Origin of the sequence: Aquabacterium sp., assembly GCF_036279655.1 — a bacterium.
Taxonomy (GTDB): domain Bacteria; phylum Pseudomonadota; class Gammaproteobacteria; order Burkholderiales; family Burkholderiaceae_C; genus Aquabacterium.
In genome coordinates, this window is sequence record NZ_DASUIT010000047.1 from 1 (window position 1) to 55835 (window position 55835).

At 66.4% G+C, this 55835-nt stretch carries 41 protein-coding genes; 33 read left to right on the forward strand and 8 right to left on the reverse strand.

Annotated features, from left to right (window positions below; all coding sequences use genetic code 11):
- Positions 1 to 12 precede the first annotated feature (12 nt).
- From atpA to ilvA, 5 genes are all read left to right on the forward strand, one after another.
- Positions 13 to 1566, forward strand: coding sequence for a F0F1 ATP synthase subunit alpha (atpA, locus tag VFW84_RS05045; RefSeq protein WP_329679348.1), 1554 nt, complete (start codon positions 13 to 15; stop codon positions 1564 to 1566).
- 11 nt (positions 1567 to 1577) lie between these two features.
- Complete coding sequence (atpG, locus tag VFW84_RS05050; protein WP_329679349.1) at positions 1578 to 2444, forward strand: F0F1 ATP synthase subunit gamma; 867 nt, start codon at positions 1578 to 1580, stop codon at positions 2442 to 2444.
- A 34-nt stretch (positions 2445 to 2478) separates the two neighbouring features.
- Entirely contained in the window at positions 2479 to 3891 is a 1413-nt protein-coding gene (atpD, locus tag VFW84_RS05055) for a F0F1 ATP synthase subunit beta (protein WP_329679350.1), read from the forward strand.
- Positions 3892 to 4063: 172 nt separating this feature from the next.
- Positions 4064 to 4480 (forward strand): F0F1 ATP synthase subunit epsilon, encoded by a 417-nt coding sequence (locus VFW84_RS05060; protein ID WP_329679351.1) that lies wholly within the window; start codon positions 4064 to 4066, stop codon positions 4478 to 4480.
- A 123-nt stretch (positions 4481 to 4603) separates the two neighbouring features.
- On the forward strand, positions 4604 to 6169 hold the full coding sequence (gene ilvA / locus VFW84_RS05065; protein ID WP_329679352.1) for a threonine ammonia-lyase, biosynthetic: 1566 nt from the start codon (positions 4604 to 4606) through the stop codon (positions 6167 to 6169).
- Positions 6170 to 6193: 24 nt separating this feature from the next.
- Here the strand turns inward: ilvA and VFW84_RS05070 are convergent, their stop codons facing one another.
- Positions 6194 to 6880, reverse strand: coding sequence for a hypothetical protein (locus VFW84_RS05070; protein WP_329679353.1), 687 nt, complete (start codon positions 6878 to 6880; stop codon positions 6194 to 6196).
- A gap of 171 nt (positions 6881 to 7051) precedes the next feature.
- Between VFW84_RS05070 and gspG the strand changes: the two genes are divergently transcribed.
- The 11 genes from gspG to gspF all read left to right on the forward strand — a co-directional run bounded on the left by gspG (position 7052) and on the right by gspF (position 17879).
- Entirely contained in the window at positions 7052 to 7489 is a 438-nt protein-coding gene (gene gspG, locus VFW84_RS05075) for a type II secretion system major pseudopilin GspG (protein ID WP_329679354.1), read from the forward strand.
- A complete protein-coding gene (locus VFW84_RS05080; RefSeq protein WP_329679355.1) occupies positions 7464 to 7991 on the forward strand; it encodes a prepilin-type N-terminal cleavage/methylation domain-containing protein in 528 nt (175 codons plus the stop codon). Before gspG ends, VFW84_RS05080 begins: the two co-directional genes overlap by 26 nt.
- The gene (gspI, locus tag VFW84_RS05085; RefSeq protein ID WP_329679356.1) at positions 7984 to 8352 is read left to right on the forward strand and encodes a type II secretion system minor pseudopilin GspI; all 369 of its coding nucleotides are present in this window, start codon (positions 7984 to 7986) and stop codon (positions 8350 to 8352) included. Before VFW84_RS05080 ends, gspI begins: the two co-directional genes overlap by 8 nt.
- A 9-nt stretch (positions 8353 to 8361) precedes the next feature.
- A complete protein-coding gene (locus VFW84_RS05090; protein ID WP_329679357.1) occupies positions 8362 to 9027 on the forward strand; it encodes a prepilin-type N-terminal cleavage/methylation domain-containing protein in 666 nt (221 codons plus the stop codon).
- Between the two features lie 11 nt (positions 9028 to 9038).
- A complete protein-coding gene (gene gspK, locus VFW84_RS05095; RefSeq protein WP_329679358.1) occupies positions 9039 to 10073 on the forward strand; it encodes a type II secretion system minor pseudopilin GspK in 1035 nt (344 codons plus the stop codon).
- A gap of 124 nt (positions 10074 to 10197) precedes the next feature.
- The gene (gspL, locus tag VFW84_RS05100) at positions 10198 to 11463 is read left to right on the forward strand and encodes a type II secretion system protein GspL (RefSeq protein ID WP_329679359.1); all 1266 of its coding nucleotides are present in this window, start codon (positions 10198 to 10200) and stop codon (positions 11461 to 11463) included.
- A 22-nt stretch (positions 11464 to 11485) separates the two neighbouring features.
- Positions 11486 to 12004 (forward strand): type II secretion system protein GspM, encoded by a 519-nt coding sequence (gene gspM, locus VFW84_RS05105; RefSeq protein ID WP_329679360.1) that lies wholly within the window; start codon positions 11486 to 11488, stop codon positions 12002 to 12004.
- Positions 12005 to 12018: 14 nt separating this feature from the next.
- Positions 12019 to 12921 (forward strand): type II secretion system protein N, encoded by a 903-nt coding sequence (gene gspN, locus VFW84_RS05110; protein WP_329679361.1) that lies wholly within the window; start codon positions 12019 to 12021, stop codon positions 12919 to 12921.
- 6 nt (positions 12922 to 12927) lie between these two features.
- Positions 12928 to 15177 carry a type II secretion system secretin GspD gene (gene gspD / locus VFW84_RS05115; protein WP_414638900.1) on the forward strand — a complete coding sequence of 750 codons (2250 nt, stop codon included), beginning with the start codon at positions 12928 to 12930 and terminating at the stop codon, positions 15175 to 15177.
- Positions 15178 to 15200: 23 nt separating this feature from the next.
- Positions 15201 to 16625, forward strand: coding sequence for a type II secretion system ATPase GspE (gspE, locus tag VFW84_RS05120; RefSeq protein WP_329679363.1), 1425 nt, complete (start codon positions 15201 to 15203; stop codon positions 16623 to 16625).
- Between the two features lie 30 nt (positions 16626 to 16655).
- Entirely contained in the window at positions 16656 to 17879 is a 1224-nt protein-coding gene (gene gspF, locus VFW84_RS05125; protein WP_329679364.1) for a type II secretion system inner membrane protein GspF, read from the forward strand.
- Position 17880: 1 nt separating this feature from the next.
- Here gspF and VFW84_RS05130 read toward each other — a convergent pair whose 3' ends face one another.
- Positions 17881 to 20328, reverse strand: a complete 2448-nt coding sequence (locus VFW84_RS05130; protein WP_329679365.1) for a hybrid sensor histidine kinase/response regulator — start codon at positions 20326 to 20328, stop codon at positions 17881 to 17883.
- A 72-nt stretch (positions 20329 to 20400) separates the two neighbouring features.
- On the reverse strand, positions 20401 to 22806 hold the full coding sequence (locus tag VFW84_RS05135) for a hybrid sensor histidine kinase/response regulator (protein WP_329679366.1): 2406 nt from the start codon (positions 22804 to 22806) through the stop codon (positions 20401 to 20403).
- Positions 22807 to 22943: 137 nt separating this feature from the next.
- Between VFW84_RS05135 and VFW84_RS05140 the strand changes: the two genes are divergently transcribed.
- From VFW84_RS05140 to VFW84_RS05155, 4 genes are all read left to right on the forward strand, one after another.
- Positions 22944 to 23951 carry an AAA family ATPase gene (locus VFW84_RS05140; RefSeq protein ID WP_329679367.1) on the forward strand — a complete coding sequence of 336 codons (1008 nt, stop codon included), beginning with the start codon at positions 22944 to 22946 and terminating at the stop codon, positions 23949 to 23951.
- A gap of 40 nt (positions 23952 to 23991) precedes the next feature.
- Positions 23992 to 24906 carry a 5'-nucleotidase gene (locus VFW84_RS05145; protein ID WP_329679368.1) on the forward strand — a complete coding sequence of 305 codons (915 nt, stop codon included), beginning with the start codon at positions 23992 to 23994 and terminating at the stop codon, positions 24904 to 24906.
- 103 nt (positions 24907 to 25009) lie between these two features.
- Positions 25010 to 26932, forward strand: a complete 1923-nt coding sequence (locus VFW84_RS05150; protein ID WP_329679369.1) for a bifunctional metallophosphatase/5'-nucleotidase — start codon at positions 25010 to 25012, stop codon at positions 26930 to 26932.
- Positions 26933 to 26959: 27 nt separating this feature from the next.
- Positions 26960 to 27790: a PEP-CTERM sorting domain-containing protein gene (locus VFW84_RS05155; protein WP_329679370.1), complete on the forward strand. Its 831-nt coding sequence runs from the start codon at positions 26960 to 26962 to the stop codon at positions 27788 to 27790.
- Here VFW84_RS05155 and VFW84_RS05160 read toward each other — a convergent pair whose 3' ends face one another.
- The 3 genes from VFW84_RS05160 to VFW84_RS05170 are packed head-to-tail and all read right to left on the reverse strand — an operon-like array spanning position 27791 to position 30307.
- Entirely contained in the window at positions 27791 to 28387 is a 597-nt protein-coding gene (locus VFW84_RS05160; protein ID WP_329679371.1) for an MOSC domain-containing protein, read from the reverse strand.
- A 40-nt stretch (positions 28388 to 28427) separates the two neighbouring features.
- Entirely contained in the window at positions 28428 to 29576 is a 1149-nt protein-coding gene (locus VFW84_RS05165; RefSeq protein WP_329679372.1) for a molybdenum ABC transporter ATP-binding protein, read from the reverse strand.
- Positions 29573 to 30307, reverse strand: coding sequence for a molybdate ABC transporter permease subunit (locus tag VFW84_RS05170; RefSeq protein ID WP_329679373.1), 735 nt, complete (start codon positions 30305 to 30307; stop codon positions 29573 to 29575). Before VFW84_RS05170 ends, VFW84_RS05165 begins: the two co-directional genes overlap by 4 nt.
- A 292-nt stretch (positions 30308 to 30599) precedes the next feature.
- Between VFW84_RS05170 and VFW84_RS05175 the strand changes: the two genes are divergently transcribed.
- Together VFW84_RS05175 and VFW84_RS05180 are read left to right on the forward strand one after the other, a co-directional pair.
- Positions 30600 to 32465: a phosphoenolpyruvate carboxykinase (GTP) gene (locus VFW84_RS05175; RefSeq protein ID WP_329679374.1), complete on the forward strand. Its 1866-nt coding sequence runs from the start codon at positions 30600 to 30602 to the stop codon at positions 32463 to 32465.
- Positions 32466 to 32675: 210 nt separating this feature from the next.
- Positions 32676 to 33203, forward strand: coding sequence for an FxDxF family PEP-CTERM protein (locus VFW84_RS05180; RefSeq protein WP_329679375.1), 528 nt, complete (start codon positions 32676 to 32678; stop codon positions 33201 to 33203).
- 620 nt (positions 33204 to 33823) lie between these two features.
- Here the strand turns inward: VFW84_RS05180 and VFW84_RS05185 are convergent.
- Positions 33824 to 35089, reverse strand: coding sequence for a pectin acetylesterase-family hydrolase (locus VFW84_RS05185; RefSeq protein ID WP_329679376.1), 1266 nt, complete (start codon positions 35087 to 35089; stop codon positions 33824 to 33826).
- A gap of 249 nt (positions 35090 to 35338) precedes the next feature.
- Between VFW84_RS05185 and VFW84_RS05190 the strand changes: the two genes are divergently transcribed.
- The 11 genes from VFW84_RS05190 (at position 35339) to VFW84_RS05240 (ending at position 54397) form a co-directional block, all read left to right on the forward strand.
- Positions 35339 to 38668: an acetyl-CoA carboxylase family protein gene (locus tag VFW84_RS05190; protein WP_329679377.1), complete on the forward strand. Its 3330-nt coding sequence runs from the start codon at positions 35339 to 35341 to the stop codon at positions 38666 to 38668.
- Between the two features lie 109 nt (positions 38669 to 38777).
- A complete protein-coding gene (locus tag VFW84_RS05195) occupies positions 38778 to 40655 on the forward strand; it encodes a DUF1800 domain-containing protein (RefSeq protein ID WP_329679378.1) in 1878 nt (625 codons plus the stop codon).
- The gene (locus VFW84_RS05200; RefSeq protein WP_329679379.1) at positions 40652 to 42118 is read left to right on the forward strand and encodes a DUF1501 domain-containing protein; all 1467 of its coding nucleotides are present in this window, start codon (positions 40652 to 40654) and stop codon (positions 42116 to 42118) included. Before VFW84_RS05195 ends, VFW84_RS05200 begins: the two co-directional genes overlap by 4 nt.
- A 73-nt stretch (positions 42119 to 42191) precedes the next feature.
- On the forward strand, positions 42192 to 43049 hold the full coding sequence (locus VFW84_RS05205; protein WP_329679380.1) for a plasmid replication/partition related protein: 858 nt from the start codon (positions 42192 to 42194) through the stop codon (positions 43047 to 43049).
- 94 nt (positions 43050 to 43143) lie between these two features.
- Positions 43144 to 44313 (forward strand): efflux RND transporter periplasmic adaptor subunit, encoded by a 1170-nt coding sequence (locus VFW84_RS05210; protein ID WP_329679381.1) that lies wholly within the window; start codon positions 43144 to 43146, stop codon positions 44311 to 44313.
- Positions 44314 to 44329: 16 nt separating this feature from the next.
- Entirely contained in the window at positions 44330 to 45568 is a 1239-nt protein-coding gene (locus VFW84_RS05215) for an ABC transporter permease (protein ID WP_329679382.1), read from the forward strand.
- On the forward strand, positions 45565 to 46272 hold the full coding sequence (locus VFW84_RS05220; RefSeq protein ID WP_329679383.1) for an ABC transporter ATP-binding protein: 708 nt from the start codon (positions 45565 to 45567) through the stop codon (positions 46270 to 46272). The genes VFW84_RS05215 and VFW84_RS05220 overlap by 4 nt, the downstream gene beginning before the upstream one ends.
- A 104-nt stretch (positions 46273 to 46376) precedes the next feature.
- Positions 46377 to 47333, forward strand: coding sequence for a diguanylate cyclase domain-containing protein (locus VFW84_RS05225; RefSeq protein ID WP_329679384.1), 957 nt, complete (start codon positions 46377 to 46379; stop codon positions 47331 to 47333).
- A complete protein-coding gene (locus tag VFW84_RS05230) occupies positions 47326 to 52527 on the forward strand; it encodes a PAS domain S-box protein (protein ID WP_329679385.1) in 5202 nt (1733 codons plus the stop codon). The genes VFW84_RS05225 and VFW84_RS05230 overlap by 8 nt, the downstream gene beginning before the upstream one ends.
- Positions 52528 to 52569: 42 nt before the next feature.
- Entirely contained in the window at positions 52570 to 53076 is a 507-nt protein-coding gene (locus VFW84_RS05235; protein ID WP_329679386.1) for a DUF4442 domain-containing protein, read from the forward strand.
- A gap of 142 nt (positions 53077 to 53218) precedes the next feature.
- Positions 53219 to 54397 carry an alkane 1-monooxygenase gene (locus VFW84_RS05240; RefSeq protein ID WP_329679387.1) on the forward strand — a complete coding sequence of 393 codons (1179 nt, stop codon included), beginning with the start codon at positions 53219 to 53221 and terminating at the stop codon, positions 54395 to 54397.
- A 16-nt stretch (positions 54398 to 54413) separates the two neighbouring features.
- Here the strand turns inward: VFW84_RS05240 and VFW84_RS05245 are convergent.
- Positions 54414 to 55835, reverse strand: a 1422-nt coding sequence (locus VFW84_RS05245) for an ATP-binding protein (protein ID WP_329679388.1), incomplete at its 5' end; no start/stop codon positions are given.

Consider the following 55835-nt stretch of genomic DNA (forward strand, 5'->3'; position numbering starts at 1 on the left):
GGGAGCAAAGCAATGCAACTGAATCCCGCAGAAATTTCCGAACTGATCAAGAGCCGCATCGAAGGTCTCGGCGCGGCTGCCGACATTCGCAACCAAGGTACCGTCATCTCCGTGACCGACGGTATCGTCCGCGTGCACGGCCTGTCCGATGCCATGCAGGGCGAAATGTTGGAGTTCCCCGCTGACGCCTCCGGCGTCCCCACCTACGGTCTGGCCCTGAACCTGGAGCGCGACTCCGTCGGCGCCGTGATCCTGGGCGGCTACGAGCACATCTCCGAAGGTGACACCGTCAAGACGACGGGCCGCATCCTGGAAGTGCCCGTGGGCCCCGAACTGGTGGGCCGCGTGGTGAACGCCCTGGGTCAGCCCATCGACGGCAAGGGCCCGATCAATGCCAAGCTGTCTTCTCCCATCGAGAAGATCGCCCCCGGCGTGATCGCGCGTCAATCCGTGGATCAACCCCTGCAGACCGGCATCAAGTCCATCGACTCGATGGTGCCCGTCGGCCGTGGTCAGCGCGAGCTGATCATTGGTGACCGTCAGACCGGCAAGACCGCCGTCGCCATCGACGCGATCATCAACCAGAAGGGCCAGGGCGTCACCTGTATCTACGTCGCCATCGGTCAGAAGGCTTCGTCGATCAAGAACGTCGTGCGCGCTCTGGAAAATGCCGGTGCCATGGAATACACCATCGTCGTCGCCGCTTCGGCCTCTGACTCGGCTGCCATGCAGTTCGTGTCGGCCTACTCCGGTTGCGCCATGGGCGAGTACTTCCGCGACCGTGGCCAAGACGCCCTGATCGTGTATGACGATCTGTCCAAGCAGGCCGTGGCTTACCGTCAAGTGTCGCTGCTGCTGCGCCGTCCTCCCGGACGCGAAGCCTTCCCTGGCGACGTGTTCTACATCCACTCGCGCCTGCTGGAGCGTGCAGCCCGCGTGAACGCCGACTACGTCGAAGCGTTCACCAAGGGTGAAGTGAAGGGCAAGACCGGTTCCCTGACCGCTCTGCCCATCATTGAAACGCAAGCCGGTGACGTGTCCGCATTCGTTCCGACCAACGTGATCTCGATCACCGACGGTCAGATCTTCCTGGAAACCAACCTGTTCAACGCTGGTATCCGTCCCGCCATCAACGCCGGTATCTCGGTGTCGCGTGTGGGTGGTGCGGCTCAGACCAAGGTGATCAAGGGCCTGTCCGGCGGTATCCGTACCGACCTGGCGCAGTACCGTGAACTGGCTGCCTTCGCGCAGTTCGCCTCCGATCTGGACGCGGCCACCCGCAAGCAGCTCGACCGCGGTGCCCGCGTGACCGAACTGCTCAAGCAGGCTCAGTACCAGCCGCTGTCGATCTCCCTGATGGGCGCGACCCTGTTTGCCGTGAACAAGGGCTACATGGACGACGTGGACGTCAAGAAGATCCTGGCCTTCGAAGCTGGTCTGCACCAGTTCCTGAAGACCAGCCACGCCGCGCTGCTCGCCAAGATCGAGGAGAAGAAGGCTCTGGACAAGGAAGCCGAAGCAGAACTGCAATCGGCTGTCGTCGCGTTCAAGAAGACCTTCGCCTAAAGGAGCGCACCATGGCGGTAGGCAAGGAAATACGCAACAAGATCAAGAGCGTCGAGAACACCAAGAAGATCACCAAGGCCATGGAAATGGTCGCGGCTTCGAAGATGCGCAAGGCGCAGGATCGCATGCTTGCGGCTCGCCCCTACGCTGAAAAGGTGCGCAACATCACGGCGAACCTGGCCAAGGCCAACCCCGAGTACGTCCACCCCTTCATGCTGCCCGGTCAGGGCGGCAAGAAGGTGGGCTTCATCGTGGTGAGCACGGACAAGGGTCTGTGCGGTGGTCTGAACACGAACGTGCTGCGCGCCGTCACCAACAAGCTCCGCGAGCTTGAAGGTGAGGGCGTCAAGGCCGACGTGGTCTCCATCGGCAACAAGGCCACGGGCTTCTTCAACCGGATCGGTGCCAATGTCGTCGCGCAAGTGGTCGGCATGGGTGACACCCCCCATCTGGAAAAGCTCATTGGCCCGGTCAAGGTGCTGCTCGACGCATACATCGCTGGCGAACTCAGCGCGGTCTACCTGTGCTTCACGCGCTTCATCAACACGATGAAGCAGGAGCCCCTGGTCGAACAGCTGCTGCCTCTCAAGGCCAACGAGTTCGAAGGTGAAAAGACTCATGCATGGGAATACATCTATGAGCCTGACGCCAAGCTGGTGATCGACGAGTTGATGACCCGTTATGTTGAAGCGCTGGTGTACCAGGCTGTGGCAGAGAACATGGCTTCGGAGCAGTCGGCCCGCATGGTGGCCATGAAGGCCGCTACCGACAATGCCGGCAACGTGATCAAGGAACTGAAGCTGGTCTACAACAAGACCCGTCAGGCCGCCATCACGACCGAACTGTCCGAGATCGTTGCCGGTGCGGCTGCGGTCTGATCCGAAGATTTTGAATTGATTGAAGGAACGAAAAATGGCTGACACGCAAACAGTGGGCAAGATCGTTCAGTGCATCGGCGCCGTGGTGGACGTGGAGTTCCCACGTAACCAGATGCCCAAGGTGTACGACGCCCTGAAGATGGAAGGCTCCGCGCTGACCCTCGAAGTGCAACAGCAGCTGGGTGACGGCATCGTCCGTACCATCGCGCTGGGCTCGTCCGACGGCCTGCGCCGCGGCATGCAAGTGACCAACACCCACGCTCAGATCACCGTGCCCGTGGGCCCGGCGACCCTGGGTCGCATCATGGACGTGCTGGGCGCGCCCATTGACGAACGTGGTCCCGTGGATCAGGCTCAAACCGCCCCCATCCACCGCAAGGCCCCTGCGTACGACGAACTGTCGCCCTCGCAAGAGCTGCTGGAAACCGGCATCAAGGTGATTGACCTGGTCTGCCCGTTCGCCAAGGGCGGCAAGGTGGGTCTGTTCGGTGGCGCCGGTGTGGGCAAGACCGTGAACATGATGGAGCTCATCAACAACATCGCCAAGGCTCACTCGGGTCTGTCGGTGTTCGCTGGTGTGGGCGAGCGTACCCGTGAGGGCAACGACTTCTATCACGAAATGGCCGATTCCGGCGTCGTGAACCTGGAGAACCTGGGCGAGTCCAAGGTCGCCATGGTCTACGGTCAGATGAACGAGCCCCCGGGCAACCGTCTGCGCGTGGCCCTGACCGGTCTGACGATCGCCGAGTCCTTCCGTGACGAAGGCCGTGACGTGCTGTTCTTCGTGGACAACATCTACCGCTACACCCTGGCCGGTACCGAAGTGTCCGCTCTGCTGGGCCGTATGCCTTCGGCTGTGGGCTATCAGCCTACGCTGGCCGAAGAAATGGGCCGTCTGCAAGAGCGCATCACCTCGACCAAGGTCGGCTCGATCACGTCGATTCAGGCCGTCTACGTCCCTGCGGACGACTTGACCGACCCGTCGCCTGCCACGACGTTTGCTCACTTGGACTCCACCGTCGTGCTGTCTCGTGACATCGCTTCGCTGGGTATCTACCCCGCCGTGGATCCGCTGGACTCGACCTCGCGTCAGCTGGACCCCAATGTGGTGGGCGAAGAGCACTACTCTGTGGCACGCGCCGTGCAGAACACGCTGCAGCGCTACAAGGAACTGCGCGACATCATCGCCATTCTGGGCATGGACGAACTGGCTCCGGAAGACAAGCTGCTGGTGGCTCGCGCTCGCAAGATCCAGCGCTTCCTGTCGCAGCCTTTCCACGTCGCCGAAGTGTTCACTGGCGCGCCTGGCAAGTACGTGCCCCTGAAGGAAACCATCCGTGGCTTCAAGATGATTGTGAACGGCGAGTGCGACAGCCTGCCTGAGCAAGCGTTCTACATGGTTGGAACGATCGACGAAGCCTTCGAAAAAGCCAAGACGATGCAATAAGCGGCGCGCTTGACTCTGACTCGGCGGTGCCGTGCTTGCCATAGCTTCCGCTATGTCTGTGCGCGGCGCCTTGATTCAGGGCCAATCGCTTGCTTCTTGTGCCGTCTGGTCTGTTGTGATGTTTTGCTGCGCCGGACGGTGCAAATCGTTGAACCTTATTTGAAAGCTCCGTATGTCCACCATTCACGTTGATGTGGTCTCCGCCGAAGAGTCGATCTTCTCGGGTGAAGCCACGCTGGTGTCCCTGCCGGGTGAGGTGGGTGAGCTTGGCATCCTGCCGCGTCACACTCCGCTGATCACCCGCATCAAGCCGGGCGCCGTGCGCATCCAGCGCGCCGACAACAACGAAGAAGAGTTTGTCTTCGTGGCTGGCGGCATCCTGGAGGTGCAGCCCAACTGCGTGACCGTTCTGGCCGACACCGCCATCCGCGGCAAGGATCTGGACGAGGCCAAGGCTTCCGAAGCCAAGCGCCTGGCTGAAGAAGCGGTTCAGAACGCCAAGGGCGATCTGGATCTGGCGCGCGCACAGAGCGAGCTGACCGAACTGGTGGCTCAACTGGCCGCCATCCGCCGCCTGCGCAAGAAGTGATCTGAACGAAACCCAGGACGCCCACCGGGCGTTGCCCAGGTCCATCGCAGGCCCGCCGCTTTTGAGCCGCGGGCCTGTTTGTTTTTCAGGGTGTGCGAACATGGCACCCCAGGAGAGAGATGCATGCCCGCCCAAGCCGCCCCCAATACCGCCAGGATCAAGCCCCTGGGTCTGGCCGATTACCTGCAAAAGATCCTGACCAGCCGCGTCTACGACGTGGCCATCGAGACGGCCCTGGAGCGCGCGCCCAACCTGTCACGTCGCCTGGGCCATGAGGTCTTTCTCAAGCGAGAAGACACGCAGCCGGTGTTCAGCTTCAAGCTGCGCGGCGCGTACAACAAGATGGCCCAGCTCAGCCCCAAAGCCCTGGCCAAGGGGGTACTGTGTGCTTCGGCAGGCAACCATGCCCAAGGGGTGGCCATGGGGGCACGGCGTCTGGGGTGCAAGGCCACCATCGTCATGCCGGTGACCACCCCCCAGGTCAAGATCGATGCCGTGGCAGCCTTTGGTGGCGACAACGTCGAGATCGTGCTGCATGGCGAGAGCTACTCCGATGCCGCGCTGCACGCCAAGATGCTCGAAAAGAAGAAGGGCATGACCTTTGTGCACCCCTTCGATGATCCTGATGTGATCGCAGGTCAGGGGACCGTGGCCATGGAGATCCTGCGTCAGCACGCCGGCCCCATCGATGCCATCTTCGTGGCCATTGGCGGTGGCGGCCTCATCAGCGGGGTGGCGGCCTACATCAAGGCGCTGCGGCCGGAGATCAAGGTGATCGGTGTGCAGATGAACGACTCCGACGCCATGGCCCGATCGGTCAAGGCCGGCAAGCGCATCACGCTGGCCGACGTGGGCCTCTTTTCGGACGGGACCGCGGTCAAGCTGGTGGGCGAGGAAACCTTGCGGCTGGTGCGCAAGCATGTGGACGACTTCGTGATCGTCAACACCGATGCAGTGTGCGCGGCCATCAAGGACATCTATCAGGACACACGCTCCATTGTCGAGCCTGCGGGGGCCCTGGGGGTGGCGGCGGTCAAGCAGTACGCGGCACGCCATGGCGGCAAGGGCAAGACCTACATCGCCATCAACTGCGGCGCCAACATGAACTTCGACCGCCTGCGTTTTGTCGCCGAGCGGGCCGAGGTGGGTGAGGACCGCGAGGCGCTTTATGCCGTGACCATCCCCGAAGAGCGCGGCTCCTTCAAGCGTTTTTGCGAGTTGATCGGCCCGCGCAGCGTGACCGAGTTCAACTACCGCATCTCTGATGAGCGGCAGGCCCATGTGTTCGTGGGACTGAGCACCGCGCGCAAGGGCGATTCGCGCCAGATTGCCAAGGATTTCGAGTCCCATGGTTTTGCCACGGTCGACCTGAGCCACGATGAACTGGCCAAGACCCATGTCCGGCACATGGTGGGCGGGCGTTCGGCCCTGGCGGAAGGCGAGCGTCTGTACAGCTTTGTGTTCCCGGAGCGCCCGGGTGCCCTGATGCGCTTTTTGACCAGCATGCCACCAGGCTGGAACATCAGCCTCTTCCACTACCGCAACCAGGGGGCCGATTACGGGCGCATTCTGGTGGGTCTGCAGGTGCCCAAGGATGAGATCACGTCCATCCCGAAGGTGCTGGAATCCCTGGGCTACCAGTTCGTGGACGAAACACGCAATCCGGTGTATCGACTGTTCTTGCGCTGACCTGCGGGACGCGCAGGCGATCGCTCACATCGAGGGTGCTGCGGGCTCGGTCTGTTCCTGAGCGCCGCCTTGCTGCTGTTGCTGCATTTGCTGGCGCCGCAGGCGCGGCGGCAAGCGACGGGGGCGCTCACCCGCAGGGGTGCCTTCGACATCCGTGGCCACGGGCGAGGGTGCCTGTGCTGCAGCGCCATAGGTCCCGGCAGGTCGGTTGGCCTGGTGGCTTGGGGCGCCACTGAAGCTGCTCACGCTGGGCAGGGTGCCCGTGGCAGCGGGGGGCAGCAAGGGCAGGCTCAGATCCACGGATGCGGGGCCGCCTTGCGGGCCGATCTGCACGCCTTGCTGGCTGATGGACTGCACGATCTGGTCGCCATCGACCACGTGACCGATCTTGAAGGCCTGGGCGGGTTTGCCGTCGACGACCAGCAGGGCCACGCCGGGGCCAGATTCGCCAGCGCGGGGGGCCAGCACGCCCAGCAACTGCAGCCGTGCCGCGAGGGCGGATTGTGCGGTGGGGTTGGCCTGTTCGGCCTCCTCGGCGCTCATCGGGGCGGTCAGCAACTTGCCGATGTCACCCCGAGGGGTGCTGCTCATGGACACCGAGCCGGTCCCCGGTGGGACGGCCATGGGCCGGGAAAACCAGCGCAGACCCCAATAGGCCACACTGGCCGCGACTGCGGCCCACACGAGCAGGGCAAGGATGCGAGATACCATGGTGTCGCACATTATCATGCTTGGCAGGGAACCAAGTGGCCCGAGATGTCCCCAACACTGCGGGTAGATCCTGCGGTGGTGGGGCCAAAATGTCAGGCATGCTGGCCCCCCTTGCTGCAAAGAGGGGCTGCCTGGCACCTGAATGCATTGATTGACCTAGCCGAGTGTTTCATGAGTACGACAAACCGCATCACCGCAACCGTCCAACGTGGCTTCACCCTGATCGAGCTGATGGTCGTGCTCGTCATCATCGGTTTGCTGGCCGCCCTGATCGTGCCCAATGTCCTCAACCGCGCGGATGATGCGCGGGTCACGGCTGCCAAGACCGACGTGAGCAATGTCATGCAGGCGCTCAAGCTCTACCGTCTGGACAACCAGCGTTATCCCACGGCCGAGCAAGGTCTGGCGGCCCTGGTCACCAAGCCCACCGCCGGCCCGATCCCGGCCAACTGGAAGGTCTACCTGGAAAAGCTGCCCACCGACCCCTGGGGGGCGCCCTACCAGTACGTCAATCCTGGCGTGAAGGGTGAAGTCGATGTGTTCAGCTTCGGTGCCGATGGCCAGAGCGGCGGTGAAGGCATGGATGCCGATATCGGCTCCTGGCAATAAATTGCGCCAGCGCGGGTTCACGCTGCTGGAGTTGATGGTGGTGGTGGCGATCATCGCCATCACGACGGCGGTGGCGTCGCTGGCCCTGCCCAATCCTGCCGGTTCGCGTCTGGAGCGTGAGGCGGCGCGTCTGATCGCCTTTCTGGAGTCGGCGCGTGCCGAGGCTCGCGCCGGCGGTCTGACCGTGATCTGGATCCCCCGTGCCGACACCGCCGACAAGGACTTTCAGTTCCTGGGCTTGCCGCCATCCATGACGCCGTCGCTCACCTGGATGGAGCGTGAGGTCAAGGCCGAGGTGGTGGGTGGGCGCAGCATCGTGCTGGGGCCTGAGCCTGTGATCGGCGCGCAGAGCATCGTGCTGCGACTGGACGATCAGCAACTGGTGATCGCCACCGATGGGTTGTCGCCGTTCGACACGGTGCTGGGGCAGCAGCCCGAGGTGGATCTGCCGGGCGATGGCGCCCCTGCCACGCCTGTGCTGCAGGGGGTGTCCGGTGAGTGAGCGACATTCCGACCGTGGCATGACCCTGATCGAGGTGCTGGTGGCCTTGGCCATTGTGGCAATCACCCTGGCGGCCGGCTTCAAGGCGGCGGGTGGGCTGACCGTGAATGCGCAGCGTCTGTCCGATCTGACCGTGGCCCATTGGTGCGCGGAGAACCAGCTGACCTACCTGCGCTTGTCCAAACCCTGGCCGGCCCCGGGGGAGAGCGAGTTCCAGTGCCAGCAACTGGGGCGTCAGCTCAAGGGCGTGCAGCGTGTGCGGCCCACGCTCAATCCCAATTTCCGGCAGATCGATGCCCAGATCTATGACGAGAACCAGCAGCCCATCGTGCGGCTGTCCACCGTGCTGTCGCGGTATTGAGTCGCTCTGATGCTCCCGTCCACCATGTCCCACCGCCAGGCGTCCCGAGGCTTCACACTGATCGAGGTGATGGTCTCCCTGCTCATCCTGGCCGTGATGGCCACCATGGCCTGGAAGGGGCTCGATGGCATCGTGCGTTCGCGTGAGATCGCCGACGGTGCCGTCAAGCGGACCTTGCGTCTGCAATCGGTGATGGTGCAGTGGCAGGCTGACCTCAATGCCGTGCTCGATACGCGCAGCGTGCGGGCCTTGCAGTTCGATGGGGCCACCTTGCGCATGACGCGTCGCGCCCAGGGCGGCGTCCAGGTGGTGGTGTGGGCCTTGCGCAGTGGCCGCTGGGTGCGGTGGGCGGGCGAGCCCGTCACCACCGTGGGCGAGTTGCAGTCGCAGTGGGATCGTTCCATGCAGTTCCAGGGGCGTGAGCCGGGGACGCTGGCGGCGCTCAAGGGCGTGCAGCAATGGCAGGTGTATTTCTTCCGGGGTGGTTCGTGGACCAATGCGCAGTCCAGCGGCGATGTGGTCCGCCAGAGCGAGACGGCGGCCCTGGCCAGTGCGGCGACACCGGAATCCCTGCCCATGGGCGTGCGCTGTGTGCTGACCCTGGGTGAGGGCAGTGGTCACGAGGGCGCGATCACGCGCGATGTCAGTCTGGCCTCGCAGCCAGGGCAGAACTGAGGAGATTCAGGATGCGTGACCTCCGCTTTGATCGACGTTCACAACGCCACACTCAGCGTGGCGCGGCCCTGTTGACGGCCATGGTCATCGTCACCCTGGTGACCACCATCGCCGCGTCCATGGTGTGGCAGCAGTGGCGCTCCGTGCAGGTGGAGTCGGCCGAGCGCGCCTTGGTGCAGTCGCAATGGATCCTGCGTGGTGCGCTGGACTATGGCCGTCTGTTCCTGCGTGAAGATTCGCGCAATGGCGGTTCGGACCACCTGGGCGAGCAGTGGGCCGTGGGCCTGGCCGAGTCCCGCATCTCCAGTTTCCTGGCGGCAGACCGAGAAAACACCGACGATGCCCCGGAGGGCTTCCTGTCCGGGCAGATCGTGGATGCCAGCTCACGCTACAACCTCTACAACCTGATCGACCGCCAGACCGGGGACATCGATCCCAAGCAGTTGCTGGTCTTCAAGCGCCTGTGCGAATTTGCGGCCTTGTCGCCCGCGCTGGCGGACACGGTGGCGCAGGGCCTGCGCAAGGCCATGCTGGCCATTGCCTATCAAGATGCGGACAAGCTGGAAAAGCTCGGTGGCGAGGAAGGACGACGTGCCGCACCCCTGGTGCCCCAGACGATTGACCAACTGGTCTGGCTGGGCCTGGATGCCGGCACCGTGGAGCGCTTGCGCCCCTACGTGACCCTGCTGCCGGCGGACACCCTCACGCCCATCAATGTCAACACGGCCTCCCGCGAGGTGATCGCAGCGGTCCTGGGGACGGATGTGGGCCGTGCCGATCGCCTGGTGCAGGTCCGCCAGCGCAATCCCTTCAAGGACATCGGGGCGGTCAAGGATGCGGTGGGCAACATCGATCTGGGTGAGGTCGCTCTGGCGACCACGTCCAACTATTTCGAGATCCAGGGGCGTTTGCGCCTGGAGGATCGGGTGCTCGCGCAGCGTTACCTCGTTGAGCGTTCTTCGGGCAATGAGGCGTCGGTGACGGTGCTGTTTGAGAACCAGGTGGCCGGTGTGGAGCTGGCCGACCCCGATGCGGGGGGGCGCTGATGTTGCAAAACGGGTATCAATCCTTAAACGACCGCTATTTCGGGCCTTCTACAATGGCTGAATCGCCAGACTGCCAGGGTAGTCTGGCTTCTTGGCATTTTTCGACACCCTGTCTGTCCGGGGCATGACCACTCTCATCATCCAGCTCCCGGCGCATCAGCGCCAGTCTTCTGACCCCGCTTCGGCGGATACGGCAGCGGGTGCCTCCGCGTCGGCTCAGAAAGAAGTCTTCTATGTGCTGACGGCCAATGGGCAGACGGCGGCGCGTCAGGGCATGAGCGCGATCTCGGCCCTGCCCCGCGCCGAAACGGTGGTGGTGGTCACTGCGCCGACCGATGTGAGCTGGCACCGGCTGTCCCTGCCCAAGGCGCCCTCGGCGCGTCTGCGTCAGGCGCTGGGCGGCATGCTGGAAGAGCAACTGCTGGCCGATCCGGAAGACATGCACCTGGCCGTGGCCCCGGGGGCCAAGGCGGGTGAGCCAACCTGGGTGGCGGCTTGCGATCACACCTGGCTCACGGGGCATTTGATGGCCCTGGAGAAGGCCAAGGTCCGGGTGGACCGCGTGGTGCCGGCCGTCTGGCCTGACGCGCCGCCAACGGGCTACTTCCATGAGCTGCATGACACCGGCAGCCAGCAAGGTGAGCGCAGCCTGGAGCTGATGCTGACCTGGTCGACCCCCGACGGGGTGGCCACCTGGCCGCTGCACGGTTCGCTGGCACGCCCCATGCTGCCCGAGCCCCTGCCGCCTGGGTCGCGCTTTTTTGCCACACCGGCCGCCGCGGCGCCCGCCGAGCGCTGGCTGGGCCACGCTGTGCAGGCCCAACTGCCGGCCGAGCACCTGATGCAGTCGGCGCGTTCGATGTGGAACCTGCTGCAGTTTGAACTCACGCCCAGCAGCAAGGGCTGGCAGGCGGTGACGGACCAGTGGCGACAGTTTCGCAGCCCTCAGTGGCGTCCCGTGCGTGCCGGGCTGGTGATGCTGGTGGTGGCTCAGGTGGTGGGGCTCAATGTCTGGGCCTGGCACCAGCAGCGCGAGGTCAAGCTCAAGCGCGCCGAGATGACCAGCGTGCTCAAGTCGGCCCATCCGCAGGTGCAAGTGATCCTTGACCCGGCCGTGCAGATGCGCCGCGAGACCGAGTCCCTGCGTGCCGCCGCAGGACAGTTGGGGGACAACGATCTGGAGTCCCTCATGCAGGCCGTGGCCAGCGCCTGGCTGGGTGAGCAGCCCTCCAAGGGCCTGCTGTACGACGGCAGCAGCCTCATCGTGGGCGTGCCCGCGGAGTGGAGTCCGTCGGACATCGAGCAGTTCCGCAGCCGCATGCAAGGCGCGGGTTTCACCGTGGAGCCCGGCGATGGTCAGTTGACCGTCCGCCGTGCTGCACGCAGTTGAGTGACGTGAAGGACAGCCGAGCATGAGTGCCCAGATGGCCTCTTTCGATGCCGCACGCGGTCAGGCCCTGGCCAAGTGGCAGGCCCTGGCGCCGCGCGAGCGTCAGATGATCACCGTGATGGCCTGGGCCGTGGGCCTGACCTTGCTGTTCATGGTGGGGATCCGCCCTGCGTGGCGCAGCCTGCAGCAGACCCCTGTGCAATTGCGTGAGGTCAATGCGGTGCTGGATGACATGCGCCGGCAGGCCGACGAGGTCAAGGCCCTGCGGCAATTGCCGCCCGTGCCGCCTTCCCAGGCGGAGGCCGCTTTGAACAGTGCCACGCAGCAACTGGGTGAAGGTGCTCGCCTGAGTCTGCAGACCGATCGCGCCACCGTGACCCTGACCAAGGTGCCCGGCGGGCGGCTGAGCGAGTGGCTGCAGGAGGTGCGCTCCAGCGCGCGGGTGCGCCCCATCGAGGCCAACCTGATTCAGGTGTCTCCAGGGATGTATTCCGGCACCGTCACGCTGGCAATGACGTCGGCTGCCGGCAAGAACCGTTGAGATCGACACGCACGATGTCCATGCTGTCTGCCTTCAAACGATCCGGTCAGGGCCTCTCCCGGGGTTTCGAGTCCACCTCGCGCTGGCTCGATTCGACCCTGGAGGTCGCGCGCTGGGAGAACATGCTGCAGGCTGGGCGACGCTGGGGCTGGTGGGGCGGGGCCCTGGGTGCCATCGCCGGTGTGGTCCTGTTTGCGCCTGCGTCCTGGCTGGCTCAGGTCGTGGATCGGGCCAGCGGAGGCCGTGTCTTGCTGGCCGAGGCCGAGGGCACCGTCTGGACAGGCTCGGCTGTGGCGGTGCTGACCGGCGGCCCGGGCAGCCGGGATGCTCGGGCCTTGCCGGGTCGCCTGGGCTGGCAATGGCGTACCCAGGGGTTGGGCCTGCGCCTGACCTTGACCCAGGATTGCTGCCTGCCGGCGCCCATGACCCTGGATCTCAAGCCGGGCTGGAAGCGTGTGGGCCTTCAGTTGGGCAGTGCGGCACCCAGTGGGATGCCGGTGGGGCAGTGGCCTGCGGCCTGGCTGTCCGGCCTGGGCGCCCCGTGGAACACCTTGCAGCTCAACGGTCAATTGCAGCTCCATGCACAGGGCTTGCGCATGGAGTGGGTGCAGGGGCGTCTGCTGGTCGATGGCTCGGCCCAGATCGTGTTGCGCGACGTGGCTTCGCGCGTGACCACGCTGGACCACCTGGGGACCTATCGCCTGTCGCTGGTCGGCCAGGCGCAAAGCCAGGTGGCCCTGGATCTGCGCACGCAAGAAGGTGCCCTGCAGCTCAGTGGCTCCGGCCAGATCGGCCCGACGGGCCTGCGTTTCAGGGGTGAAGCCACGGCCAGCGATGCTGATCGTGGCGCCCTGAACAATTTGTTGAACATCATCGGCCGCCGTGTGGGCGACCGCTCTGTCATTTCGATCGGATAAGTCATGATGACCCATCCCATGTTCACCCGCCCCCGTGCTGTGGCCCTGGCCACGATCCTGGCCATCGGCCTGGGACCCACGGGCCTGCTCCCCGCCGTCGGGCTGGCGCATGCCGCGCCAGCCAGGAAAGCGGCGGCCACCGTGACCATGAACTTCGTCAATGCCGACATCGAAGGGGTGGCCCGGGCTCTGTCGGCCGTCATCGATCGTCAGATCATGGTGGACCCCCGTGTCAAGGGCACGGTCACCCTGTACAGCGAGCAGCCCCTGACGCCGCGCGAAGCCTACCTGAACTTCCTGTCGGCCCTGCGGGGCCAGGGCTTTGCCCTGGTCGAGGTGTCGGGCCTGCTCAAGGTGGTGCCCGAGGCCGATGCCAAGCTGCAGACCGGCACCGTGGAGGTCGGCAACGACAGCAAGCGCTCGGGCGATCAGATCCTCACGCAGATCTTCAAGCTGCAGTTCGAGAGCGCCAATAGCCTGGTGACGGTGCTGCGCCCCCTGATCAGTCCCAACAACACCATCAATGCCAATCCCAGCACCAACACGCTGGTGATCACCGATTACGCCGACAACCTCAAGCGCATCGGGCAGATCATCGCGGCGATGGATGTGCCCTCGTCATCTGATATGGAGGCCATTCCGTTGCAGTACGCGATCGCGGCGGACCTGGCGCCGATGGTGCAGCGTCTGTCCGATGGCGGATCCACACCGGGTGGCGTGGCGGCACAGGCCTCTCTGATCATGCCCGAGTCGCGCACCAATGCCTTGCTGGTGCGCGCGGCCAATCCGGCCCGCCTGGCCATGATCAAGACCCTGGTGCAGAAGCTGGATCGCCCCGGGGCCAACGGCCTGGGCGGCAGCGGCATCAATGTGGTCTACCTCAAGAACGCCGATGCGGTGAAGCTGGCGCAGGTGCTGCGGGCGGCGTTCCCCAGCAGCGCAGGCAGTGGTGCGTCGTCCGGTGGCGGCAGTTCGTCGCCTGCGTCGGTCACGCCGTCGGCCTCCACCACCAACGCGGCGAGCAATTCGGGCGCATCGGCGCAGGCCACGGCACCCGTGTCGGCTTCGGCAGGGCCTTCGACCGGCGGTTTCATCCAGGCCGATCCGGCCACGAACTCGCTCATCATCACAGCGCCAGACGCGTTGTATCGCCAGTTGCGTGCGGTGATCGACCAGTTGGATGGACGTCGGGCTCAGGTCTACATCGAGTCCATGATTGTCGAGGTCGATGCTGTCAAGTTTGCCGAAGTGGGCGTGCAGTGGCAGGGCATCCTGGGCAAGGAGGGTGATCGCAATCTGGTGGGCATCGGGACCAATCTGGGCACCAACAAGACGCCGAGTCTCTTGACTGCCGCCATCAATCCCAGCGGAACCACCCTGGGCAGTGGCCTCAACATCGGCGTGGTGCATGACTTCGGCAATGGCCAGTATGGCCTGGCGGCGCTGGCCAATTTCCTGCAGACCAAGGCGGATGGCAACGTGCTGTCCACGCCCAATCTGGTGGTGCTGGACAACGAAGAGGCCAAGATCGTCAGCGGCGAGAACGTGCCTTTCCCGACAGGGCAGTACACCAACAGCTCTTCCAACAATGTCAATCCTTTCACGACGGTGGAGCGCAAGGACGTGGGTCTGACCCTGCGTGTCAAGCCGCAGATTGGCGAGAACGGTACCATCCGCATGACCGTGTTCCAGGAGAACTCGTCGGTCAAGAGCAATTCGACCTCGGATCCGAATGGTCCGACCACGTCCAAGAGCGCCATCGAAACCTCAGTGGTGGTGGACGATGGCACGTTGCTGGTGCTGGGGGGGCTGATCAAGGACCAGACCAGCATCAACCAGACCAAGGTGCCCTTGCTGGGTGACGCGCCTCTGGTGGGACATCTGTTTCGCTCTGAAAACCGGGAACGTAGCAAAAAGAACCTGATGGTCTTCCTGCGCCCCGTGGTCATGCGCACCCAGGAGGCCAGCACGGCGCTGACCCTGGATCGCTACGACTACATGCGCAAGGAGCAGTCGGCCATCACGCCGCCCAACAACATCCTCTTTCCGGTCAATGGGTCGGTGGAGTTGCCCTCCTTGAAGTTGGCGCCTCCCTTGCCTACTCCTGATGTGGCACACCCCCTGGACGACCCCAAGGCGCCTGCGCCCACCATCGTCATGCCGCCTCAGTCGGGCTATGCGCCTCGTCTGACACCGGTGCCCGAGCCGACGGCACCGCAGGCTACTCCCCTGCCGGCCGCCAAGGCCGCGCCCTGATTGCGCGCGAGGATCGACACACCATGGCCGCCCGCCACCCCCTTCCTTATGCCTTTGCGCGTGCCAACGGGATCCTGCTGGAGTCCGATGGCGAGCAGACCACCTTGTGGGCCAGCGAGGGCGTGCCCTTGACGGCGCTGTCCGAGGTGATGCGCCTGTACGTGGTCAATGCCATCGAGCGTGAACCGGCCGATTCCCTGTCGCAGCGCATTGCCACGGCCTATGCCGGTGGCGGTGGCAGCGCTGCCGCCGTGGTGGGTGAGGTCGAGAACGCCGTGGACCTGTCGCGCATGATGCAGGACCTGCCCGCGGTCGAAGACCTGCTGGAGTCCAGCAACGATGCGCCCATCATCCGCATGCTCAATGCCCTGTTGACGCAGGCGGCCAAGGATGGCGCGTCCGACATCCACATCGAACCTTACGAGCGCTCGTCGGCGGTGCGCTTCCGCGTGGACGGCACGCTGCGCGAGGTGGTGCAGCCCAATAAGGCCCTGCATGCGGCGCTGATCTCGCGCCTGAAGATCATGGCCGAACTCGATATTTCCGAGAAGCGCTTGCCGCAGGACGGTCGCATCAGTCTGCGCATCGGTGGCCGCGCGGTGGATGTGCGGGTGTCGACCCTGCCCTCGGCCCATGGCGAGCGCGCCGTGCTGCGTATCCTGGACAAGGGCGATGCCAACAAGTTCACGCTCGAATCCCTGGGCATGAGCGGGGAGTCGCTCGACAAGTTCAAGCGGCTGCTGCGTCAGCCCCATGGCATCGTGCTGGTGACCGGCCCGACGGGTTCGGGCAAGACCACCACGCTGTACGCAGGCCTGAGCACGGTGGATGCGGCCACGACCAATGTGCTGACGGTGGAAGACCCGGTCGAATACGAGCTGCCCGGCATCGGTCAGACCCAGGTCAATGCCAAGATCGAGCTGACCTTTGCCAAGGCCCTGCGCGCCATCCTGCGTCAGGACCCGGATGTCATCATGATCGGTGAAATCCGCGACTTCGAGACGGCGCAGATCGCCGTGCAGGCCTCGCTGACGGGCCACCTGGTGCTGGCCACGCTGCACACCAACGATGCGCCCAGCGCGGTCACCCGCCTGACCGACATGGGGATTGAGCCTTTCCTGCTGTCATCGAGCCTGCTGGGCGTGCTGGCCCAGCGCCTGGTGCGCAAGCTGTGTCCGCATTGCAAGCGTGACGATGGCCAGGGCCGCTGGCACCCGGTGGGGTGTACCGAGTGCGGCATGACCGGTTACAAGGGCCGCACGGGCGTCTACGAGCTGCTGGTGGCCGACGACGAGGTGCGCAGCCTGATCCACGGCCAGGCCTCCGAGTCGCGACTGGTCGAGCATGCCCAGCGCCATGGCATGAAGTCCATGCGTGACGATGGTGATCGCCTGGTGGCCGAAGGCGTGACCTCGCTGGAAGAAGTCTTGCGCGTCACGCGCGAGTGATCCACAGCCTCCAACCCATCCACACTCACCATGGCGGCCTTTCGATTCGAAGCCCTTGACGCCTCCGGCAAGACCGTGAATGGTCTGGTCGATGCGGACAACCCCAAGGCGGCACGGGCCCAACTGCGAGGGCAGAATCTCGTGCCCCTCAAGGTGGACGCGGTGTCGGCTGCGCAGGAGCCCGGGAGCGCGGCCAAGTCCGGCCTGTTCGTGGGCCGGGTGTTCAATGCGTCGGCTCTGGCGATCTGGACGCGGCAGCTCTCGGGGCTGGTGGTGGCCGGTCTGCCGCTGGAGCGGGCCCTGACAGCCCTGGCCGACGAGGCCGAAGATCCCAAGCAGCGTGAACTGGTGGCGCATCTGCGCTCCGAGGTCAATGCCGGTGCACCGTTTGCCCAGGCCTTGTCGGGCTCACCCCGCGAGTTCGATGAGGTGTACCGCGGGGTGGTGGCAGCGGGCGAGCAAAGTGGTCAGTTGGGCCTGGTGCTGGAGAAGCTGGCCAATGACCTGGAAGAGCAGCAGCAGCTCAAGGCCAAGCTGATCGGCGCCACCCTGTACCCGGCCATCGTGTCGGTGTTCGCGGTGCTGATCGTGATCGCCCTGCTGGTGTTCGTGGTGCCTCAGGTGGCGCAGGTGTTCTCCAGCAGCAAGCGGGCGCTGCCCATGCTGACGCAGTTCATGCTGGGCCTGAGTGCGCTGATGCGCAACTGGGGCTGGCTGATCGCCCTGGTGTTCGGGGGCGGTGTGACGGCGCTGATCATGGCGCGGCGCCAGGAAGCCTTCCGTCTCAAGTTCGATGCCTTCTGGTTGGGCCTGCCCCTGATCGGGCGCCTGTCACGGGGTTACAACGCCGCGCGCTTTGCGGGCACGCTGGCCATGCTGGCGGGCTCGGGCGTGCCCATCCTCAAGGCCTTGCAGGCCGCGGCCGAGACCTTGTCCAACCGGGCCATGCGGGCCGATGCGCTCGATGCCCTGGTGCAGGTGCGCGAAGGAGCCCCCCTGGCGTCGGCACTGGCGGCCAAGAAGCGCTTTCCGGGCTTGCTGTCGATGTTCGCCCGACTGGGTGAGCAGACCGGACAGTTGCCCGTGATGCTGCAGCGCGCGGCCAATCAGCTGTCGGGCGAGGTGCAGCGCAAGGCCCTGGCCATTGCCACCATCCTGGAGCCCTTGCTGATCGTGGCCATGGGCCTGATGGTGATGCTGATCGTGATGTCCGTGATGCTGCCCATCATGCAGATGAACACCTGGGTGAAGTGAGTCACGCGCTCTGTCGTTGGGTCGGCGTCGAGGCCTGGCCTCCGCGCACGTCCAGTTGCAGCTCGATGACCTTGAGCAGTTCGTCGGCCTGGAACGGTTTGTACAGCACGGGCACCCCGCTGATCATCAGGTTCTGAAGATGCGGCGTGGCGGTGTCGCCTGTGATCAGCAGCACCGCCAGTTGCGGGTGCAGCTCGCGGCTCATGCGGATGGCGCTCACGCCATCGCCGTCACACAGCTGGTGGTCGGTGATCAGCATGTCGATCGACATCACGCGCTGCAGCAGCTCGTCCAGGGCGTCGACGGAATCCAGCGCGCTGACGTAGGCGCCCCAGGACTTGAGGCGTGCGGCCAGGGCGTGGCGCACGGCATCATCGTCGTCCAGCACGACGATGTGGCGATCGGCCAGCGGTTTGTCGGTCGATGCGCTGCCCTGTTCGGCCTGAGGCGCCACGGGCGGGCTGATCAGGCCGCCATGCTGGTGGGTCGGCACATCGATGGTGAAGCACGAGCCACGACCCACGCGCGACTGCAGTCCGATGGGGTGGTCCAGCAGGCGCGAGGCGCGCTGCACGATCGCCAGCCCCAGCCCCAGGCCCTTGGCCTGGTTGCGCTCAGGGTTGCCCAGTTGAACGAAGTCCTCGAAGATGCGCGCCTGATCGGCCGGAGCGATCCCCGCACCGGTGTCCCAGATCTGGATCGATAGGCGATCGCCCCGGTGGCGCACACCCACCAGCACACCGCCTTGCTGCGTGTAGCGCACGGCATTGCCGATGAGGTTGCGCACCATCTGCTCCAGCAGGACCGGGTCGCTGAAGGCCGTGGCGCGGGTGGGGTGCACGCGCAAGGCCACGCCCTTGAGGGCGGCGGCTTCGCGCTCGTGGCTGGCGATGCGCTTGAGCATGTGGCCCAGATCGACGGCCTGACGGTGGGGCTTGATGGCGCCCGCCTCCAGCCGGGAGAGGTCCAGCAGGCCGCTGAGCAGGCTCTCCATGGAGCGCACGGCGTCGCTCAGGCGCTGGGTCATGTCCTGCAGATCGGTGTGTTTGAGGCGCTCTCGCAGCAAACCGGACAACAGGCCCACGGCGGCCACCGGTTGGCGCAGATCATGGCTGGCAGCGGCCAGGAAATGGCCTTTGGCTGCATTGGCGGCCACCAGGTCCCGTGTGCGCTCTTCGACGCGTGCTTCCAGCTGGGTGTTGTGTTGTTCGACTTCGCCGACGGCCTGCACGAAGCGGTTGATCAGCACGATGCCGTAGCTGGCCAGGGTGATCGGGGAGGCCAGGGGCAGCCAGAAGGTGTGCATCACGGACACCACGCCCTGCAGTCGCAGGTAGTCGTGGATGCCGGCCACCAGGGAGACGGCGATGCCCAGCACCATGCCCAGGGCCGACAGGCCTCCGTATTGGGTGGGCACACGCAGCAGCAGGGTCAATGCAGGCAGCATGAGGCACAGCAAGGCCGGGTAGAGCACGGCACGCGCCTGGGCCAGTTGGCCGTGTGTGGCCGCGATGCCCCCCACGATGGGAAAGACGATCAGGGTGATCCACAGCAGGCGTGTCAGCCAGGGCCACCAGCGCCGCGAGATGGCCATGGCAAAGGCGCACAGCAGCACGGTGGCCAGGGTCTGGGCGCTGAAGTACAGCAAGGCGCTGAGTTCAGGGTGCAGGGTGGGGCCGTGCACCACGTAGTAGGTCCAGTTGCGAACGGACACGACGATGCACAGCAGCCCCAGCATGCCGATGGCCACCTCTTTGCGGCGCTTGAGCCAGATGAGGGTGAGGAAGGCGGCGAAGGAGCCTGCCACGACGTTGATCGAGCGGGGCAGCACCTGGGTGAGAAACTCCTGCGCCTGGTGCCCGGCATTCACGTCGGAGACGCGACCGATGAGGGGCGTGGACAAACCGCCCAGGCTGCCGTAGCGGACCTCGATCTCCAGCTTGTTGATGCCAGGCACGAAGAGCCTGGCCGGGATCTGGGCCATGTAGGCCATGGGGCGTCCTGTGGCGCGCTCGGATTGGAGATCGGCGTGGATCAGTTGCCCGTTGAGCCAGACTTTGTGCTGAAAGCTCATGCGGTCGATGCGGATGGCCCAGGGGGTGTCGTCCAGGGTATCGGGGTGCTGCGAGAGGTTGAAGAGGATTTCGTAGCGACCCGAGCCGCTGGTGGTGAGGCCGCGGGCCGCCCAGGTGTCGGGCAACTGCACGTCCTGCCAGTCCGAGCCCGGGCTGGCGGCCTCAGGCAGCAGCTTGAAGCGCTGCTGCGTGAACGAGACGGCCGGGTGCGAGGACTGGGTGATGAACCAGGGGTGGACCGACCACACGGTCAGCGTCAGCAGGGTGGCAAAGACCATCCAGCCCAGCAGGGCCAGCCAACGCCGGCGATGCGCGTGGCTGCCTGGCAGGCTGATGCTGGGAGGCAATGGCGCGGGCGCGGTGCGGGTGCTCATCTCGGGTTCCCCATTCCAGTCTGATGTTGTTTGCCCGGGATTGTCGCCGTTTCGGCATGCATTGAAGATCGTTCAATGTAGGGGGGTCTGTCTTAGCAGGGCGCGCGCCAGTTCGTCGATCTTGAAAGGCTTGTGCAGGACCGGGGCACCGCAATCGGCCAGGGCGTGCAGGCGGGCGGGCGAGGTGTCTCCCGTGATGATCACCGTGCCCAGTGCGGGCCAGGCGGCTTGGGCGCGTTGCATGGCTTGCAGGCCGGTGCCATCGCCCAGGCTGTAGTCGGTCAGGAGCAGGTCGGGTGCGTGGACGCGCTGCAGGGCGTCGTCGAGATCGCTCAGACTGGACAGGGGGGTCACGAAAGCACCCCAGGCCTTGAGGCGGCGCTCCAGCGCCTGCCGCACGGCCAGATCGTCCTCCAGCAGCAGGATCTTGCGACCCTGAAGGGGCGTGGGCGACAGGGCGGGGGCCGCATCGTCCTGACGCAGGTCGTGGCCACGGGGTGTGGCGGCCATGGGCAGGGTCACGCTGAAGCAGGAGCCACGACCCAGCCGCGAGCGCAGACGCACCTCGGCGTTGAGAAGACGAGCCGCCCGCTGGACCAGTGCCAAACCCAGACCCAGGCCGCCGTGGCTGGTTCTCCCGGGGGTCTTGAGCTGAACAAAGTCGTCGAAGATGCGTTTTTGATCCGCCTGGGCGATGCCCACACCGGTGTCCCAGACCTGGATCAGCCAGCGCGAGCCGCGTCGGCGTGCGGCGACCAGCACACCGCCGTGCTCGGTGTAGCGCACGGCATTGCCGATCAGGTTGCGCAGGATCTGCTCCAGCAGGATGGGGTCGACCCAGACCGCCGCCATGGTGGGGTGCATGCGCAGACGGATGCCCTTGAGTCGGGCGGTTTCGAACTCGCTGGCGATGATGGTGCTCAGCAGAGGTTGCAAGGCCACGCGTTGAGGATGCAGGTCCACAGCCCCCGCTTCCATGCGCGAGAGATCGAGCAGGCGACTGAGCAGGTTTTCCATGGAGCCGACCGCATCGGACAGTCGCGAGACCATGGCCACGGTGTCCGGGCTCTTGAGCCGATCCTTGAGCAGGCCGGTCGTCAGGGCAATGGCCACCATGGGCTGCCGCAGGTCATGGCTGGCCGCAGCCAGAAACTCGCTCTTGGCGGCATTGGCCGCGGCCAGATCGGCCGTGCGGGCCTTGACCCGCTCCTCCAGGGTCTGGTTGATCTGCTCGACCTCGCGGATGGCATCGGCGAAGCGCTCGGCCAGCACCATGTAGAGCCCGGGCAGCACCATCGGAAAACCCACGGTGGCCCAATAGGCCGCCATCGGATCGCCCAGCAGGCGGATCATCACGAAGTCGTGGAAGGTGCTGGCCGACATGGCCAGGGTGCCCATGCCAAAGCCCAGCACCGAGCGCAACTGCATCTGCCACACGTAGCGTGCCACCAGGCTGAGGCTGACCATGCCGGACATCAGAAGGGCCCCCTGCAGGGTGCTCCTCACCATGTCCAGGTGAGGGTCGAAGGCCAGGGCCAGTGTGGCGATCACCGGGAAGGCCAACTGCTGCGTCCACAGCCAGCGGCGGAACCAGGGCAGGTGGGTGCCGGTCAGGGCCTGCGCGTAAAAGCCGAACAGATTGGCCACCAGCACATGGGCATTGAAGTGCAGCCAGCTGCTCACACTCAGGCTCCAGCCGGGGTCGTAGCCCATGTAGTAGCTGCAGTTGCGCAGAGCCCAGACGATGGTGACAGCGCCCAGCAGGCCGATGCTGGCGTCCTCGCGGCGCAGCCACCACAGATTGATCAGGAAGATGGCGAAGCCCAGGCTGCCGATGTTCAGCGCCAGAGGCAGGGTGATCAGCAATTGCCGCTTGAGTGCAAAGTCGGACTTCAGGTCCATCTTGGGTGCCAGGGCCGGTTGTGACAGACCGCCCTGGATGGAGCACGAGACATCCAGGATCAGTTCGTTGCGGCCGGGGCGCAGCAGGCGCGTCGGCACGTCGATCAGCGCGGGCTCCATCTGCCCCGGGGTGTGGCGCTCCGGGAAGGTGGTGACCAGCAATTGCCCGTTCAGGCGGATGCGGTGTTCGGTGCAGAGCCGATCGATGCGCAGCGACCAGGGGTTCTCGTCGTCGAGCGGGGTCTCCGCCGTGACGAGGAAGGTCGAGGCATAGCGGCCCATGCCGACCATGGGCAGGCCGCGGGATTTCCAACCATCGGGCAGGGTGACGATCTGCTCGCGGGAGGGTGGGTCGTCCATGCGGTCCGTCATCGGCGACAACCAGGTGAAACGGTGCTCCAGCCATTGCACGCCAGGGTGAGAGCTGGGCTCGGGCAGGGACCACTCCAGAACACCCAGGGCCAGCAAGGCCACCAGGATGGCTGCGCCCACCCAGACCCGTTCGGTCAGGCGCTTGAGCCGGGTCATGAGCCAGCTCGACAGCGTGTGGAGTGAGGGGGCAGCGCGTGATGACATGGATCCGGGATTGTCGCGTCTGGATCCTCGGATGTGGGGGCGGCTTGCCCCCTTGTTCGAGGGCTTGGGCGCGCGCCGCTTTGCTGCAATAGGGGCATCAACACCCGGTGTTGTCAGGTGGGTGATGGAGGTGGACGATGAGTGCAGGCAGTGAACTGGTTCCCGTGGACAGCTCGGCCCGTCATGGGCGACTTCCCATCGCGCACATGCGCCATGTCTACCGGCTCGACGAGGTTGAAAAGCGCCTGGGCAAGCTCCCGCCGCGAGAGCACGAATCCCTGCGTGCCACCTACGAGCGCATGCTGGAGATGGGGCCGGACCGCTTCCAGGTCAAACCCTCGGGCCTGCCGGCCATGGACCACCTCTATGACGAACTGCCCAATTTCCACGAGGTGCTCGATGACCTGAGGCGCCAGTTGGCCTTGTGCACCGACAGCCATGATGCCCTGGAGATCACGCCGATGCTGCTGCTGGGACCGCCCGGAGTGGGCAAGACGCACTTTGCCCGCGAGGTGTCGCAATTGCTGGGCACCGGCCTGGGCTTCATCTCGATGAGTTCGATGACGGCGGGCTGGGTGCTCTCGGGGGCGTCCAGCCAGTGGAAGGGCGCCCGGCCGGGCAAGGTCTTTGAGACCCTGGTCGATGGGCAATATGCCAACCCGGTCATGGTGGTCGACGAAATCGACAAGGCCGGAGGTGAGCACGCCTACGATCCCTTGGGATCGCTCTACAGTTTGCTGGAGCATGACACGGCGCACAGCTTCACCGATGAGTTCGCCGAGGTGCCCATCGATGCCAGCCAGGTGATCTGGGTGGCCACGGCCAATGAGGTGCGCAGCATTCCCGACCCCATCCTCAACCGGGTCAATGTCTTCGAGATCGAGATGCCCGATGAGGAGGCCTCGCGCAAGATCGCCAGCAAGCTCTATCGCAGCATCCGGGCCGATCATGCCTGGGGACGCCGCTTTGCACCGGAGTTGAGTGAGGCGGTGCTGGACGGTTTGTCGGCCCTGGCGCCACGCGAGATGCGCCGGGCTCTGATGACGGCCTTCGGCAATGCCAAGCTCGATGGTCGCGACACGCTGGAGCCACGGGATCTGCCCAACCCGAACGCGCGGCGCTCGCCCATCGGCTTCGTGCAGTGAGTGGAGCGTGAGCCTGCCGTGAGTGGCTACACTGACGCGCATGCCTGCCTCACTTGACGGCCAACTGGTCGTGGCCATTTCATCGCGTGCCCTGTTCGACTTCGAAGAAGAAAACAAGCTCTTCGAGGCCCGGGACGACCGCGCCTACATGCAACTGCAGATGGACCGTCTGGAGGTGCCTGCCCGCCCGGGGGTGGCTTTCCAACTGGTGCACAAGCTGCTGTCGTTCAACACGCCCGAGACGCAACGTGTCGAGGTGGTCATCCTGTCGCGCAACGACCCGGGGTCGGGCCTGCGGGTCTTTCGCTCGGCCCAGCACTACGGCCTGCGCATCGAGCGCGGGGTGTTCACCCGCGGGCGAGCGCCCTGGCAGTACCTGCGGCCGCTGAATGCCAACTTGTTTCTGAGTGCCAATGACGCGGATGTGCGCTCGGCACTGGCCGCCGGCGTCCCCGCAGCGCGGGTGCTGCCCCATGCCGCACGCGGCGGGGATGGGCATCCGCTGGAAGTTCGCGTGGCCTTCGACGGGGATGCCGTGTTGTTTTCAGACGAGGCCGAACAAGTCTTTCAGCAAGGCGGGCTCAATGCCTTTCAACAGCATGAGGTGGAGCGCGCCACCAAGCCTCTGCCGGCCGGGCCCTTCAAGCCTCTGCTGACGGCCCTGCACGCCTTGCAGCAATCGGGTGAGGCGGGCGACGCGGCCAGCCCCATGCGCATCCGCACGGCCCTGGTCACGGCACGCAGCGCGCCCGCGCACGAACGCGCCATCCGCACACTCATGGGCTGGGGCATCGACGTGGACGAGGCCATGTTCCTGGGCGGCTTGCCCAAGGGGACCTTCCTGCGCGAGTTCGAACCGGATTTCTTCTTCGACGACCAGACCGGGCATGTCGAGAATGCGGCACCGCATGTGCCTTCGGGCCATGTGGCGGCGGGCGTGGCCAATACCCCTTGACGCGGGGTGCGCGCGTTCGGACCATGGTGTGTCATGAAGGGGTCAAAGGGGCTTCCTAGGATGCACTTCAGAACCTGCATGGGCAGGTCGTGGAGTTCGCATCATGTCCTTCCCTTCTGTCGTGGTCCTGTCGACCGCCTTGCTGGCTTTTGGTGCGAGCGCTGCAGCGTCCGCCGCCTGTGTCCCTGGCAGCAGCCAGGGACAGATCACCTTTGGCAGTTTCACGACGGCGGTGCCCAACCGCGTCACCAGCGTGGATTGCGCCACGCTGGACGATGCCTTCCTGGACGAGCAGGCCTGGGGTAACCAGGGCAGCTTCGTGGCCCATGTTTCTCGGGTGTCGTTTGATCTGCAGAAGGCGGGCCAGTTGTCGTCCACCGAGCGCATCAAGCTGCTGCAGGCTGCCACGGCGTCGGGCGTCGGCACACGCTTGACCGTCAAGCTCATTGGCTTCAATGACTTCCACGGCAATCTGGAGTCGGCGGCGCTCAGCAGCCCGGCGGGCAACCCCGGGGTGGCGCGCTTTGCCACCAAGGTGGCCGAGCTCAAGGCCCTCAACCCTCTGCACGCGGTGGTGTCGGCCGGCGACATGATCGGCGCCAGCCCGCTGGTGTCGGCGCTGTTCCATGACGAGCCCACCATCGAGGCCATGAACCGCATCGGCATCGACTTCAATGCCGTGGGCAACCATGAGTTCGACGAAGGTGCGGCCGAGATCCTGCGCATGCAACACGGTGGCAACCACCCCACTGACATCTTCAGCGGCAAGGGCTTGCCGCAGGACCTCAACAGCGTGGGCCAGTTCGCCGGGGCGCGGTTCCAGTTCCTGGCCGCCAATGTGCAGCACACCGCCTCTGGCGAGACCTTGCTGCCCGGCGTGGGTGTCAAGAACTTCCTGGGCAACAAGGTGGCCTTTGTGGGCATGACCCTGGAGGCCACGCCCACCATCGTGTCGCCTTCTGGCGTGGCCGGTCTGACCTTCCGTGACGAGGCCGACACCGTCAACGCCCTGGTCCCACAGATCAAGGCGCAGGGCATCGAGACCGTGATCGTGCTGATCCACGAAGGCGGCTCGGCAGCCGGTGGCATCAATGGCTGCACGGGCGTGTCCGGCCCCATTGTCGACATCGTCAACCGCCTGGATCCCGCCATCGATCTGGTGATCTCCGGTCACACCCATGCGGCCTATAACTGTCTGATTCCCAACCGTGCTGGCCAGCCGGTGCGTGTCACGTCGGCCGGCCAGTATGGGCGTTACCTGAGCGACATCGACCTGACGCTGGACACCCGCACCAAGGACATGGTGAGCGTCACGGCCAGCAATGTGGCCGTGCCCAACACCACGGCCGTGATCGAGCACCCGAACCTCACGCCCCTGGTGGCGCACTACCAGGCCGAGTCGGCCGTGCCTGCCAGCCGCGTCATCGGCAAGATCACGGCGGCCATCAGCCGCACGGCCAACGCCGCTGGCGAATCGGCCCTGGGTGACGTGATTGCCGATGCGCAACTGGACGCCACCAACGATGCAGGCTTCGGCGATGCGGTGATGGCGCTGATGAATCCGGGCGGCATCCGTGCCGACCTGCCCTACAACGCCGACGGTCTGGTGACGTATGGCAATGCCTTCACGGTGCAGCCCTTCGGCAATTCGCTGGTGACGCTGACCCTGTCGGGAGCTCAGATCAAGACCTTGCTGGAAACCCAGTTCGTGGGCTGCCATGGCCAGACCCAGCAACGCATCTTGCAGATCTCGACAGGCCTGACCTACAGCTACTTGGCCTCGGCGGGCTGCGACGCGCGTGTGAGTGACATCGCGATCCATGGGGTGCCCGTGGCCCCGGACAGCCACTACCGCGTCACCGTCAACAGCTTCCTGGCCGATGGTGGTGATGGTTTCACCGTGCTGAAGTCGGGCACCGATCGCCTGGGAGGCGCCGTGGACACGGACGCTTTCGAGGCTTATCTGCAGGCCCATCCCGCTGGCGTGGCGCCGGGCCCCCAGAACCGCATCACCCGCCTGCCTTGAAGGCCAGGCTCCAAGGAGAGATGAATCATGATCAAGAAGTCTGTGGCCATCGCCGGTGTCGCCCTGTGGTCCCTGTCGGCGGTGGATGCCGCACTCGCGGCCCGGCTGACAGTGATCTCGGCGGGTCAGGCCGGGCAGGTGTTCGAGCAAGGGGCGTCGATCGACGGGACGCCGGGCAGCGTGTCGCTGTCGGGAGAGCCCTTGACGCAGGGCGCGTCCGGGCAGGTGGTGAGCTGGTTCTCGGACGCGCAGGCCGATGTGGGCGGCAGCACGCAGGCTGTCAATCACTTCATCGGACTGGATGCCCAGACCGATCCTTCGCTGATCGACATGACGCTGTCGGCCGCGACCAGCTGGACCTATACCGCCACGAGCGCGGGCGAGGTGTCGGGCTATGAACTGACGCAGGACCTGTTCATCGATCAACTGCAAGTGCAGATCGCGGCGGATGCCGGTGATCTGAGCGGCCAGTTGGTGCGAGTGAATTGGTCGGGCCTGATCGGCGGGACGTCGACCGGTGAGCTGCCGCTGTCCACGGACGGGGCGGTGGATCTGGTGGTCAGCCGCCAGGGTGTGGTGCTGGGCTCTCACAGTGTGCAGGTGTCGGACACCAACACGCAGCCTGGTCAGTTCACCTTTCTGGCGGCCGTGGGGGATGTGCTGGATCTGAGCTGGATTGCGCACCGGCAAACCACGCAGACGGTGGGGCTGGCGATGGTGGCGGGGCAGTCCGTGTCCTTGAGCCAGACCACCCTGGTCACCGGACAGTTGTCCGTGAGTGCCGTGCCCGAACCTGAATCGGTCGCCCTGCTGCTGGCCGGTCTGGGCGTGGTGGCCGTGGCCTTGCGCAAGCGCTGATCAGCGCCGGGACAGCCGGGCCTTGAAGAGCTCGGCCACGCTGACCTCGCGCGGCCCGGGGATGATCTCGAAGGTCTCCCCGGCGGCGAGGGTGCCAGCTCGCCGCACCGACAGGTAAAAGCCGCAATAAGCCGACTGCTGCATCATCTTGACGGCCTGCCGAAAGCCCATCACCGCTGCGAACTTGTAGCAGGGGCGGCGAGGCTCGCTGATGGCCAGCGCGCAGTCGGGAAAGGCCAGCACGTCACCGACCCAGGCGTTCGACTCCAGCAGGCCGGTGATCGTCAGGTTCTCGCCGGGCAGGCCATGCGGCATCGCCTCGCCCCACGGCGTCACGCCCGCCTGGGCCCGCACCGTCTGCCAGAAGGCGTAGTGCTCGTGCGGGTAGGCGTACACCGCCTTGGACAGGCCGCCGTGCACCTCGGGGTCGGCCTGATCATCGCCGCTCAAGCCCAGGGGGTGAACCTCGATGCGTGCCGGATCGGCCAGGGTGCTCACGGGCTGCTTGCGGATGGCGCTCATGAGGGTGCGCCCCTCGATGACCATGGGGCTGGCCTGGGCGACGTTGATGGAGAGGATGTGGCGAAGGGGGCTCATGAGGCAGGGATCCATGGGGGTGCTGGGCAGACGGTGGCCCTCAGCGCGGCGCCACCGTCACAGCCATCGATTTGAAACTGACATAGCAATCCTGACCCGGCTCCAGGGCCATTTGCTGGATGGAGCGGCGTGTCATCAGGGCCCAGAGCTGGTCGCCCCCGCTGTGGGGCCGGGCGGCGGTGTCCAGGGTGTGCAGCAGATCGACCGCCACGGCGCCATAGGAGCCGTGGTCCCCGGCCAGCATGACCTGGGTGATGCGGGCGCGCAGCTGGTTGCTCACGCTGGAGTCCTGCAGGGGCTCGCGGTGAATGTTGATGTCGCGTGCACGGACTTTCAGCCGCACGCGCCGGCCCTCGTTGTGCAGCACCGCCGGCACGGTGACGCGCTGACCCGCCACATTGACGTCGGTCAGCAGCCACTGGATGTCGTGCTGGCGCACGACGCCTTCCAGCACGGCTCCCGCATGCACCCCTTCCAGAAAGGTCGACAGCGAGACGTCGGACAGGATGCGGCTCAAAGGCCCCGCGCTGGCCACGCGGCCTTCGTGCAGGATCACCACATCGTCGGCTAGGCGGATGACTTCGTCCATGCGCGGGGTCGACAGCACAGTGGGGATCTTGAAGCGCAGATGCTGCTCAGTGAGCAGGTCCAGCAAGGCGGGCTGCTCGTGCGCCGGGGCCTCGGCCAGCGGGTCATGCAGCATCAGGGCCTGGGGGCAGGACAGCAGGGCCCGGCCCAGGGCGACTTTCTGCCGCGTGGCCACGTCCAGCTGATTGGGCCACAGCGCCAGGGCCGGACCCAGGCCCAGCCACTCGACCACCGTGGCCATCTCGGGCCCCTGCAGACCGCGGCTCTGTGCGTGGCGGTGGCCATAAGACAGATTGCCCTGCACGGTCATGTGGGGAAAGAGCTGCCCGCGTCCGTCGACCCAGGCAAAGCGGCGGTCCTGTGGCTTGAGGTTGACGCCGGTGGGGGTGTCATAGAGCACCTGGTTGCCCACGGTCACGCGGCCGGATTGGGCCGGGATCAGTCCGGCCGCACATTGCATGACAGCGGTGGTGCCCGAGCCAGGACGACCCACCAGGGCGCAGACATGGCCGGGTGGGACGCGGAACTGCGCCTGGATGTCCAGCCCGGGCTGGCGCAGCCGCAGCTCGACCGCCAGAGGCGGGGGCAGGGCGGCGCTCATGCCGCCACACCCCGGGCTTGCGGGGGCAGGGCGCGGCGGCGCCAGCGTCGGCGCGCCCATTCGCTGCCCAGCATGGCCAGGGCCGCTACGCCCAGGGAGACCATGCTCATGCGCCAGGCGATGTCCTGGCCGCGGGTGGTCTGCATGGCACTCATCAGGGTCAGGGGTACGGTGCCGGCCACCGCGCCGGGCTGCTGGGCACCCAGCGGCGACTGCAGTGCCGCCGCCACCACCATGGATGCGCCGCATTCACCCCAGGCTGCGGCGAACCCCAGCACGACGGCCGACAGCAGCATGGGCGAGGTCTGCGCCACGGTGATGCTCCACCAGGCGGACCAGCGACTGGCCCCCAGGGTGCGCGCGGTCAGCACCATGGAGTGGTCCACCGTCTCGAAGGCGGGCCGCATGGTGCGGATCATCAGAGGCAGGGTCAGCACCAGATTGATCAGGATGAGCCCCTCGGGCACGAGCCGCAGCCGCCATTGGGTCCATTCGGCCAGCCAGACGCCGGCGGGTGACTGGGGGGCCAGGGCCGTGACCACCGCCCAGCCCACCACGGCCGGTGACAGGGCCAGGGGCATCAGCAGCAGGGCATCCAGGGTCCAACGCCCTCCCGGCCCCTGGCGTCCCGCCCAGGACGCCACCCACAAGGCCACGGGAAAGCACAGCAGGACCGTCGCAGCGGCGATCAAGGCACTCAGGGTCAGCGCGTCAAACTCGTAGGAGGTCATGGATGTGGCGTGGCTCGTCTCTCTCGTATTGTGGTGGCTGCCCGCTCGTTCGCGGGGGGGCGATGTGTCACAGCGTGTCAAAGGCCACACCGGGCACGCAGCCCCCTCGATCCGGGGGGCCACACAAAAAATCAGGACTGAACTAAACTATAGGGCTCGGTTCAATACAGGACGGCTGGAACACAGCCTGTCTGCTTGAGCCGCAGGGCAGGGTGTCGAGAACGCGCAACTCCTTGGTGGGCAAGGGTTTGGTGTTGTCGAGACCCTGTTTTTAACTTTGGAGCTTTTTGTCATGACCAACACCGCCACTGCGGCACAGGTGAACGCACCTGCCTACGTCAAAAATACAAAACTGATTGCCTGGGTGGCCGAGATGGCCGCCCTGACCACCCCCAAGGACATTGTCTGGTGCGACGGTTCGCAAGAAGAGTACGACCGCCTGTGCGCCCAGTTGGTGGCTGCCGGCTCCTTCAAGAAGCTCAACCCCGAGCTGCGCCCCAACAGCTTCCTGGCCATCACCGACCCGTCGGACGTGGCCCGCGTGGAAGATCGCACCTTCATCTGCTCCGAGCGCAAGGAAGACGCCGGCCCCACCAACAACTGGTGTGAGCCCGCCGAGATGCGTGCCAAGCTGCAGACGGGCGAAGGCGCCCTGTTCAAGGGCTGCATGAAGGGCCGCACCATGTACGTGGTGCCCTTCTCGATGGGCCCCCTGGGTTCCAACATCGCCCACATCGGCGTGGAGCTGTCTGACAGCGCCTATGTGGCCGTCAACATGAAGCTCATGACCCGCATGGGCAAGGGCGTGATCGAGGTGCTGGGCACCGATGGCGACTTCGTGCCCTGCATGCACACCGTGGGTGCCCCGCTGGAAGCCGGTCAGAAGGATGTGGCCTGGCCTTGCAACCCCACCGTCAAGTACATCGTGCACTACCCCGCCACCCGCGAAATCTGGTCGTATGGCTCGGGTTACGGCGGCAACGCGCTGCTGGGCAAGAAGTGCTTCGCCCTGCGCATCGCCTCCACCATGGGCCGCGAGCAAGGCTGGCTGGCTGAGCACATGTTGCTGCTGGGCGTGACCAACCCCCAGGGCCAGAAGTTCCACGTGGCAGCCGCCTTCCCCAGCGCTTGCGGCAAGACCAACTTCTCCATGCTGATCCCGCCCGAGGGCTACAACGGCTGGAAGGTCACCACCATCGGTGACGACATCGCCTGGATCAAGCCCGGTGCCGACGGCAAGCTGTACGCCATCAACCCCGAAGCCGGTTACTTCGGCGTGGCCCCTGGTACCAACACGCTGACCAACCTGAACTGCATGAACTCGCTCAACCGCGACGTGATCTTCACGAACGTGGCCCTGACCGACGACGGCGATGTGTGGTGGGAAAGCATGACCGACACGCCCCCGGCCCACCTGATCGACTGGCAAGGCAAGGACTGGACGCCCCAGATCGCCAAGGAAACCGGTGCCAAGGCCGCTCACCCCAACGCCCGCTTCACCGTGGCCGCCACCAACAACCCCGCACTGGATCCCGAGTGGGACAACCCCGCCGGTGTGGCGATCGACGCCTTCATCTTCGGTGGCCGTCGCTCCACGACCGTGCCGCTGGTGACCGAGGCCCGTGACTGGACCGAAGGCGTCTACATGGCCGCCACCATGGGCTCGGAGACCACCGCTGCCGCCTTTGGCGCGCAAGGCGTGGTCCGCCGCGACCCCTTCGCCATGCTGCCCTTCATGGGCTACAACATGAGCGACTACTTCCAGCACTGGCTGAACGTGGGTGCCAAGCTGCAAGCCGCCGGTCACAAGGTGCCGCCGGTGTACTGTGTGAACTGGTTCCGCAAGGGCGCCGATGGCAAGTTCGTGTGGCCTGGCTACGGCGAGAACATGCGTGTCCTGGAATGGATCCTGGGCCGCATCGGTGGCACCGCTAAGGGCACCGAGAACGCCTTCGGCATCAGCCCGAACTACGAAGACATCAACTGGAATGGCCTGAATTTCACCCAGGAGCAGTTCCAGTCTGTCATCGGCGTGGACAAGGCCGCCTGGACGCAGGAACTCAAGCTGCACGAAGAGCTGTTCACCCAGCTCGCCTACCACCTGCCGGCTGAAATGCCCGCCACCAAGGCCAAGATCGAGCAGCGCCTGGCCGCCTGATCGTTTGGGGGCGTTTTGGCGCTCTCTCAAAAGCCCGCGGTGACGCGGGCTTTTTTTGTCTGCCCCCAGTATGAGGGATACTACTGATCGTTGGCGCTGTTTACAGTCGCTGCAACGATGCCGCATCGCCGTCTGGATGTGAGCCCAATCAACGCCTGAGGGGTCTGATCTGCTTCGGATCGGGTCTGGTGTGTCTTCGAGGGGTGCGCAATGAACATCAAACATGTGCTGGCCGCGGTGGCGGTGGCAGCGGCCGTTCCGGCCTGGGCGACCACGTATCCAGGCGGATCCCTGGGGGTGCTCTCGGCCAACCCCTCCAATTTCGAATCAGGTGCCATCGTCAGCGGCTCCTTTTCGGACAGTTATGGCTTCAGTCTGAACACCCTGTCGGATGTGTTCGGCTCGGTGAGCGACAACAGTGGCAGCCCCTTGCTGACCCAGTTGGGCTTTGCCCCGGGCGTGGTGACCTTTGCCAATGCGTCTGTGGGGTTGCTGCAGTCGGTGGCCATCGATGCCTTGGGGCATTTTTCCTTCGCTGACGTGGGCCCCGGCAACTACACCCTGACGATCACGGGGACGTTCAGCGTGCCGCCGTTTCCCGGTGTGGCCGCTTACACAGGCTCGGTGTACGCCAGCGCCCAGGCCACGCCTGGGCCCGTACCTGAGCCCACATCGCTGTTGTTGGCCCTGGCCGGTCTGGGGATCGTGGGCTTCATGCTTCGGCGCGGTGGTCGCTGAGCTGAGTTGAGTCTGAGCATCATCACGCATTTCCGGCGTGGCATCTGATGCGCGCTTTGTCGATGCAACGCGGAGCGCGGGCTGAGCCAACTTCCGGGCGGGCTTCAATGTGGGTGGTCCCGTCTTCGACGGGACGCCCCTCCGGTGCTCGCCATGGGCTTGTGCCGTGGAACTCGCTGCGCGGCTGACGCCGCTGCGCTCAAACAACCACGGCAAGTCAGAGGACGAAGCGTGCTGCGCACGCCAAGCCCATGGCTGCGCTCCTCGGCACCCACAAGGCGCCCTCCCGGAAGCCGGCTCAGCCCTTCTTCGCCCCGCTGGTGGTATGCCGAGATGGCACGGCCACGGCTCGCGCGTTTTGGAAGTGAAAGCCAGGGGGGCAGATGAATGAATTGGGCGCGACAACACGAAGGGCTGTGTCGTTCGACCCTGGTTGCGAAAGCGCAGAGACCATGGCATGCCCGGCCGCGTGCTCCTTCACCCCGCGCCCCGCGCTGTACCGCAAAAACACAAGATCACGGCGCATGAAAAGCATGGCACCGACATTCCGCGATGAAGCAAAAAAAACGGGCCCGAAGGCCCGCTCAGACCACAGCCGCTTGCGGCCGTGAATGCTGGCCTCAGGGCACCAGCGGTGCGAGCCAGTCGGCGAACATGTCCGACAGCAGTACGCGCTGGGTGGTGGGCTTGGTCTCATAGGAGCGCAGCACCGGGCCCTTGCCGTCCAGCAGGTTGTCCAGGAAGACCCCCACCGACTTGTGGCCGTTCTCCACGATGCTGGTGCCACCGAAGGTCACGATGGTGGTGCAGTGCGAGCCATTGATGTCACGCTTGTTGGGGATGAACCAGCCCACGTTGGAGAAGGGCCGCATGCCATCGATCCAGGGGGTGATTTCCTGACGCCACTTCACGTTGAGCATCTTCAGACGCTCCTCATTGGTGGGTGCAGCGGCAATCTCGGGATAGAACTTCTGGTAGGAGAAGGCCGAGAAGTTGGTGTCCTCCTGGAACATCGTGTAGCCGATGCGGTCGTTGGGGAACATCTTGCCGATGCCCGCGGTGACGGAACCCAGGTTGTCGGCATTGCCTGCGGTTGGATACTTGGCAATCAGTTCGGTCACCAGACCCTCTGGACCGTCCAGACCCCACACGCCGCGGATCTTGTTGTGCAGCAGCACCGACGGTGCCTGTTCAGGCGTGGCATTGCGTGGCACATCGAACAGCGGGCCAGAGTCGGCCATCAGGGCCATCTTCTTGGGCTTGAGGATCTCGCGGAAGGCCGGGTAGTTGGCGGTCGAGCCCACACCACCGGCCGAGAAGCCCGTCAGCAGCAGGTGATCGGGCTGCTTGAGGTTGGCCGCCAGCCACTTGGCCACGGCCTTGGCATTGACTGCGCCACGGTGGTTGTAGGGCATGGGGTTGGCCGGGTCCACATTGTTGTAGACGGCGGTCTTGTTGCCCGTGTGCACATCGCCCGTGCAATAGGTCAGGTAGACGATGTTCCAGCTCTGCGTCTGCACGGATTGCAGGGGGTGCACGCGCATCGTGAAGGGCGTGACCAGACCCAGGTGAGCCTGGCGATTCCAGTCCGTCATGTAATTGGTGGGGATGCCGTCGGGGTTGACCGCGTCCAGCAGCGTGCCACCCTTGCAGGCGCCCTGATCCCAGCAGGCGCCGCCGCCTTCGAACATCACCACGGTCTTGCTGGTGAAGGGGGTGCGGTTGACGAAGAAGCGGTAGGGCGTGCCGTTACCGCAGCTGGCGCCGCTGGAGGCGGGCAGCTCGATCATTTCCCATTGGAAGTAGGCCGCGTGGGCGGCCAGGCTGGTCAGCAGCGAGGTGGCCAAGGCCTTGGCCGCTGTGCTCAAGAGTGGGCGGATGTTCATGGGGGCTCCGTCAATCGGTGTGTCGATGGATTCAGTGTGAAGAGTTGTCGCTATCGTTTGGCCTCGGGGTTTCCCCGGTTGTGTCACCGGCCCCCCCAGAACGTGGGATGGATCAGTGTCATGTAGTCGACGCTTGAGGGGTGTGCGTCTCAGGGTTGTGGGCCCCAGGCGCCTGTCGACGGGCTGGTCCGAGGTGCGTTCGGGGCGGCTACGATGCTTGTCTCTTGTCCGCATCGCTGGCCTCTGCTCATGACACACCCGACCCCACACGCTCAGCCTGTCCTGCTGATCGCCAATCGCGGCGAGATCGCCATCCGCATTGCGCGCGCTGCCACCGAACTGGGCTGGCGCACGGTGGGGTTGATGGCGTCGGATGAAGGCCATCCCCTGCACGTGGAGCATGTCGATGCGGTGCACACGCTGCCGGGCCGGGGCGTGCCCGCCTATCTGGACATGGCTCAGGTGCTGGCTGCGGCGCAGGCCCAGGGCTGCACCCATGTACACCCGGGCTATGGCCTGCTCAGCGAGAACGCCGACTTTGCGCGCGCTTGTGCACACGCGGGGCTGACCTTTGTGGGCCCGGCCCCCGAGGTGCTGGATCTGTTGGGCGACAAGGCCGAGGCGCGCGCCCTGGCGCGCCGCTGTCAGGTGCCGGTCACGGCGGGCATCGACAGTGCCGTCAGTCTGGCGCAGGCGCAGGATTTCCTGCGCTCGCTGGGCGAGGGCGGCGCCATGATGATCAAGGCCCTGGCGGGCGGGGGAGGCCGGGGCATGCGCGTGGTCGAGTCCCTGGACGAGGTCGCGCCAGCCTATGAGCAGTGCCAGTCGGAAGCGCTGGCGGCGTTCGGGCGGGACGCGCTCTATGTGGAGCAACTGGTGCGCCGTGCACGCCACATCGAGGTGCAGGCCCTGGGCGATGGCAGTGGCGCCGTCAGCCACGTCTGGGAGCGCGATTGCACTGTGCAGCGCAACCACCAGAAGCTGGTGGAGATCGCCCCGGCGCCCCAACTGGATCCCGCCGTGCGACAGCACCTGCTGGATGCTGCCGTGGTGCTGGGCCAGGCGGTGCGGTTGCGCGGCTTGTGCACCTTCGAGTTTCTGGTGGACCTGGATCGCCAGGGCACCCGCGCCTGTTACTTCATGGAGGCCAACCCGCGCCTGCAGGTCGAGCACACGGTCACTGAAGAGGTGACGGGGCTGGACCTGGTGCAGACCCAGTTGCGACTGTCGCAAGGCGCCACCCTGGCCGAGCTGGGCATGACGCAGGCCGAGATTCCCCGCCCACATGGTTGCGCCGTGCAGGTGCGCATCAACACGGAGCGCATGGGGGCCGATGGCCGGGCGCTGCCTGCCGGAGGCCTGGTGCTGGCCTATGAGCCCCCGGCGGGGCCGGGCATCCGGGTCGATGGTCATGGCCATGCCGGGATGAGGCCCCACCCCGGCTTCGATACCCTGGTGGCCAAGGTCATCGTGCACCACCGCCAGGGCTTCGATCAGGCCTTGCAGCGCACTCGCCGTGCCCTGGCCGAGTTCCGTCTCGACGGTGTGGACAGCAACATCGCCTTCGCACAGGCCTTGCTGTCGCATGCCGATGTGTCCACCTGCCAGGTCAGCACGCGCTGGTTGCAGCAGCAGATCGGCCCTTTGCTGGAGGCCGCACAACAACAGCCGCGCCCACGGCCCCTGCCTCACCTGGACCCCTCGGCCGTGGCGGCCCATCCGCTCGGGGCAGGCCGCGCCGAGGTGCCCGAGGGCTGCGTGGCGGTGTGCGCCCATGTGCCAGGCTCGCTGGTGACCCTGCTGGTGCAGCCCGGGGATCGGGTGCGAGCTGGCCAGCGTGTGGCGGTGATCGAGGCCATGAAGATGGAGTTCGAGGTCCTGGCCGAGCAGGGCGGTCGGGTGGAGGCGGCCCTGGCCGAGGTGGGCTCCGTGGTGGGCGAAGGGCAGCCCCTGCTGGCCCTGGACCCAAGCCATGACGATGGCCAGGTGCACGACAGCGGTGAGCAGGCGGTGGACCCGGATCACATCCGCGCCGACCTGGCCGAGGTGATCGAGCGCCATGCCGTGACGCTCGATGCCCGCCGCCCCGAGGCGGTGGCACGGCGCCATGCCAAGGGCCACCGCACGGCCCGCGAGAACGTGAGCAGCTTTCTGGACGAAGGCAGCTTCATCGAGTACGGCGCGCTGGCGCTGGCCTCGCAGCGGGCACGGCACAAGGAGGCCGAGCTCATCGTGCGCAGTCCCGCAGACGGCCTGGTGGCGGGCCTGGGCACGGTCAACGCCCGTCAGTTTGGCGAACAGGCCGCGCGCTGCATGGTGCTGGCGTATGACTACACCGTGTTCGCCGGCACGCAAGGCGTCGTCAATCACAAGAAGACCGACCGCATGTTGCACCTGGCCTTGCAGCGTCAACTGCCCCTGGTGCTGTGGGCCGAAGGCGGGGGCGGGCGCCCCAACGACGAATACCCCGGCGTGAGCCTGCTCGACAACATGACCTTCCTGGGCATGGCGCGCCTGAGCGGGCTGGTGCCCACGGTCGCCATCGTCAACGGGCGCTGCTTTGCGGGCAATGCCTCGCTGGCGGGGTGCTGCGATGTCATCATCGCGACCCGGGATACCACCATCGGCATGGCGGGCCCCGCCATGATCGAGGGGGGCGGGCTGGGCAAGTTTGCACCTGAGGAGGTGGGCCCTGTGAGCATGCAGGAGCCCAATGGCGTGATCGACATCGTGGTCGAGGACGAAGCAGAGGCGGTGCGTGTGGCCCAGCAGTACCTGGGCTATTTCCAGGGCCGCACCACGCAGTGGACCTGCGCCGACCAGCGTGTGCTGCGCCATGTGGTGCCCGACAAGCGCACGCGCGTCTATGACATCCACGAGGTGGTGCACACCCTGTTCGACGAAGGCTCGGTGCTGGCCTTGAGGCCCCGTTTTGCGCCCGGCATGATCACGGCCCTGGCCCGGTTGGAGGGGCGCCCGGTAGGGATCATCGCCAATGATCCGCGCCACCTGGGCGGTGCCATCGACGCGCATGGGGCCGACAAGGCCTCGCGCTTCATGCAACTGTGCGATGCCTTCGATATCCCACTGATCTCGCTGTGCGACACCCCCGGCTTCATGGTGGGCCCCGATGCCGAGAAGACGGCCACCGTGCGGCATTTCTCGCGCATGTTCCTGGCCGCGGCCAGCCTGACGGTGCCCTTCTTCGTGGTGGTGCTGCGCAAGGGCTATGGCCTGGGCGCGCAGGCCATGACGGCGGGCAGCCTGCTGGCCCCCGAGTTCACCGTGTCCTGGCCCACGGGCGAGTTCGGACCCATGGGTTTTGAAGGGGCCGTGCGCCTGGGCTTTGGCAAGCAGCTCGAAGCCATCGCCGATCCGGTGCAGCGTCAGCAGGTGTTCGATGGCCTGGTGGCAGCGGCCTACGAGCGGGGCAAGGCCCTCAACATGGCGGCGCACCTGGAGTTGGACGATGTGATCGACCCGGCCGACACGCGACGATGGCTGGTGCGTGGCCTGGCCTCCATGCCCTTGCCTGCGCCTCGTCAGGGGCGCAAGCGTCCGTTTGTGGACGCCTGGTGAGGGGCAGGGGCGGTCGAGCCCCTTGAATGGGTGTGTCTGCCCCTGGCGGTGGCTGGAGGTCGGCGGGAAGTCGCTACAGTGTGGGCAGTTCAAAAACCAGGGTGAGATCATGGAAGTGGCGCAGCAGCAGGGTGCCCCCGGCGCGGTAGGGGGAGCCTCTGGCATCGGCCTGGCCGCCTTGTCCAGCCTCACCCTGGCGGCCTGCGGAGGCGGTGCTGGCGAGGATCCCCTCCAGGTCGATGGGGTGCCTGCTGCAGGGGCCTGCCTCAAGCCCTCGGCCACGACCACCCCGTCGAACGACCGCGCCTTGCCCGCCCCGGACGCCGCCACAGCGGCCCGCTTCCTGGCGCAGGTGGGCCTGGGCGCCACCGTCCCGGATGTGCTGGATGTGGTCAATCGGGGTTATGGCGCCTGGCTGGACGATCAGTTCAATGCCTGCCTGAGCACCCCCACCGTGTTCGACTGGGCCAAGGCCCGGGGCTTTGCCCAGCCGCAGTACTACGGCTCGGACGAAGGGGTCGACAACGCCCTGTGGGCACGGCTGCTGGGCGCGCGCGATGTGGTGCGCCAGCGCATGGCGCTGGCCTGGTCGCAGATCTTCGTGGTGTCGGCCAACAACATGGCCACGCCCTGGGGCCAGTTTGCCGCCATGGCCTATTGGGATGTGCTCGAGGCCCACGCCCTGGGCAATTTCCGCGACCTGCTGGAGGCCGTGACCCTGTCGCCCGCCATGGGGGTCTACCTGAGCATGCGCGGCAGCCGCAAGGCCGATGCGGGCAGTGGTCGCCAGCCCGACGAAAACTATGCCCGCGAGGTGCTTCAGCTCTTCACCATCGGCCTGAGTGAGCTCCAGAGCGATGGCACCGAGCGGCTGGTGGCCGGGCAGACCCAGCCCACCTACAGCAATGCCGACATCAGCGGTCTGGCCCGGGTGTTCACCGGCTGGGATCTGGACACCTCGGCGTTCCGCGCCGGGGTGAGTGATCAGGCCCAGGGCCCCGATCACCTGCGTCTGTCGATGCGGCACTTCGCTGATCGCCATGAGCCCGGTGCCAAGACCTTTCTGGGCGTGACCATCCCGGCGGGCACGTCGGGCCCCGAGTCCCTGCGGATCGCGCTGGACACGATTTTTGCGCATGCCAATGTGGGGCCTTTCATCGCACGACGGCTGATTCAGCAACTCGTGACCAGCAACCCGGCGCCTGCCTATGTGGCTCGGGTGGCACAGGTGTTTGCCGACAACGGGCGGCGCGTGCGGGGGGACATCCAGGCCGTGCTGCGCGCCATCGTGCTGGACGCCGATGCCCGCCCGCCCTTGTTTGGCGATCAGGCGCTGACCCATGGCAAGCTGCGTGAGCCCATGCTGCGCTTTGTGCACTGGGCACGGTTGTTTCGGGTGGATGCGACGCCCGATCCCGTCAGTGGCCTCAAGCGGTGGCAGATCGCCAACCAGGCGCCCAGCACGGCGCTGGCGCAAAGCCCCCTGCGGGCGCCGTCGGTGTTCAACTTCTTCCGCCCAGGCTATGTGCCACCCAACACCGCCATGGCCTGGGAGGGCTGGGTCGCACCCGAGTTCCAGATCACCGACGAAGCCTCGGTGATCGGCTATGTCAACTTCATGCACAAGATCGTGGGCTTTGGCGGGGCCGATGTCGTGCCAGACTACCGCACCGATGGCTGGCTGACGCTGGCCGCCGAGGAGGGGCCCCGAGCGCTGGTGGACCGGCTCAATCTGCTGCTGACGGGCGGGGCCCTGCTCACGGGCCAGGCCGTGCTGGATGCTGGGCAAGCCCTCATGGACGGCATCCGCCCCGTGGATGCCGTGCAGCGCATCACCGACGCGCTGGCCGAGATCAGCCTGGATGCCGACAGGCGCTATGCCATCGAATCCCCCTCGGGCGCTCGCTGGGCCGACGGCGCGTTCACGCGCGTGGTCACGGCCACGCTGCTGATCTTGTGCAGCCCTGATTTCCTGGTGCAACGATGAGCAAGCCCATGTTCCATCCGGATCGCCGGACCTTCCTGCGTCGCAGCGCGGCCTTGTCCATCATGGGGGCGGCGGCCCCCTGGGCCATGAATCTGGCGGCCTTGGCCGATGCATCCGCAGCCACGGTGGACTCGTCCAGCGACAGCACCGATTACAAGGCCCTGGTGTGCGTGTTCCTGGTGGGGGGCAATGACCATGCCAACACCCTGGTGCCCTACGACCTCGACAGCCACCAGGCCTACGCCGCGGCACGCACCAACCTGGCCACGGCGCGGGCCGATCTGGCGGCCACCGTGTTGTCGACACGCGGTTTGCCCGAGGGGCGGCAGATGGCGCTGGCGCCGTCGCTGGCCCTGCTCAAGCCGCTCTTCGAGGCGCAGCGCCTGGGCGTGTTGCTCAACATCGGCCCGCTGGTCAAGCCGATCACGGTGGCGGACTTCCGGCAGGGGCGGAATCTGCCACCCCGGCTGTTCTCGCACAATGACCAGCAGGCGGTGTGGCAGTCGTATGCGCCGGAGGGCGGCACCACCGGTTGGGGCGGGCTGATCGGGGATGTGTGGGGCCCCGGACCGAGCGCGGGCGCCTTCACCTGTGTGAACACCTCGGGTCAGGCGGTGTTTCTGTCGGGCAACGTCGTGCAGCCGTATGCACTGGTGCCGGGCGGCCCCCTGCCGCTGCATGCGGTCAAGGATGGGCTGTTTGGCGACGGCTCGGGGTCGTCGACCTTGCGGTCTGCCGTGCTGGAAGAGTTGATCGGGCAGGACCTGCACCCCCTGCCTCTGGCGCGTGAGCATGCCAAGGTGATGGTGCGGGCCCTGGCGGCCCAGTCGGCGCTCAGCGACGCCCTGGCCGGGACGCCGGACTTCGGCGACCTCTTCATCGAATCGGAGAACGTGGTCAAGGGCGGCGTGTCCCAGCTCGTGTCGCGCCCGCTGGCCCGGCAGTTGCGCACCGTGGCGCGCATGATCGCAGCCGGGCCCTCTCAAGGCCTGCGGCGGCAGGTGTTCTTCGTGTCGCTGGGGGGCTTCGATCTGCACGATGGCCTGCTGGCCCAGCACGCCGGCTTGCTGCAGCAGGTGGCCCAGGCCTTGTCCGGCTTCGATCAGGCCGTGCAGCAGATGGGCATGGACCGGCAGGTGACCACCTTCACCGCGAGTGACTTCGGTCGCACCCTGAGCAGCAATGGAGATGGCTCGGACCATGGCTGGGGTGGGCATCACCTCGTCATGGGGGGCGCGGTGGCGGGCGGTCAGTTCTTCGGGCAACTGCCGCCACCCGGGCTGGAGGGGGATGAGCACCATGTTGGGCAGGGCCGCCTGCTGCCCACCATGGCGGTGGACCAACTGGCCGCCAGCCTGGCCCGCTGGATGGGAGTGGGCGAGAGCGATCTGGGCGCCATCGCGCCCCACCATGGCGAGTTCGACGCGAGCGTGCTGGCGGGGCTGTTCCGGTCCGAGCCTTGATGGGGTGGGGGCGTGAGACGGGCGTGCTATCGTGCGCGCCCTCCCTGTGCTTTGCCCCTTATCCCTGAGCAGCATGAACATCACGGTCAACGAAGAACTGCGCATCTACATCGATCCGCTGACACCCGAAGAGCACGACGCGCTGGAGCGCAGCATCCTGGCCGAGGGCTGTCGCGATGCCCTGGTGCTGTGGGGGGACATGCTGGTCGATGGCCACAACCGCTATGGCATCTGCCGCAAGCACGGCATCTCCTTCCAGACGGTGCAGAACCCGCGTTTCCAGTCCATTGAGGACGTGCACCTGTGGATGATCGACCAGCATCTGGGGCGCCGCAGCGTGTCGGATTTCCAGCGTGGTGTGCTGGCCTTGCGCAAGAAGGACATCCTGGCCGCGCGTGTGCAGGCGGCCCAGGCCACCCAGGCCGCCGCTCAGGAGGCGATCGATCAGGCCATTGCACCGGGCCCGGTGCTGCCCCCGGATCCGCTCAACAGCCGCGAGGCCATTGCCCGGGCGGCACGCATCAGCAGCACCACGGTCAGCCAGATTGAAAAGATCCAGAAGACGGCGGCGCCCGAGCTGGTGGCGGCTGTCAAGGCGGGCGAGGTGTCCATCAACGCCGCGGCGGCCGTGGCCTCCCTGCCAGTGGAGGAGCAGGTCGCTGCGGTGGCCGGTGGCAAGAAGCAGTTGCAGCAGGCCGCGCGTCAGGTGCGCGAAGCCAAGGCGTCCACGCGCGCCCCCAGGCCGGCGGATGCCGATGCGTCGGCTCAGAGCAGCGGCACGACCGATGCCCCCGAGGCGGCCGGGCCTGGCGAAGAGGGCAAGTCATCGCCCATGCTGGTGGCCCATCTGAGGGAGATCATCGCCGAGCTGCGCGCCGAGAACGACCGGCTCAAGGCGCGTCTGGCCGAACTGGGTGACACGGGCGCCTGAGCGTGGCGGAAACGTCTGGGCTTGTGCTTGATCAGGCCCGGGGCCGACATCGCGTGCCAAACCGCTCTACAGTGAGGGGTCTGGAGAACACTGGATGACTCTTTCTTCTCGCCCTGTGTGGCGTCGACCCGCCGTGTGGGGTGGCGCCGTGGTGATCGTGGCCCTGGTGCTGCTGGGTGCCTGGCTGCGTTGGCAGCCGGTGGCCGTGGACGCCGTGGTCCTGCGCAGTCAGCCCCTGGTGCGCAGCCTGCAGTTCACCGCGCGTGTCGAGACCCCGGCGCGGGTCGAGGTGGGCACCACCGTGACGGGCCGGGTGGCCCAGGTGCTGGTGCGCGAGGGCGATGAGGTGAAGGCCGGCGCGCCCTTGCTGGTGCTGGAGTCGGATGAGTGGCGGGCGGCCCTGGCACAGGCTCAGGCCTCCTGGCAGCAGGCGCAGGCGCAGGTGCCGGCGGCCGAGCGTGATCTGGCGCGGGTGCGTGATCTGGTGCGCGCCCAGTTCTACAGCCCGGCCCGCCTGGACGAGGCGGTGCGCAATGTGGATGTGGCCCGAGCGCAGCGCAATGCGGCGAGGGCGGCCGTCGAGGCGGCCCAGGCCCGGCTCGATCAGGCCACCGTGCGGGCCCCAGGGGCTGGCCGTGTGCTGACCCGCCAGGTCGAGCCCGGTCAGATCGTGCAGGCAGGTCATGGTCTGCTGTGGTTGTCTGTGGCGGGCCCGCTGGACATCGTGGCCCAGGTCGATGAGCGCTTTCTGGGACAACTGCAGCGCGGGCAAGGGGCCCGGGTGCTGGCCGATGCCTACCCGGACCAGCCTTTCGAGGCACGCCTGGAGCGGCTGGCACCGTCCGTGGATGCCCAGCGGGGCGCCGTGGAAGTGACCTTCGCGCCGGTGGGGCGTCCGCCGGCCTTCCTGCGTGAGGACATGACCTTGTCGGTCGAGGTGGTGACGGGTGAGCGCCAGACCGCCATGGTCCTGCCCCTGCGAGCCTTGCGCGCCGGCTTGAGCGCCCAGGGCGCCGAGCGGGGCACGGTGCTGGTGGTCGAGGAGGGCGTGGCGCGTGAGCGCGAGGTCGGTCTGGGTCTGCGCACGCTGGACCTGGTCGAGGTGACCGGCGGCCTGTCCGCCCAGCAGAGTGTGCTGCTGGACCCCGGGGTGGCGCCAGGCACGCGGGTGCGGACACGTACGCCGGGTGGCGCGGGGGCCTCGTCGTCGGGGACGACCAAGGACAATGTGGGCGGCGCCATGACCCGTGGTTTTGGTGGCTGAACGCCCGGGTGATGTGATGAGCCGCCCCCTGTGGTCCCTGCTGGGTTTCGAGCTCAACGTGGCTCTGCGCTTTCTGCGCGAGGGGCGTTTCCAGAGCCTGCTGATCATCGTGGGCGTGGCGGCCGGCGTGGCCGTGGTGGCCTACATCTCGGCGCTGGTGACGGGGCTGCAACGCAACACCCTGGAAAAGACCCTGGGCGCGCAAGCCCACGTGGTGCTGTCGCCGCCCGATGAGCGCGTCTTGCCGGCGCTGACACCGCAAGCGGGTCAGCTCATCATGAGTGACACACAGTCGCGTGCGCAGCGCCTGCGAACGGTGGCCAACTGGCCGGTGGTGGTGAGCGCGTTGGAGCGCCGCGATGGGGTGGTGGCGGTCTCGCCCATGGTGGCGGGAGCGGCCCTGGCCCAGCGGGGCGAGGCCACCCGTGCGGTGGCCATCACGGGGGTGGAGCTGGCGCGTTACGACCGCATCGTCGGCTTGCGCGCCAAGATGGTGGCCGGTGTGATGCGTCTGTCGCCCGGCGAGGCCATCGTCGGCCAGACCCTGGCGGCCGATCTGGGCCTGCGGGTGGGGGATCGCCTGACCGTGTCCACAGGCGAGCGCAGCGAGACCTTGCGCATCAGCGGACTGGTCGATCTGGGCATCAAGGACCTCAATCGCCGCGCCGTCATCGTGCCCCTGCGTTCGGCGCAGAGCCTGATGGACCTGGCCGGTGGGGCCACGCAGATCGATGTGACCCTGGCCGACGTCTGGATGGCCCAGACCCTGGCGCAGGACCTGGCGCGGCAGTGGCCCTACAAGGTCGAGAGCTGGCAGGAAACCAATGCCCAGTTGGTGTCGGCGCTCAATGCCCAGGGCATCAGCACCATGCTGATCCGGGTGGTGGTGATGGTGGTGGTGGTGCTGGGCATCGCCAGTGTGCTGGTGGTGTCGGTGGTGCAAAAGCAAAGAGAGATCGGCATCCTGCGGGCCATGGGGACCACGCGCGCGCAGATCCTGCGCGTGTTCCTGCTGCAGGGGGCCCTGGTGGGCGCGGTGGGCTCGGTGGTGGGCGTGGCCCTGGCGGTGTTGCTGATCTGGGCCTTCACCCACTTCGTGCGGGGGGCCGATGGCCTGCCGCTGTTCGTCATCACCCTGCCGCCGCTCATGGCGCTGCGCATCGCCGGCTTGGCCCTGATCGCCGGCCTGCTGGCAGCGGTGGCACCGGCGCGGCGCGCCGCCCACATGGATCCGGCCCAGGCCATCCGCCTATGAACACCGCGCACGATGCACCCCTGGTGAGCTTGCGCGAGGTGCGCAAGGTCTACAACGCCGGCCTGCCCAGCGAGGCCGAGGTGCTGCATGGCATCGACCTGCACATCGCCCGAGGGGAGTTCGCCGCGCTCATCGGCCCATCGGGGTCCGGCAAGAGCACCTTGCTCAACATCCTGGGCCTGCTGGAGCGCAGCACGGCGGGGCGGTATGTCCTGGCCGGTCAGGACGTGCAGGACCTGGACGACGATGGGCTGACCCGCATGCGTCGCGACACCCTGGGCTTTGTCTTCCAGTTCCATCACCTGTTGCCGGCCTACACGGCCCTGGAAAACGTGACCCTGCCGGCGATGGCCCGCGATGGCTGGGTGTCGCCGGCCCGGCGCGAACGCGCTCGTGCCCTGCTGGATGCCGTGGGCCTGACCCAGGCCATGGACCGCCAGCCCGCCGAGCTGTCGGGCGGCATGCAGCAGCGCGTGGCGGTGGCGCGGGCCCTGATGCTGGAGCCCGCGCTGGTGCTGGCCGACGAGCCCACGGGCAATCTGGACACGGCCTCCTCGGACGAGGTGTTTGCCTTGATGCGGCGCATGCATGAGCAGGTGGGCACCTCCTTCCTGGTGGTCACCCATGATCCCCGGCTGGCGGCCCGCTGCGATCGGCGCATCGAGATGCTCGACGGCCGGGTGGCGCACGATGATGGCTTGTGATGAAATCGACAAAATGGGTGGCATGCGGGACTGGCGGTCCTGGATGAGGCTGTGTTAGCCTGATCGCAAGACTGCTGGTAGTTCGGGGCGGCCCCAAAATCTCTATGGGGGAACTTCAAGTGGACAGTGGATCGATACTGATCATCGATGACGATCCCGTGGTGGTTCAGGGCTTGGGCCGCATGGTGTCCGAGCTGGGGGCTGTGCGCTTTGCCCTGTCGGGCGAGCAGGGGCTGCAGATGGCCCGGGAAGCCCACCCTGACCTGATCCTGCTCGATGCCGAGATGCCGGGCCTGAGCGGCTATGACGTCTGCCGCATCATCAAGGCCGACCCGGATCTCTGGGACATCCCGGTCATCTTCGTCACCGGGCACGACGATACCGACAGCGAATTGAAGGCCCTGGAGGCCGGGGCGGTCGACTTCATTGCCAAACCCCCCAAGCCCTTGCTGGTGCTGGCGCGGGTGCGCACGCATCTGCGCCTCAAGCAGATGTCCGACGAGTTGCGGCGCAATGCCAACACCGATGCCCTCACGGGGGTGCCCAACCGCCGGCAGTTCGAGAGCCTGCTCGATCGTGAATGGGACCGGGCGCGCCGCGCGGGCGCACGCTTGTCCCTGCTGATGGTCGACATCGATCATTTCAAGCTCTACAACGACCACTACGGGCACCAGCAAGGTGACGACTGCCTGCGGGTTGTCGCGCAGACGCTACAAGGTCTGGTGCAACGTCCTGCCGACACGGTGGCGCGTGTGGGGGGAGAGGAGTTCGTGATCCTTCTGCCCGAAACCGATGCCGCTGGCGCGATCCATGTGGCGCAGCGCATCGTCTCGGGCATCGCAGCCCGGCACATTCCCCATGAAGGCTCGCCGGCCTCCCCGGTGGTGACGGTCTCCGTTGGCGCCACCACCGTGCGCCTGGGCGCCGATGCCGGTGGTGTGGCCCCCAGCTTCCGCCCGCCGGAGCTGGTCCTGTCGGCGGATCAGGCGCTGTATGCGGCCAAGCATGCCGGGCGCAACTGCAGCCGCTTCCTGGCCCTCGAAGAACCCCCGGATGCCTGACACCCGGTTCACGCGCACCGGGCGCCTGCTCACCGGGGCGCTGCTCCTGGGCGGATTGCTGCTCAGTGTGCTGATGGCGGCACGCCAGTCCGCCAGCAACGATGCATTGGCCCGGGATGCCTTCCTGACCTTGAGCGGCTCGATCGAGCGCCACCTGATGGAGCGCATGGGCCGCTATCAATACGGACTGCGAGGTGCGCGCGGGGCGATCCTGACGGCGGGCCCAGAGGCCATCAGTCGCCGGGCCTTTCGGATCTATCACGAGTCCAGAAACCTGCTGACCGAGTTCGAGGGCGCCCGTGGCTTCGGCTTCATACGCCGTGTGCCACCCGCGCAGGAGGCGCACTTTCTGGAACTGGCGCGCCAGGACGGCGCACCAGCCTTTGCGATCCGGCAACTGGCCCCTCACAGCGGTGAGCGCTATGTGATCCAGTACATTGAGCCGATCGAAGGCAATCAGGGCGCGCTCGGGCTGGACATCGCTTCGAACACCGAGCGCCGCGTGGCGGCCGAGCAGGCCATGCACAGCGGTCAGGCCACGCTGACTTCGCCGATCACCCTGATGCAGGCCCGGGGGTACGCCGGGCGGGGCTTTCTGCTGCTCTTGCCCATCTATCGCCCTGGTCTGCCCACCGCCACGCCAGCGCAGCGCGAAGCGGCCGCCTACGGCTGGGCCTACGCACCTTTGCTGATCGACGAGGTGCTGCGCGACATCGGCCTGGACCACAAGGACTACACGGTGGCGCTGTTCGATGCCCCTCGGGGGCGCCCGCCCGTGCAGTTCTTCGGCCCGGCGGCGGTGGACGCGGCGCGACTGGGGACTGCGGGCCTGATGCAGCGAACCCACAAGGACGTCTTCGGTCGCACCTGGCTCATCGAGACGCGGGCCACTCCGCATTTTGTGGCCTCGCTGAACCTGGTGCGGCCCTCCATGGTCTTTGGCGCGGGGGCGGTGGCCACCTTGCTGCTGACGGCCCTGGCCTATGCCTACCAGCTCAACCGCCAGCGGCGCCGGTTGCTGTGGGCTCAGCAGGTGCGGCTGTCCACCGTCATGCGCAACACCAGCGACGCCATCATCGGTCAGTCCTTCGAGGGCGAGATCCTGAGCTGGAACCGTGCGGCCGAGCGTCTGTTCGGTTATCAGGCTGCCGACGCGGTGGGCGAGCCGATCCGGCAACTCCTGCCGATGACCGATGACGAGCGCGTCGAGGCCGACATCCTCCGGCGGGTGGCCGAGGGCATCACCATCGAGCCCTTTGACACGCAGTGCCGGCGACGCGATGGCGTGTGGTTGGATGTGTCGGTGACCGCGGCCCCCATCACGGGCCCGTCCGGGGAGGTCGTGGGGGTGGGCAAGATCATCCGCGACATCAGTGGCAGCAAGGCCGCCGAGCGCCAGTTGCGCGAGTTCACGGCCACCCTGGAAGATCAGGTCCGGCAGCGCACGGTCGAGCTGGAGTCTGCCCACCGACATCTGCAGGCCATCCTGGACGGCCTGCCCTCCATGGTGGGCTACTGGGACAGGAGCCTGATCAACCGCTTTGCCAATCAGGCCTATCGCCAGTGGTGTGGTGTTGGCGAGGGGAGCATGTCGGGCATGCACATGCGGCAGTTGCTGGGCGACGACATCTTCGAGCGCAACTGGCCCTATGTCGAGGCCGTGTTGCAGGGAGAGCCCCAGACCTTCGAGCGCGCCATCCAGCGGCCTGACGATCTGCGCATCCGCCATTCGCTCTCGCACTACATCCCTGATCTGGTCGATGGCGAGGTGCGTGGCTTCTACGTGCTGGTGCACGACATCACCGAACTGACCGAGAGCCGCGAGAAGCTCGACGCCACCCTGCGCGAGAGCGAGGCCCTGCTGCGAACCATCCAGATGCACTCGATCTACTCGGTGGCCGACAGCAAGGGGCAGATCCTGGATGTCAACGAGGCCTTCTGCCAGATCAGTGGCTACAGCCGCCAGGAGCTCATCGGCAAGAATCACAGCCTCATCAACGCAGGCATTCACCCCAGCCGCTTCTGGGCCAATATGTGGCGCACCGTGGCCAACGGCCGGGCCTGGCGCGGCGAGGTCTGCAACCGCGCCAAGGACGGCTCGCTCTACTGGGTTGACAGCATCATCGCGCCCTTCATCGGCACCGAAGGGCAGATCGAAAAGTACGTGTCCCTGAGCACGGACGTGACCGTGACCCGCCTGTCCAATGAGGCCCTGGCCCAGGAGCGCGAGCGCCTGGACAACATTCTGGCCGGCACCAACGTCGGCACCTGGGAGTGGAACATCCAGACCGGTGAGGTGCGCTTCAACGAGCGCTGGGCCCAGATGATCGGCTACAGCCTCTCCGAGCTGATGCCCACCAGCATCCAGACCTGGATCGATCGCTGTCACCCCGATGATCTGCAGCGCTCCCAGGATCTGCTCCGGCAGCACTTCAAGGGCGAACAGGCGGTCTACGAGATCGAGGTCCGCATGCGTCACAAGGATGGCCACTGGATCTGGGCGCTGGACCGGGGGCGGGTCCTGCGCTGGGATGAGCAGCACCGCGCGGTGTGGATGGCGGGCACCCATCTGGACATCACCGAGCGCAAGCTGGCGGAAGAGCGCCTGCGCGCCACCAGCGAGGCCTTTCTGGAGCGGGCTGGTCGTGTCGCGGGGGTGGGCGGCTGGGAGGTCGACCTCAGCACGGGCGAGATGACCCTGACCCGTCAGACACGCCGCATCTACGAGCTGGGCGAACACCAGCACCTCACGCTGGAGGACACCTTCCGTCACTACGACCCCTCGGCGCAGCCGCGCATCCGCCAGGCCGTGGAGACGGCCATTGAGCGAGGGGAGGGCTGGGACCTGGAGTTGCCCTTCGTGACGACCCTGGGGCGGCACATCTGGGTGCGCATCGTCGGCGAGGCCGAATACGACGACGCGGGCGATGATGAGTACGGGCTGCGGCGACCCACGCGATTGATCGGTGCCTTGCAGGACGTGACGGCCAAGCACGAGGCCGAGGCGGCCTTGCGTGAGGCCAAGGTCGCCGCCGAGGCGGCCAGTTCGGCCAAGAGCGAGTTCCTGGCCAATATGAGCCACGAGATCCGCACGCCCTTGAATGCCGTGATCGGCCTGACCTACCTGCTGCGTGACACGCGCCTGGATCAGGGGCAGCAACAGTTCGTGGCCAAGATCCAGTCGGCCGGGCGCGCCCTGCTGTCGGTGGTCAACGATGTGCTCGATCTGTCCAAGATCGAAGCCAGTGAGCTGACCCTGGAGCAGGCCCCCTTTGCCGTGAACACCCTGCTGCAGGACGTGGAGGAGATGTTCCGGCTGGCGGCGGGCAGCCGACCGATCACCTTTGCCGTGGTCACCGAATCCGAGTTGCCCCCCCTCCTGCTGGGCGATGTGACGCGCATCCGCCAGGTCCTCATCAATCTCCTGGGCAATGCCTTCAAGTTCACGGAGCGTGGCCAGGTGAGCCTGAACGTGCGCGAGACGCGGCGCTCAGGCGATGAGCTGGGCCTGCGCTTCACGGTCCGGGACACCGGGCTGGGCATGTCGACGGTGGTGCTGGCGCGTCTGTTCACCCCCTTCATGCAGGCCGATGCCTCGACCACGCGACGCTTTGGCGGCACCGGCCTGGGGCTGTCCATCGTGCACCGGCTGGTGAACTTGATGGGCGGGCATGTGAGTGTGGAGAGCCAGGAAGGGCAGGGCAGCACTTTCCATGTGGATCTGCCCTTGCGCATCGCACCCACCCTGCCTGAACGCGAGGGCGAGGCCGCGCAATCCTTGACCCTGCACGTCCTGGGTCTTCAGGGCGAGCCCCGGCAGATCCTCTCGGAGGTGGCGGTGACCCTGGGGTGGCGCGTGCGTGTCGTTGACGGGCCCGAGGGTGTCCCGGGCGTGGCCGAGCTGCCCGGTGGCGCCGTGTTGCTGAGCACGCGGGCCGCGCTGGCCACCCTGACGGCCCCGATGGCGATCCCCTTGTTGCTGTGGGATGCCGGGGCCCTCGGGGCGGATCCGCAGGATGATCCGGTTCGGGCCGGGGTGGATGCCGTGTTGATCGGTGTCCCGACGGGGCCGTCCTTGTTCAACGCCGTCAATGACGCCCTGATGCACCGGGGCGAGAGCACCGCCTGCCTGCTGCACAGCACACGCCTGGAGGCGGCCGGGTCCCAGTGGTTGTCCGGTGTGCGGGTGCTGGTGGTGGACGACAGCGACATCAATCTGGAGGTGGCCCAGAGCATCCTGCAGCGTGAGGGCGCCCAGGTCGCGCTGGCCCGCCATGGTCAGGAGGCCCTGTCGATGTTGCGCACCCCGGGGCCGCGCATGGATGCGGTGCTGATGGATGTCCAGATGCCGGTGATGGACGGTCATGAGGCCACACGTCGCCTCCGGGCGGATCCGGCGCTCCGGGATCTGCCCGTGATCGCGCTCACAGCCGGGGCCCTGGTGTCCGAGCGCCAGCGGGCGCTGGACGCCGGTGCCGATGACTTCGTGACCAAGCCGTTCGACCCCCAGGCTCTGGTGAAGATCGTGCGCCATGCCGTGCAGCAGGCCTGCGGGCGCGTGTTGCCTGTGCTGGCGGCCACGGCCGCGCTGCTGGATGCCGGCCAGTGGCCGGTGCTCGACGGGGTGGACGCGGAAGCCGCCGCGACGCGGTTCGGCGGCGATGTGGCACTGTACGTCGAGATGCTGGACCGACTGTTCCGGGAATCTGACGCCATCATGGAGACGCGCCTGTCCGACGATCCTGTCGAGCGGCTTGCACTGGCGGCCAGACTGCACAAGCTCAAGGGCGGGGCGGGCATGCTGGGCGCCATGGCACTCATGCAGGTGGCCTCGCAGGCCGAGGCGGCGGTGCGCCGTGGCGATGCGCCGGCCGAGGTCAGCGTCACCCTGGACCAGATGCACCGCGCCCTGGAGGCGCTGGAGCGGGCGACCGTGGCCCTGCGGTCCCGAACGCATGAGGCCGGTGCCCAGGTGCCCGAGGCGGGGGCGTCGACGCTCACCTTGACCGAGGTGTCTGAGCTGAAGGCGCTGCTGCGGGCCCAGGATCTGTCAGCCCTCTCGCGTTTCCAGGCGCTGGCGTCTGCGCTGCAATCTGCCCTGGACGCCGAGACCTTCCAGTTGCTGCGCATGGCGATGGCCAATCTGGACTTCAAGCAGGCCGGTGCGCTGCTGGAGCGCCACGAATGGGGCTGATTTCAGCCGTTACCATGCGGGGCTTGAACTGACGGAGCCTGCATGACCACCCCCCGACCCAATCAACTCAGCCGCCAACTCGCCAAGTTCAGTGGCCTGCCCGATGCGCTGCGCCCTTCCCTGGTGAGCTTCCTGCTGGGCCAGATCGTGCCGCTGGTGGGCACGGCCAGGCTGCGTTTTGAAGAGGTCTCCAGCCAGCGTGTGGTGGTGAGCATCCGCAACCGGCGTCGCGTGCAGAACCACATCAAGGGGGTGCATGCCGCGGCCATGGCCCTGCTGGCAGAAACCGCCACCGGTTTCTGCGTGGGCATGAACCTGCCCGACGACAAGCTGCCGCTGATCAAGACCCTGCGTGTGGACTACCTCAAGCGCGCGCAGGGCGACATGCGCGCCGTGGCCCAGCTCACGCCACAGCAGATCGAGCAGATTCTCACGCTGGACAAGGGGGAGGTCACGGTGCCCGTGAGCATCACCGACGATACGGGGCAAGAGCCCATCGCCTGCGAGATGGTGTGGGCCTGGGTGCCCAAGCAACGCAAACCGGCGTGAGTCAGGGTTAGTGCGGGGGAGTGCACCGGCGCTTCGCGATAGCGAACTGGCGGCTGCCGTCTTCACAGCCGGGCCGAAGAAGCACACACTGACGCTCATGTTGGGGCTGCTGTCGGGCCCCGGTCAATGAAGGAGCCCCCCGATGACAAGCACTGTCAAACCGACGACCGAGGACTGGTCGGACAAGCGTTACCTGTGGCTGTTCAGCCCAGCTGTGCCGCTGCTCGCCCTGATCAGCCTGATCGGTTTCCACTACTACGGCCATTCGGTCTGGGTGTGGATCGTGCCCATGGTGATCCATCTGCTGATCCCTGTGCTGGACTACACCTTTGGCGAAGACTTCAGCAACCCGCCCGAGTCGGCCGTGGCCATGCTCGACAAGGACTTTTTCTACACCTTCCTGGTGATCCTCTTCGTGCCCTTCCAGTTGTCCGGCACGATCTTCGGGGCCTACCTGGTGGCCACCCATGACCTGGCCTGGTACGAGATGCTGGGCCTGATCCTGAGCGTGGGCGGCTTCAACGGCATCGGCATCGCCACCGCCCATGAACTGGGCCACAAGAAGGAAGCCCTGGAGCAGTGGCTGGCCAAGATCACCCTGGCCCCCACTTGCTATGGCCACTTCTACGTCGAACACAACTGGGGTCACCACAAGCGTGTGTCCACGCCGGAAGATCCGGCCAGCTCGCGCCTGGGTGAGAGCTTCTGGGCCTTCCTGCCGCGCACCGTGATCGGTGCCCTGCGTTCGGGCTGGCACCTTGAGGCCGAGCGCCTGGCGCGTCAGGGCCGTGGTGTCTGGAACATCCGCAACAACAACCTGCAGGCCTGGGCCATGTCGGTGCTGCTGTTCGGTGGCCTGGTCGCCTGGCTGGGCTGGGCCGTGCTGCCCTTCCTGATCCTGCAGGCCATGTATGGCGCCTCCCTGCTGGAAGTGGTCAACTATGTCGAGCACTATGGTCTGCTGCGCAAGAAGGACGCGTCGGGCAAGTACGAGCGTTGCCAGCCTGAGCATTCCTGGAACAGCAACCACATCGTCGGCAACATCCTGCTCTACCACCTGCAGCGTCACTCCGACCACCACGCGCACCCGACCCGTCGGTATCAGGCCCTGCGCCACTTCGAGGAAAGCCCTCAACTGCCCTCCGGCTATGCCGCCATGATCACGGCTGCCTACTGCCCACCCCTGTGGTTCGCGCTGATGAACGACCGCGTGATGCGCCACTATGGTGGTGACCTCAGTCGCGTGAACGTGCATCCGTCGGCACGGGCGGCGATGGAGGCCCGCTACGGTCGCAAGGGCCAGGCCAGCCACGCCAGCTGAGTCGGCGCAAGACCTCTCAGGCAGCGGCCCCGGAACGGGGCCGCGCGTGTTTCTGCACCACCTCGATCAGTTGCTGCAGGACGATGGGTTTGACGACCATGTCGACCATGCCGACGTCCATGCACCGGATGCGCTCTTCCGGCATGGCGTGGGCCGTCTGGCCGATCACGGGCAGGCTGGGGTCCATGTGGCGGATCCGTCGGGTCGCCTCGTGGCCATCCATGGTGGGCATCTGGATGTCCATCAGCACGATGTCGAAGGCCTGGCTGCCTTGCTGATGCAGGCGGTCGAGGGCGCCCTGACCGGTGTCCACCATCGTCACTTCGGCCCCCTCCATGAGCAGGATCTCCTGCAGCACCAGCTGGTTGATGGCGTTGTCTTCGGCGGCCAGGACACGCAGGCCAGCCAGCCGCCGGGGCGGTGTGGCGTCCTCCATGGCTGGCACGGGGGCGGGCTCCTCCGGTCGAGCGGAGTCGTCCAGCGGCAGGGGCAGGCAGACCTCGAAGGTGGACCCCTGGCCCGGCTGGCTGTGCACGTGGATCTGCCCGCCGAGCAGCTCCACCAGCCGTTTCGTGATGCTCAGACCCAGGCCGGTGCCGCCGTATTGTCGGGTGGTGGAGGTGTCCGCCTGCTCGAAGGGGCGGAACAGCTCGGCCAGTTGCGTGGCGCTCATGCCGATGCCCGTGTCGGACACCGTCAGCACGAGTTGCCCCCCCCGGAGGGTGGCTGACACCTGAATCTGTCCCTGTGGCGTGAATTTCACGGCGTTGGACAGCAGATTGAGCAGGATCTGCTCCAGGCGGAGCGGGTCGCTGTGGACCAGGGCCGGCACGTCCTGGCCCACCTGCGTGCTCAGCCGCAGACCCTGAGCGCGGGCGCGCTCCTCGACGGCGGCGGTGGTGCGCGAGAGCATGGCCCGCAGATCGATGGGCAGGGTTTCGATGCCCAGCTTGCCAGCCTCGATCTTGGAGAAGTCCAGGATGTCGTTGATGATGCCCAGCAAGAGGCGGCCGGAGTCCACGATCTGCCCGAAGAGCCGGCCCGCTGCGCCGCCATGCTCGCGCTGACCGAGTTGTGCCAGGCCGAGCACGCCATTGAGCGGGGTGCGGATCTCGTGGCTCATATTGGCCAGGAACTCGCTTTTGACCCGGGTCAGTCGTTCGGCCTGCTGGCGCGCGGCCTCCAGTTCCGCCGTGCGCTCCTGCACGGTCTGCTCCAGCCGCTCCTGATGGGCGTGCAAGGCCATGCGGGCCTCGTGCACCTCGCTGATGTCCTGCAGGGCCCCTTCGATGCGCACCACGCGACCGTGCTCCAGGATCGGCTCGCCCTGGGTGCGGATCCACTTGCGCACGCCCTTGGCGCTGATCAGCTCCAGCTCCAGCGCATAAGGCTGACCATCCGTGATGGCACGCTGGATGGTCTGGGTGAGTCGCTCCAG

Excerpts from the sequence above, each read along its gene's own strand:
- VFW84_RS05165 (WP_329679372.1), bottom strand. The coding sequence starts at position 29,576 with ATGAGCGCCGCCCTGCCCCCGCCTCTGGCGGTCGAGCTGCGGCTGCGC.
- VFW84_RS05080 (WP_329679355.1), top strand. The coding sequence starts at position 7,464 with ATGCCGATATCGGCTCCTGGCAATAAATTGCGCCAGCGCGGGTTCACG.
- VFW84_RS05225 (WP_329679384.1), top strand. The coding sequence starts at position 46,377 with ATGGGGGAACTTCAAGTGGACAGTGGATCGATACTGATCATCGATGAC.
- VFW84_RS05235 (WP_329679386.1), top strand. The coding sequence starts at position 52,570 with ATGACCACCCCCCGACCCAATCAACTCAGCCGCCAACTCGCCAAGTTC.
- VFW84_RS05210 (WP_329679381.1), top strand. The coding sequence starts at position 43,144 with ATGACTCTTTCTTCTCGCCCTGTGTGGCGTCGACCCGCCGTGTGGGGT.
- VFW84_RS05190 (WP_329679377.1), top strand. The coding sequence starts at position 35,339 with ATGACACACCCGACCCCACACGCTCAGCCTGTCCTGCTGATCGCCAAT.
- VFW84_RS05185 (WP_329679376.1), bottom strand. The coding sequence starts at position 35,089 with ATGAACATCCGCCCACTCTTGAGCACAGCGGCCAAGGCCTTGGCCACC.
- VFW84_RS05150 (WP_329679369.1), top strand. The coding sequence starts at position 25,010 with ATGTCCTTCCCTTCTGTCGTGGTCCTGTCGACCGCCTTGCTGGCTTTT.
- VFW84_RS05140 (WP_329679367.1), top strand. The coding sequence starts at position 22,944 with ATGAGTGCAGGCAGTGAACTGGTTCCCGTGGACAGCTCGGCCCGTCAT.
- VFW84_RS05135 (WP_329679366.1), bottom strand. The coding sequence starts at position 22,806 with ATGTCATCACGCGCTGCCCCCTCACTCCACACGCTGTCGAGCTGGCTC.
- VFW84_RS05060 (WP_329679351.1), top strand. The coding sequence starts at position 4,064 with ATGTCCACCATTCACGTTGATGTGGTCTCCGCCGAAGAGTCGATCTTC.
- gspF (WP_329679364.1), top strand. The coding sequence starts at position 16,656 with ATGGCGGCCTTTCGATTCGAAGCCCTTGACGCCTCCGGCAAGACCGTG.
- gspD (WP_414638900.1), top strand. The coding sequence starts at position 12,928 with ATGACCCATCCCATGTTCACCCGCCCCCGTGCTGTGGCCCTGGCCACG.
- VFW84_RS05155 (WP_329679370.1), top strand. The coding sequence starts at position 26,960 with ATGATCAAGAAGTCTGTGGCCATCGCCGGTGTCGCCCTGTGGTCCCTG.
- gspM (WP_329679360.1), top strand. The coding sequence starts at position 11,486 with ATGAGTGCCCAGATGGCCTCTTTCGATGCCGCACGCGGTCAGGCCCTG.
- VFW84_RS05175 (WP_329679374.1), top strand. The coding sequence starts at position 30,600 with ATGACCAACACCGCCACTGCGGCACAGGTGAACGCACCTGCCTACGTC.
- VFW84_RS05170 (WP_329679373.1), bottom strand. The coding sequence starts at position 30,307 with ATGACCTCCTACGAGTTTGACGCGCTGACCCTGAGTGCCTTGATCGCC.
- gspE (WP_329679363.1), top strand. The coding sequence starts at position 15,201 with ATGGCCGCCCGCCACCCCCTTCCTTATGCCTTTGCGCGTGCCAACGGG.
- gspN (WP_329679361.1), top strand. The coding sequence starts at position 12,019 with ATGTCCATGCTGTCTGCCTTCAAACGATCCGGTCAGGGCCTCTCCCGG.
- VFW84_RS05200 (WP_329679379.1), top strand. The coding sequence starts at position 40,652 with ATGAGCAAGCCCATGTTCCATCCGGATCGCCGGACCTTCCTGCGTCGC.
- VFW84_RS05215 (WP_329679382.1), top strand. The coding sequence starts at position 44,330 with ATGAGCCGCCCCCTGTGGTCCCTGCTGGGTTTCGAGCTCAACGTGGCT.
- VFW84_RS05145 (WP_329679368.1), top strand. The coding sequence starts at position 23,992 with ATGCCTGCCTCACTTGACGGCCAACTGGTCGTGGCCATTTCATCGCGT.
- VFW84_RS05195 (WP_329679378.1), top strand. The coding sequence starts at position 38,778 with ATGGAAGTGGCGCAGCAGCAGGGTGCCCCCGGCGCGGTAGGGGGAGCC.
- VFW84_RS05205 (WP_329679380.1), top strand. The coding sequence starts at position 42,192 with ATGAACATCACGGTCAACGAAGAACTGCGCATCTACATCGATCCGCTG.
- VFW84_RS05070 (WP_329679353.1), bottom strand. The coding sequence starts at position 6,880 with ATGGTATCTCGCATCCTTGCCCTGCTCGTGTGGGCCGCAGTCGCGGCC.
- VFW84_RS05130 (WP_329679365.1), bottom strand. The coding sequence starts at position 20,328 with ATGAGCACCCGCACCGCGCCCGCGCCATTGCCTCCCAGCATCAGCCTG.
- VFW84_RS05230 (WP_329679385.1), top strand. The coding sequence starts at position 47,326 with ATGCCTGACACCCGGTTCACGCGCACCGGGCGCCTGCTCACCGGGGCG.
- ilvA (WP_329679352.1), top strand. The coding sequence starts at position 4,604 with ATGCCCGCCCAAGCCGCCCCCAATACCGCCAGGATCAAGCCCCTGGGT.
- gspL (WP_329679359.1), top strand. The coding sequence starts at position 10,198 with ATGACCACTCTCATCATCCAGCTCCCGGCGCATCAGCGCCAGTCTTCT.
- VFW84_RS05220 (WP_329679383.1), top strand. The coding sequence starts at position 45,565 with ATGAACACCGCGCACGATGCACCCCTGGTGAGCTTGCGCGAGGTGCGC.
- VFW84_RS05180 (WP_329679375.1), top strand. The coding sequence starts at position 32,676 with ATGAACATCAAACATGTGCTGGCCGCGGTGGCGGTGGCAGCGGCCGTT.
- gspK (WP_329679358.1), top strand. The coding sequence starts at position 9,039 with ATGCGTGACCTCCGCTTTGATCGACGTTCACAACGCCACACTCAGCGT.
- atpA (WP_329679348.1), top strand. The coding sequence starts at position 13 with ATGCAACTGAATCCCGCAGAAATTTCCGAACTGATCAAGAGCCGCATC.
- VFW84_RS05240 (WP_329679387.1), top strand. The coding sequence starts at position 53,219 with ATGACAAGCACTGTCAAACCGACGACCGAGGACTGGTCGGACAAGCGT.
- atpD (WP_329679350.1), top strand. The coding sequence starts at position 2,479 with ATGGCTGACACGCAAACAGTGGGCAAGATCGTTCAGTGCATCGGCGCC.
- VFW84_RS05090 (WP_329679357.1), top strand. The coding sequence starts at position 8,362 with ATGCTCCCGTCCACCATGTCCCACCGCCAGGCGTCCCGAGGCTTCACA.
- atpG (WP_329679349.1), top strand. The coding sequence starts at position 1,578 with ATGGCGGTAGGCAAGGAAATACGCAACAAGATCAAGAGCGTCGAGAAC.
- VFW84_RS05160 (WP_329679371.1), bottom strand. The coding sequence starts at position 28,387 with ATGAGCCCCCTTCGCCACATCCTCTCCATCAACGTCGCCCAGGCCAGC.
- gspG (WP_329679354.1), top strand. The coding sequence starts at position 7,052 with ATGAGTACGACAAACCGCATCACCGCAACCGTCCAACGTGGCTTCACC.